Here is a 50,340-nt window from a genome sequence, read left to right as displayed (position 1 = left end):
GTCAGCGAGAACGACATACTGCTTCGCGAACTGCAGCACAGGGTGAAGAACAACCTGCAGATGATCACCGCACTGATCCGGCTGGAAAGCCGCAACGCTACCGAGGCCGACCGGACACGGTTTGAGCGGCTCGCCGGTCGCGTCGACGCTTTGGCGATCCTCTACCAGACGCTAACGGCCGACCAGCCGAAGGAGGAGGTCGATCTTGGTGTGTATCTCAGCCAGATAGCGTCCGCGGTGATGAGCTCGCACGCAGTCGAGGGGATCCGGCTGGATATGAAGGTGGATACATATCCGGTGTCAATAAACGTCGCCATGCCGGCGGGGCTGGTCGTGAACGAATTGCTGACCAATTCACTAAAGCATGCCTTCCGGGGGCGCGACGGCGGCACGATAATGCTGCACAGTGTCGTCGATGGCGATGGCTGCCGGGTTACAGTGGCGGACGACGGAATCGGCCTGCCGGAAGGCGAGATGTGGCCCAAGCCAGGCAAGCTCGGAGCGCTGATCGCGCGATCGCTGACCGAGAACGCCAAGGCCCAGCTAGCCGTCGAGTCCAGCGCCAACAAAGGGACGAAGGTGACCATCGTTTTCAAACGGTGGGCGGCAGCAAGCTGAACGATTGCCGTCGAACATAGCAGGCTGGCGGCTGGCTTCATGGCGGTTTTGAGCAGGTGGCTACAAATAGGCGAGGGCGCCCGGGCGCGCTTCGAGCCGCCAGCAATCGGACGCTGCCAACTCGGCACGCGCCGGCTCACGGGTCACGAGAACACGTCATAACCCTTTGCTGCGAATGCGCCTGCAGCGGCTCGCCCGATCCCACTGGAGGCGCCGGTGACCGCGTTCGGACGCAAGGCACGGCTCGGCGACTGAGGCTAGTTCCGTAGACCGCGACCCTCGGGAACGGCGGGGGCACCTGATGCCTTCGCGCTCATCACGCGCGAGCCGGTAATTCACCAGCGAGTCATCGCATCGGCCAATCTTGCCGACGACGAAGGTCTAACCTACACATCAAAAGTGGTCTGACTGTTCGTGGCCGGAGGTAACCGCGAAATTGCGCTGTCGGGACATGAGAGCGTGCTGTAGGCAAACCGCGATGCGTGCATTCGTTCGATTGGCTGCTACCGCCACGAACATGGTGCTTTCCGGTTTTCGGCTGTGTTCCCTACGAGGATATTTTATTCCGAATTTGTTGTCAGTGGCTCACGTCTGATGCAAAAGAACAGAGAAGCTTCCGTCAGGTTCTTCAGAGCCGACGGTGTCCAGGTGGAGAGCGTTATCGAATTGGCCGGTCCCCATAAGGCCGAATACTTGAAGCGTATTATTCGCGCGGTTGCTCGCAATGCGGCAAAGAGGGATCACTTAGCTGAACCGCCACGCCAGCCTGCATTGTTGAGATAATGAAGGCGGGTATGCAGGTGATGGAGCTTTGGGATGGCCGCTCGTTGCCGTGCATCGGGATCGAGCACCTGGGCGGCCCTTCAGCACGGGCGAAGTGAGGATAAAACGTGAGGCGGCTACGCCGCCTAAGCCGATTTCGGTCCGCGGTCGCTCAAGCAGTCGGCTGCTTTCGAATTTGGGCAGCGTTGGTGGCGGGGCAGGTTTCGAGAGGACGATCACTCCCTCCAACTCAAGCGACCTCCAATCTGAGCAATATCTTCCCGCCACATGCTGTCGCAAAATGGCAGCACCGCTTACCGAGGCCTCGACCCCTGAGCTTTGCGCCGAAGCAGTTTGCGCGCCAAAACGGCAGATCATTTCAGCCGGCGGGTTTGCCTATATCGCGGCCTCTGTTTGGCACGATTAATTCGACGGCTCTGGGAGAACACGGGTATTCGGATGTTGACCCGGACGGTTGTTGACGCGACAACCCGCCGATGCCGTGAGTATTTATAGCAGCCAAATCGCTCCATCCCGCGACCGGCCTGCTGCTGCCGGTCCGGGACAAGCTGCCGCTAGACTATCGCCGCTCACCGCTCGGTCGCGAAGTCTACTGTGTTCCAGAGTACTGTGCGTCCCTCGGGCTGGAGCACGGGCCCACCATCTCAGCTGACGACATTGTGCAGGCGGTTCTGACTACGGGCCGTCCGAAAGGCGCAGGGCTGCTTCACCGAGAGCATCCGCTACATGACCCGCCTGTTCCTGCCGCTCGCGGAGAGCGCTCCGACCCCTTCAGCGTTCCGCTCTTCTCGCGTATTGCCAAATGGTATGGAATGAGATATTCACTGCCATGTGGAGATGACGCATGCTAGCACTTGAACGCGTCGATACGGCCCCTGAGGCATTCCGTGCCGATCCTGTTACCGAGGCCGAGGCGGCTGCCATGTTTCGCGCCGCGCTCAATCTTTTCGGCAAATGGGAATTGACCGACGAGCAGTCGGCGACCCTGCTCGACATGCCGGTCCGGTCCTTCCGCCGCTGGAAGGCTGAAGGGCCCGGACGGATATCCCGCGACGGCCGTGCGCGCCTTTCCAACCTGATGGGCATCCACAAGGCCCTCAGGATCATCTTCGCCGAGCCGCAGCGCGGATATGCGTGGATCCGCACCGGCAATTCCGCCTTTGCCGGGGCAAGCGCCTTGGATGTGATGCTTGGTGGCGAGCTCACTGACATCATGCGGGTCCGCCGCTATCTCGACGCCGAGCGCGGCGGCTGGTGACGGCGCCGGAACAGATCCCGGTTTCGCGGATTAAGTGGAAAGGTGCTGTCAGGATCATTCGCAGCGCCTTTCCGCCGATCGATTTATTCGAGGACATTGCGGATCCGGCCGATTGGCCGCTGCTGATCTCCGCGGAGCAGAAGACCAACCCGCGGGTCATGGCGAGCATCGGCAATCTCGATCTCGTGCCGGTCGAGCGCAGGGTCGGCGGCAATGGCGCGTCCTACCTCATGGCGCCCTTCACGCATGTGAGCACCGACAGGCCAAGCCGCTTCACCGACGGCACTTTTGGCGTCCTCTACGTCGGCAATGTCTTCGAGACGGCGCTGTTCGAGACCATCCATCACCACGAGCGCTTCATGGTGCGGACAGCCGAAGAAGCTGGCTGGACTTCGCAGTTCCGTGAGATCGTTCTTTCGGTTGATGCCGATCTGCACGACTTGAGAGGGCCTGAGCGGCAGGGCCATTCGGCCCTTGCCCCGGACAACTACCAGTCATCGCAAGGGTTGGCGAAGCGCCTCAAGGACGCTGGGTCGGACGGTATGATATATCCCAGCGTCCGGCACCCAAACGGCGAGTGCGTTGGCCTTTTCTACCCGGATTGTGCTTCGGCACCCGTTCAGGGCCGCCATCTCGACTACCACTGGGACGGCGAGCGCGTCGATCTTGTGCGGGATGCAGGATCGGGGGAGGTCTTCCGTGTCGTGGATGTTTCCTGAACCACGGGCTACGGGTGACCTCGCAATCCGGCCTTCGCGGAGGGCATCAATCGGTTTAGGTCGCCGATGCGAGGGACTGCTCGTAAATGCGGGTTAGGACTGCTATCGTGCCGTTCTTCGGAAGGGCGCCTGACCCGTTTGGGCTGATTCCTGTCAGACAGCTTTCTCTTGTCGCTGAAGTAGCCGAATATGGGGATCATGGCTTCGCCATTGTCCCGCACGATCATAGTCGCGTCGTGATACATTTCCTTTCGTATCGAAAGAATCGAGCGCCGCGTATGAGCTTGTCGAAGTCCTCGCGGACAAAGCGCGTCTCGTTCCACTCTGCAGTCGACAAGTAGGAGAGCGAGCAGACCTGATCCTGGGTCGGGCGGCCGAATGAAAGTCATGCAGAAAGGCTGCTTTTTCCATACGTTTGACCAGTAGCCGTCGCCGGGTTCGCGCCTGACCTCGATGGCGATTCCGCCTTTGCGGCGCTCTGCTGGTAAAGTTGGGCGGCGTCGACCGCACCAAGGAACGCCACGTCCGGTTCTCGACTGCCCGATCATGTTCGCCATGACCACTGTCGACCGGTCTTATCGGAGCGTCTGAAGGTCGCCATTTCCGTCCTGCGCCCTCAAGTCGCGACAGCATCGCAAATCGTTTTCGCTGGGTTTGGACGAAGGGATACTTCCGCGGAACCAAATGTCCTACGCTTTCGGCCATCGCCCAGTGGATCGAGAGCCAACTCGATCCGGCCGGCTCAGTCGCCGCATTCTTGGCTGACGGGACGAAGCACAACGCTATTGCGCGCCTCCATCAATCGGGTCGCCATGTTCGGCCTGAAATTTTATTTTCTCCGCGACCGCCAACATGCCCTGTCAAGCCATCAGCAGCCGTCTTGCTAGCAGAGCGGATGAGCCTATATAGCAGTGCCAAGGAGTCCGATATGGCCGAACCGCAACTCTCAGTCCGCAGCGCTAAGGCGCGTGATCTTGCACACCGGCTTGCCCGCCGCGAAAACCGCTCGATTGCGGACGTGGTCGAGCGCGCCCTCGAATCCTACGAGGTCCGCGAGGCCGGTCGCGAGCCTGCTTCTGCCTTCTATCTGCGTCTTTCAGCGCAATCCGGCACAGACATCGACCTTGAGGCGGTGATCCGTGAGAGTCGCCGGCCGAATCGAGGCGTCGAGCTTTGATCTTCGTCGATACCAACGTCGTTTCCGAAACGTTGAAAAAGACCCCAGACGAGGCAGTCATTGCCTGGCTGATCCGATACGATGCCGAACTCGCGCTTCCAACCGTGACGATTGCCGAGATCGCCTTCGGCATCCAGAAGATAAGACCGGATCAACGTGCCGAACGGCTGGAGCAAGGGTTGGCCGACTGGCGCCGGCGTTTCGCAGACCGCATCTTCGGTCTGACAGAAGAAGCTGCGCTGGTTTATGGGGAAATTATGGGTGCTGCTGCTCGCCAGGGACGCGGCATGTCGGCACCCGATGGCATGATCGCGGCGATCGCTCGAGTAAATGGTGGCCGCCTCGCCACGCGTAATCTGACTGACTTCGAGACGGCAGGACTCGTTCTGACATCTCCGTGGGAGTTCTGAGACGTTTTCCTGTCGTCGCTTTTGTTCAAGCCCCATCTGCCAGTCACAGACGAGCTGAAAGGCCGTCAAAGCGCAGGCGAGCGACATCAGGTTCGATTGCATGCCGTCAAAATCCCCTCGAGATCACTCGAAGCGCCTCCTCGGCAGCCTCGCCGTAAGGCTCCCGCAACCGACGCTGCCCTTTTTTTGAGAAACCAATTAGGCTCGCTGGGCTTGCGAGACACCGAGAGGGGCTGATCTGAAACAGATGCCGGACGTGAAACAATTGAGATTGCTCGGCGTTCTGGCAGCCGCAGCGATCGGTCTATATGTCTGCTATCTGCTTGCGTGGCCTTTTTTGCCGGCATTGACCTGGGCTCTCGTCCTGGCAGTCATTCTGTCTCCGGCTCATCGTTGGGTTGAGAGACGGGTCGGAAATCGAAACCTGGCAGCGGTGATATCGGTAAGCGTCGCGGCGATTGCCGTCGGGCTGCCGCTGGCACTCGTCGCACAACAGCTCGTTCGCGAGGCGGTAAACGGAGCGACTTATCTGGAGGAGGTCATCCGTGGTTGGGATGCAGACGGCTTCATGTCTGGCTATCCCACGCTTTCGGTCATTGCCCAATGGATCGAGAACCAATTCGATCCGGCCGGCTCCGTCGCAGCATTCGTACAATGGCTGACGGGACAAAGCACATCGCTGTTGCGTGGCTCCATCTATCAGGTCGCGATGTTCGGGCTGACATTTTATCTTCTGTTCTATTTTCTGCGTGATCGCCAACATGCCCTGCAAGCCGTTGCGGGCCTTTCGCCCCTGCGCGCTCCGGAGACAGCATACATCTTGTCCCGCTTTGCGGAGACCGTCCATGCAACACTGCTCGGCACCGTGTTCGTCGCCGCCGTCCAGGGAACATTGGGTGGCCTGATGTTCTGGTGGCTCGGCCTGCCGACCCCAGTCTTTTGGGGCCTTGTCATGGGACTTCTTGCAATAGTGCCTGTGCTCGGGGCATTTGTGGTCTGGGTGCCCGCAGCGGTCTATCTCGCGCTGGAGGGGGCTTGGGCCAGCGCGGCGATATTGACCGTCTGGGGCGGCGTCATTGTCGGCGGCATCGACAATCTGCTCTATCCGATGCTTGTCGGGAATCGGTTACGCCTCCACACGGTCGTGGCCTTTGTCGGCTCGGTCGGCGGCATTGTCTTGTTTGGGGCATCCGGCCTTGTCCTCGGCCCCGCGGTGATCGCCATCACCATCAGCCTCATTGATGTTCTGAAGAACCGATTGACTGATCAGCCCGAGTCGGCGCCGCCGCGCCCTACCGAGCTACCGCATCAGCCCGTGACGGATTGACCACGAAGACAGGGCTGCTCATGAGTTCCGTGTTCTGACCGCACCGTACTCAAGATCAAGCGGGCGGAAGGGGCGGGCTGGCCTTCGAGCGGTAGCGAGAAACCTGAACAACTCTGGGCCAGACATTTCAATCAAGGCAAGCACATCAGCTCGGCTGCTGTATTGCGGCGAGCTTCCAGTCCCCGCTGTTCTGGCGCATGAAGGTCCACAGTTCGGTTGTCTCGGTCGGCTGATCGGCCTGGCCCTCAACGATTTTGCCGCTGCTGCGATCGCGGGTCACGTCGCGAGACTCATAGCGCAAAGCAGCCGTCGCATAGTCGCGGTCACCCTCCCGCCAACTTTCCGCAATATCGGCCTCCAATAGGTTGACGTCCGACACGTCGTTCCTGACGCCCTTTTTGGCATTGTCGGCAAGTTCCTCGGACAGATAGGACACCATCTCGGGCGTCGCCAACCGGCGCAAAGCAGCATGATCTTCGCGCCCGAATGCCTCCTGAACTTCCGTCAGCCGTTGCTGGAACGTGTCGAGGTCTGTTTGCGTGAGTGTGATCTCATCGGAAGCGTTGGCTTGGCTCGTTCCGCCAAATCCTGACCCGATGCCTGGAATGGGGAAAGCTGTAGCGTTGCTCGGCTCGGGCCCAGCTGCTGCGTTTCGCCCAAAGGTCCCGGTGCCCCGCGAGGCACCGGCCGTAGCGGGCGCTGGGTTGTATGCCGATTGCGAGCGGAAAAAGCGGATCGCCAGCATGATCACGCCGCCGATCAGCAGTACTTGGAGCAAAAGGCCCAACATGCCGGCCAAGCCGCCGAACCCATGGCCCAGAAGAACGCCGATCAAACCGCCGAGGAGCAGCCCCCGCATCATCGATCCGCCGAGGCCGTTGAAGAAGCCTGGGCGCTGGAATGCCTGCGGCTGACGGGCCGCATTGTTCGTTGCCGCATTAGGCGTCATCGAGCGCTCGACCGGTGCGGCCGGTTGCGGCGCGACTCTGGTCGGCGGGACCGGCTGGAAAGTGCGCATGCCGCGACTGCCGAAGCTGCCGCCACGGCGCGCATCGGCGTGATCCACAGCGACCATGGAAAATGCCAGGAACAATCCGGCGAACAAAACTGCAAACCGTCCCCAACGCGAAATCAGCATAGGCAAATCCTCAAGTGACACTCTGTCCACCCATATAGGTGCGTCGATCGAAATATCAGTGAATAGTCCGCTGAGATATTTTCCGACGGCATGGTCGGGCGCCCGCCGGGGTTCACGATGAGACTGTCCAGCCTGCCCAAGCGAGATGATTGCCTGTCCGATCATGCAGGCGCGCCGCACCCGGCCGACCGCCGTCTGTCGCATCAAGAGCAGCGGATATGCAAGCGTCGGTTCGCCGCTCTCCCGGCGACGAGGCCGACGGTTCTCCCGGCAATGACTTGAGCTTGACATACAGCTTTTCTAGGTATTATCAACACACCTGCAAAACCTGCCATACAGGTTTGCCTTCTGAACTGGAGATCGCGTGAGCACGGTGGTAGCCGCAAAACATTCCGACGCAGCGAGCCTGGTCAGCAATACGATCGGCGAGATCACGCGCCACATCCGCACGCATGAACTCGGACCAGGCGACCGGCTGCCCAGCGAGGCCGCGCTTTCGAGGCAATTGAGCGTCTCGCGTACAGTGGTGCGCGAGGCCTTCAGCTCGCTCGCCGCGATGCGGCTTATCGACCTCAGGGCAGGCAGGCGGGCTACCGTCGCCGAGCTGGACTATGGCGTCATGTCGCTGGTGATCGAGCATGGCGTCCACACCGAGCAGATCACGGTGCAGCAAATCTACGACGTGCGCCGCACGATCGAGACCCGCACCGCCATGCTGGCGGCTTTGCGCAGAACCGCCGACGAAGTGGAAAGGATCAGGGCGCACGCGCTTGCCATGCGCGAGAATTTCCAGCGACCGGAACAGGTCATGGAGCACGATCTCGCCTTTCACCTCGAAATCGCCAAGGCGGCAAAGAATCCGGTTTTTAGCCTCATCGTAGGCGCGTTCGAGCGCGTATCGCGCCAGACCTGGCCGATCGGCTGGCGCAGCCGCCCTTCGGATGCCGAGCAGTTGGAGATGATCCAGATCCATATCGAGCTCGCCGAAGCAATCGAGACCGGTGATCCCCAGTCTGCTCGCGACCTGATGGCGAGGCATTTTGACGAGAGCGTCAAGGCCCTGCTGGCGGCCGGCATCGCCTGAGGACGGGGGCGCAATGAAGATTGCGAAGCTGGAAACGCTGCGGCTCAAGGAGCGGCCGAACCTTCTCTGGGTCCTGGTTCACACGGACGAAGACCTCGTGGGACTGGGCGAGACCTTCTTCATGGCCGAGACCGTCGAGTCCTATTTGCACGAATATGTCGCGCCGCGCGTGATCGGTCGCGACCCCTTGCAGATCGACCTGCTCGCCGCCGATCTTGTCGGCTATCTCGGTTTCCGATCGACGGGCGCGGAAGTCAGGGGCAATTCCGCTTTCGACATCGCGCTTTGGGATCTGTTTGGAAAGGTCACAGGTCAGCCGATCGCACAGCTCCTCGGCGGGTTCACCAGGCACGAGATCAGGACCTACAACACCTGTGCCGGACCCGAATACATCAAGAAGGCCACGGGCCAGACGACGGCCAACTACGGGCTCGATAAGCCCGGCGACGCCTATGATGATCTGAACCGCTTCCTTCACCGCGCCGACGAACTGGCGCATTCGTTATTGGAGGAAGGCATCACGGCCATGAAGATCTGGCCGTTCGACATGGCCGCCGAGAAAACGCGCGGCCAGTATATATCGCAGCCCGACTTGAATTCCGCGCTGGCGCCATTCGAGAAAATCCGCAATGCGGTCGGCGACAAGATGGACATCATGGTTGAATTCCATTCAATGTGGCAGCTGCTGCCGGCCATCCAGATCGCTCGCGAGCTTGCCCCCTACAAGACCTTCTGGCACGAAGATCCGATCAGGATGGACAGCCTGTCCAGCCTGAAACGCTATGCCGAGGCTTCGCTGGCGCCGATATCGGCTTCGGAGACGCTCGGTTCCCGCTGGGCCTTCCGCGACCTTCTCGAAACTGGAGCGGCCGGTGTCATCATGCTCGATATCAGCTGGTGCGGCGGGCTCTCGGAGGCGCGCAAGATCGCTGCCATGGCTTAGGCATGGCACCTGCCGGTCGCGCCACACGACTGCACCGGTCCAGTGGTGCTCGGCGCATCGACCCACCTGTCGCTGAATGCGCCGAACGCGCTTGTCCAGGAGAGTGTCAGGGCCTTTTACAAGACCTGGTACCGCGACCTTGTGACCGCTTTGCCGCAGGTGAAGAACGGCATGATCACCGTGCCTCCCGGACCGGGCCTCGGCATGGAACTGAACCCGGAGATCGATCGCGCCTTCACGGCGCTTCGACGGGTGACTGACGCATCGACTCTCTGAAAATGAACCTGAAGCAGCTTTCTACGGAGGAGGAGAACCATGAAGAAGCTACTTATCTCGGCAGCCTTGGGAGCAGTACTGGCTGGAGGCTCGGCAATCGGCTCACGCGCACAGGAGCCGATGAACATCGTCTTCACGCATCATTCGTCGGCGTCGAACCCGTTCTGGCAGGCGGTGAAGAAGGGGTTTGACGACGCCTGCGCCAAAATCCAGGCCAATTGCCAGATGGTCTTCACGCAGACCGAAGGCTCGATCGAGCAACAATCGGCCAACATGCAGGCGGCACTCGCGGCAAAACCGGACGCGCTGATCACCTCGATCGTCGACAACAATGCTTTCGACCAGATCATCGCCGACGCCCGCGCTGCCGGCGTCACGGTGATCGCGTCCAACGTCGACGACACCGAGGGTGCAGCCGGCAATGCCCGCCAGGCCTTCATCGGCCAGGGCTTCATTCCCGCCGGCTACGAACTCGGCAAGAAGATGTCCGAGTTCTTCCCCAAGGAAGGCAAGATCAGGGCGCTCGTCGGCGTCTCCGCGCCCGGTCAGAACTGGTCGGAACAACGCGCTGCCGGTGTCATGAAGTTCCTTGAGGAATACAAGGCCGCGAATGGCGGACGCGAAGTAGTCATCGAACGGCTCGACACCGGCACAGATGGCGCCGTCGTCGCCGATCGTGTTGGCGCCTATCTGTCTGCCCACCCGGACACCACGGTGTATTTCGACACCGGCCTTTGGCATGCCTACGTGGCCCAAGTGCTGATCGATCGCGGCATTGAACCGGGCAAGGTGCTGATGGGCGGCTTCGATATCGTCTCGGAAGTCCTGCAACAGATGGAAGCGGGTTATATCCAGGTCCAGGTCGACCAGCAGCCCTACATGCAGGGCTTCATGCCGGTGATGGAATCCTATCTCGCCAAGAACGTCGGTTTGCTGCCCGCAGACATCGACACCGGCAAGGGCATCATCGTCAAGGAAGACGTGCCGAAGCTCAAGGAACTGGCCGCAAAAGGCGTGCGGTAGGCGGCGAAGCCGGCGTCCTCTCCTCCGTTCTTTACGGGAGGGGGGCAAGGGTGGGGGGCAGGCCGCGTGGCCTTTGGGCGTCTTAGCTCCACCCCTCATCCTGCCACCGCATCTCCCCGTCAAGGGCGGTAGAAGACAGACTGCCGCCATCCCCTTGCCGATGCGGCAAGCCAGCGCAAACAATCCCAAGCCGGAGCGAATGATGAAGCGCTTGATGAAGATTTATCTGGAGAAGCCGGAGCTTGCCGCGGTCGTGTTCCTGCTCCTCCTCCTTCTCGTCTTTCAGATACGCTCGAACGGCGTATTTCTGAACACACAGAACGTGCGTGGAATGCTTGGGCTGCTGCCTGAAATGGGGCTGGTCGCGATCGGCGTGACCCTGCTGATGATATGCGGCGAGTTTGATCTTTCCGTGGGCTCGGTCTTTGCGCTGACCCCGATGACGATGGCGGTGATGCTGGCGGCCGGCGTGCCGTTCGCGCCGGCCTTTGCCGCCGGCCTCGCGATCGCCGCCCTGATCGGCTTCTTCAACGGGTTCATAACGATTCGTTTCGCGATACCAAGCTTCATCACCACGCTTGGCATGCTGTTCATCGCGCGTTCGCTGACGGTGGTAACCTCCGGCGGCTTCCCTCCTGTCATCCCGGCCAACGCTCTGCCCAAATGGCTGTTTACGATCTATGTGGGGCCGGGCGACCTCTTTCGCATGTCATTCTTCTGGTTTGTCGCCGTGGCAATCCTGGCGACGGTGCTTCTGTCGCGCACGAATTTCGGCAACTGGGTGCGCGCCACCGGCGGCTTTCTGCCTGCCGCGCAATCGATGGGCATCCCAACGGCCCGGGTGAAGGTCGCCTGCTTCATGATCTGTTCTGTGCTCGCCGGCTTTGCCGGCACCATTCAGGTCATGCGGCTCGGCGCGCCGCTGCCCTCGATCGGCGAGGGGCTGGAGTTGCAAGCCGTGTCGGCTGCCGTCATCGGTGGCGCCTCGCTGGCTGGCGGCATCGGCACTATCTTCGGCGGCATCATAGGGGCTGCCCTTATCCGCGTCATCGACAACGGACTGGTGCTGAGCCAGGTTGACGCCAACTGGTTCAAGATGGCAATCGGCTTCCTGACTATCTTCGCGGTCGTCGTGAATGCCTGGCTGCGAAAGCGGGGCAGGGCAATGAAGGTGGAGACCTGATCATGGCGGCACCCATCATCGCGATCAAGGGACTCCAGAAATGGTATTCCGGCGTCCACGCCTTGAAGAACGTCACTCTGGACATTTATCCAGACGAGGCCCTGGGCCTTGTCGGCGACAACGGCGCCGGCAAATCGACGTTGATCAACATCCTGTCCGGCACCCAAAAGCCCGATGGCGGCGAGATCAGGATCGAAGGTGAACCGGTCCGATTCTCGAATCCGCGCGACGCCATGGATCGCGGCATCGAGACGATCTACCAGTACAATTCGATGGTGCCGACCATGACCATCGCCCGCAACGTTTTCATCGGACGCGAGCCGGTGAAGGGCTCGGTTTTCGGCATCGGCATCCTGGACCAGAAGCGCATGCGTGATGAAAGTGTCAAGGCGATCGCCGACGTCGATCTGCATCTGAGGTCGCCGGACGCGCTGGTCGGCGAACTGTCGGGCGGCCAGCGTCAAGGCGTGGCGATCGCCCGGGCCATGCACTTCAAGTCGAAAGTCATGATTCTCGACGAGCCGACCAATCATCTCTCGGTAAAGGAGACGCGAAAGGTGATCGGCTTCGTTCGCGCGCTCAAGGCCCAGAACATCACCAGCGTCTTCATCAGCCACAACATGCATCATGTTTTCGAATGCTGCGACCGGGTCGTGGCCATGGCGCGTGGCGAGATCGTTCTCGACAAGCGGATCGGCGAGACTTCGATCGAGGAAATCCACGAGGTTCTGTGACGCGAAGAAGCGATCAGTCGCGAACCGCTCTGCTGGTAGAGGTCAGTCTGCGCTACGGCTTTTGCGCAAGGATTGCCTCAGCGGTTTTCTCGTCGGTGATCAGCACATCGACGACTCCCAGACGCAACACGGCGCGCAGCACCGGAACCTTGTCGAGGCCACCGGAGGGCAGGATCACAGTGTCGACGTCGCGCAGATGTTCGGGCGCGAGGCCGATAACGCGATTGTTTAGCGGGTGATCGACGAGTTGTCCGTCGGTGCCGATCCAGTGGCCGCAAATATCGCCGACGGCTCCCGCTTCGCGGAGCGATTTGAGATCATCGTCGCCTACCAGTCCGATCCGAAAGATGGTGGCGTCCTTGTGCACCGCGCCCACCGAAACGAAAGCGGCGTCAACGTCGCGGGCATGGGTGAAGGCGTCTTCCAAAATGGACTGGCGCATAAGCAGATCGCGCGTGGCCTCCGTATCCGTGAACACCGGTGCTGCGATGTAGAAGCATTCCGCATCGAAAAGCGCCGCGAGCCGCGAAGCGATCTCATAGATGTTGATCGCCGATCCGCGCGTGAGCCCACCAAGCAGGGAAACGACCGACATTCCTTTGACCGGGCGCACCGTCACTGACCGCAGACTAAGCTGGAGCGTCCGTCCCCATCCCACGCCCACCGATATCCCGTCGCGGATTCTGAGCGACAGGGCCTCACCGGCGGCGGCTGCGATGACCTGTGGCACCAGCGCGGGATCGGGTGGTGTCGGAACCACGATTGGATCCGAGACACCATAGGCGTCCCGCAGCCGGTGCTCCAGCTCGATGCAGTTCGCCACCTTCGAATTGATGCGAATCTGAACGATCCCCCGCTGGCGCGCATGCGCCAGCATCCGGTTGACGCGAAGGCGGGTCAGGCCAAGAGACTTGGCAATTTGCGCCTGCGTGAGGTCACCGACGTAAGCAAGCCAGGCGGCGCGCACGAGCAGCCCTTCCTCACGATCAGCCGTGACCGAACTCGTTACAGCTTGGCGGACGTCGCGTTTCTTTCGTGCGGGTTTCTCCATCAGATCATCCTGTCCACTCCGCGGCAGCGGGTCCAGAGCGGGCTCGGCCGAGCCATGTGCTCATCGATATGAGGCATCAATCGAGTTTCCCCGGCTCCGCTAGCCTCGATGATAGCGGTCGAAGGACAAAACCAGCGGAGCATCGTGACAAACCGCGTCGATGATGGCGGTCGTCAGCGGCAGGCGATCATGGGGAAGTACACCCCGGGCCATCATGTTCTTCAAAGTCGGACCAAGGTCCAGCGCCAGTTGCGCTCCCTCGACCGTGTCCGAACTCATATGTTCGCGCTTCGCCACGGAATAGGGCAGGCCGCGGCCAAGCAGGCGCCCCATGCGACCGTTACGGCCCGCCTGGCAGGTCACATAAAGATCGCCGGAGCCTGCCAGCCCCAGCACTGTTTCGATTTTTCCGCCCAGAGCATCGACCAGAATCGCCATCTCCGCGAGGGACTGCGAGAAAAGTGACGAGGCAAGATTGTGCATGAGCGCACCATTGGGCGCCTTGCCGTCGCGCTCCAGCATTCCGACGGGAGCCCCAACGGCGAGTGTGTAGAAATTCTTGAAAGCAGCGCAGATCTCGACGCCGACGAGATCGGATGACGATCGCGCGTGATAGAAGGGCGCGCGCAGAAGGCGGGAGGCCGCGGCCACCTGGTCGGGATCGTGTCCGGCAACGATCACAGACGTATCGCGCTGTGCCGCCAGTTCGCCGGCAATACACGGTCCGCCGACGGCCATCACCGGGACTGACAAGCCGGTGCGTTGCTCGATCTCGCGGGCAAGCAGATGTGGCAGGATGTCGATGCCTTCGTCGCTTGCCGCAAGTCCTTTCGTAATCATCAGTATCGGCACGGGCGACTTGATGCTTTCTGCGATGCGCTCGATCGCCCAAGGAATGCCGGCCGACGAGACGCCGAGTACAAGCAGATGGGGTCCATCGTTCATCGCTGCCCCGAATTCGGTCCAGGACCTGGCGGCCACCACATCAGGCAGTGTGGTGTTGAGGCGCGGATGACGACCGGTGCTGGCCACCGAGCCGACGATCTCCTCGTCGAGATAGGTGCCGACAAGAGTGATGCGGTTATCCGCGTGAGCGGCAGGAAGCGTCATGGCAGAGCCCATGACGCCGGCGCCGAGGATAACGACCTGGGCCATTTAGCTTCTTCCCTTGTCCAGTCGCTCGCCGCTGCCTTGGTCGAACAGGTGGATTCGCTCAGGCGCCGGTTCCAGATGGATTACAGCTCCAGGAGAGAGCTCCATGCGGTCATGCAGCACCGAGCAGATCGCAGTGTTGCCCATGCTGGCAAAGATGTGGATTTCGGGGCCGGTCGGCTCGACAACCGTAATCCTGGCCGGGATGCCGCGCCCGTCGGCCACGGGGCGAAGATGTTCGGGGCGAATGCCGTAGATCACCTTTTGGCCGGGCCGGACCGCAGCCCCTGGCGGCAGCGGGAGGGATAGCTCGTCGGTCCGCACCACCCAGGCGTCGCGCTCGGATGCCACCTCGCCATGCAACATGTTCATTGCGGGCGAGCCGATGAAAGAAGCGACGAACAGGTTTGCCGGGTGATCGTAGACATCGAGCGGGCGCCCGATCTGCTCGATACGGCCGTCGCGCATGATGACGATGACATCGGCCATGGTCATGGCCTCGATCTGGTCATGCGTGACATAGACCGTGGTGGTCTTCAGTCGCTGGTGGAGTTCCTTGATTTCGGTGCGCATCTGCACCCGCAGCTTGGCATCGAGGTTGGACAGCGGCTCGTCGAACAGGAACACAGTTGGGTCCCGCACGATGGCGCGGCCCATGGCGACACGCTGCCGCTGGCCGCCCGAAAGCTGGCGAGGGTACCGTTCCAGATAGGGAGTCAGGTTGAGGATCGATGCCGCCCACCCGACCTTCTGTTTGATTTCTTCGTTGGGGCGCTTCTTCAACTGCATGGAAAAGGCCATGTTGTCGAAGACGGTCATGTGCGCATAAAGCGCGTAATTCTGGAAGACCATCGCGATGTTGCGGTCTTTGGGGTGCAGCATGTTGACGACCCTGTCGCCTATGGCGATCTCACCGGACGTGATGGGCTCAAGACCGGCTATCATGCGCAACAACGTGGACTTGCCGCAGCCGGACGGCCCCAACAGAACGACGAACTGGCCATCCTCGATCGAGAGATCGAGTCCATCGATAATCGAGAGGGCGCCATAGTCCTTCTTTATGTTGCTGATGGTGACAGACGCCATAAATTGCTACCCTTCGATTGCCCTTGCCGGTTGGAGCCCATTTTCGCCATGCGAGCCATTGGCGATCGGATGCGCTCTCACCATTCGCTGTCCAGAAATTCTTCCAAGAGTCCTGCATCGGCGGCCAGATTGACAAAGGACCAGCGGCCGCGGATTTCTCGCGAATAGCGAATGGCATCGTGCCAAAGCGCGCGCGGCAGGCCTAGTTCTGCGCCGGTGACCGGCCCCCCCGCAGCCTTGAGGGCTGCCTCCATGCGGGCAACCGGCATTGCCATTGGCCGAACCTCCTGGCGCAGGGCCGGCCAGATTTCCGCGAGTTTCCGGTTGAAGATTTCCGTCTGGCTGGCGTCGAGTGCTGTCTTCCTCATCTCGGCAATGCAAAGTGGTCCAAGCTGCGCTCCATAGCGGGCCAGCATCGCCGCCTCGTCGATGACGGTTGGCTTTGCCTGCGGCGGCTCTTCCATGTCCAGCAGCTGCGCTTGCAGACGCGCCATGACCAGCGAGGCAACCCCGACCTGCTGGCCGTGCGTGGTGCCTGGATGATGTGCTTGCGCGAACATGTCGACCCAATGGGAGATCTGGTGCTCCCCCATGGACCCGGGATGGGAAACGCCGGCAAAGCACACGCCCATCGAGCATAGCGTCAGGACGCGCTGGAGATGCCCGACGGCGGTGATGTCGTGCCTGGCAAGGCCAGGCGCATGGGCCAGCATCGGTTCCTCATCGCCCGCCTGAAGCAGATAAGGCACCTCGGAATAGTAAGTGCCGAACAGCCGATGCGAAGCCCACCAGTCGATCTGGGCGGTGGAGCGGCAGAGGCTGTCGCCAAGCCCGGCGGCGCTGAGCCAACTGGGTGCTGCAGCCGACACGCCAAGGTCCAGGAAGATGCCTCGCGGAGCATGCGAGGGCAGCGAGATCTTGAGCCCTGAAGCCAACGTCACCGACGCTGTCGAGGCGCCATAGCCATTCATCGAGGCCGCCGTGCCGAAGACGGCATAGGGCCGCTGGTCGAGGAAGGTTGCATGCTTGCAGCTGTCGTTGAGGACGCCGGACCCGACGGCCACGACGCCTTCGGCGTGACGCGTCTTCTCCCTGACCATCTGGATCGTTGCCTCATCGCAGTCGAGGCCGTCAGGCAGCACGATTTCGTCGATTTCGGCGATGGCACGCAGCGCCTTCGCGACGCGCCTGCCCATCACATCGACGGTGTTGATGTCGGAGACCACGGCGATGCGGCTGCCTAGCGCCAGAGGCGCAACGAGATCCCCCTCGCGGCCCTCCGTCGTCTCCAGCAATTCGATTGTCTGGAACGGCAGGACCGCGGCTGCGCCTGTCTTGGGATCTGTCCAGCGTCCTGCGACAACGTCCTCGATCAAGGCGTTCCATTTGCTCGCTTCAGCCATGATCGGTCTCCATGAAGGCCGCGAGACGCTGGTTCCAGGTTGAAAGCGTTGGCCAAAGATCGGCATGGATCGCAAGAAGTTCGGCGTAGAGCGCGGCCCGTTTCGCGTCCGGTTCGAAGGTTCTGGCCGGCTCGCTGGCCATTGCGAGCGACGCTTCGGCGATGGAGGAAAACCAGCCCACGCCCTTTGCCGCCGCCATCGCCGCGCCAAGCGAGGAGGCTTCCACCGTCGTCGAACGCTTTATGGGATGATCGAGCGCATCCGCCAGAATCTGCATCCACAGGTCGGACTTCGCCCCTCCGCCGATGGCTATGAATTGGCCTATGGTCTGGGCGGCCGCTGCGGCGGCCCGCTGACTTGTCGCGGCCTGATGAAGCGCTATACCTTCCAGCACGGCACGATAGATGTCGCCGCGGCTGCTCGAGCCGGACAGCCCGGCAATCACACCACGGGCCGTACTGTCCCAGTGCGGGTCCATGACGCCCTGCCAGTAGGGAAGAAGCATTATGCCGCCTGCGCCGATGGGGCCGGCAGCGGCTTCGGCCTCGAGCGCTGCCAGGCCGCTTGCGCCATGCAGATCGACGCCAAGCATTTCGCGCGCCATCCAGTCGACGAGAAAAGTGCCGGCGCGAAGGCACGTCTCGTAGATATAGCCATCATCGGCGACCGCCGTCTCGGTGCGGAAGGCCTGGTCATGGACGTAGTCCGTGCCAAAGCTGCCGGAGACGACCGCCGTGCCGAGATTGATGTAAGCGCATCGCGGCTGCAACACGCCAGCGCCCGTTCCGGCGCATTGACCGTCGCCGCCGCCGGCGACGATCGGCGTGCCCTCCCGCAGGCCCGTCAGTATGGCGGCTTCCGAAGTCAGTTGGCCCAGAACGCTGCCGGGCCGCGCCAGGTCCGGCATCATTCCCCGCGCCACGCCCGCGGCGTCCAGTATTTCGTTAGACCAGTCCATAGCTCGCATATCGAGTATGCCCATCGGGTCGGCGGATGCGGTGGACGTCACCCACCGGCCGCTCAAGCGAAAGACCAGATAGCCATGGACTTCGGCCATTCGCTCCACGCGGGCAAAAATCTCGGGCTCTTCCTCGCGAAACCAGATCATGCGGTAAAGGCAAGGAATGACATCGAGCGGCTTGCCGGATATTGCGTGGACGCGTGCCGCGCCGAAACTCTCGCCGAAGCGGCGTACCTTCTGCCGGGCGCGCTCATCGAGCCAGAGCGTCGCCGGCCCGACCGCCTGGCCCTGCTCGTCGAAAAGGCCGAAGCTTTCGCGCTGGTTGGCAATCGCAAGGGCGGCAATGCGTGCCGGGGAAACTGTTGCTACGACAGCGCGAAGCGCCGTCACCGTCGAGGCCCACCACGCGGCCGGATCCTGCTCGAAATAGCCCGGCCGCGGGTTGGACATTGCAAGCGGTGCACGACCTTCAGCCACGGCCAGCCCATTGCGGTCCCAGGCGATCGCCTTGGTTGCCGAGGTCGAGGAATCGATGCCGATGACGAGATCCGGAACCATTGCCGCCACATTGCCAAAGGGCGAGGGCGGTGGAAGCCGCCTTCGCCCAAATCACCGACGAGTCGCTAAAGACCGGCGTCCTTGACTTTGCCGTCGACAATGCCGGCGATGGCATCGAGGCACGCCTTGGCATTGCCGCCATAGTCTTGGCCCGTAAGCAATTTGCCGAGCTCGACAGGAATGTCGTTGTTCGACAGATCCGCCCAGATCGGCATGTCCGGCTCGGATCCCATCTGGTTGTCGATCGTGTATTTGATCGCGTCGAAGTGGCGTGTCGTTCCAGGCCCGACGACGGCCTTCGCCTTCACGCGAGGATCGGTGAAGGAAGAATTGCGCATCGGCGAGGCGCCGCCGCCGAGCGTCGATACCCGCGCCATCACATCCTTCGAGCAGACCCACTGCATGAACAGCCATGCTGCTTCCTTGTTCTTGGAATATTGCGACAGCGAAATCGTCGAGCCGCCCTGGTGACCAACGGCCGGGATTTCGTTGAAGCCGCAATCGGCGGCGGCGCGACGACCGGGAACCTCCTTGGGCGCGGGCAGGGCTTCGAACAGGCCTTTGACCTTGGAATCGTTGGCGTCGAAGCCGGGGAAATCTTCGCCCCAGGTGATTGCCATCGCCGCCTGACCCTGTGTCAGTGCCTGTCCCTGGCCGTCCCAGGTCCAAGTCGTCGCCGAGGGCGGCGAGTTCTTGACCAACTCCTGATAGAATTGCAGCCCGGCCACGCCGCGCTCGTCATTGCCGACAAACTTCTTGTCTTTGTTGAAGATCGACCCGCCATGGCCCCACAAGGCGAAGGTCCAGTCGCATTCCAGCGAATAATGGCCGGACTTCGCCTGGCACGCGGTGCCGAAGATGCCGTTGCTTTTTTCTGCCTCTGTGAGCGCCTGCACGGCCTTGAGGTAGGCGTCGAGGTCTGTCGGCAGCGCAATGTTGTGTTTGTCGAAAAGATCCTTGCGGTACATCAGGATGAAGATCGGAATATCGAACGGGATTCCGCACTGCTTGCCGTTGTACATGGCGATGCCGTCGACCAGCGGCTTGGAGAAATCGTCCCAGTCGAAGTTGGGCATCGCCAGGTTCTTGTTCTGGTCATAATACTCGCGCGGATCGACGACATCCTGTGCAAACGTCGCCATCCAGGACTGATCGAGATAGTAGACGTCATAGGTGCCAAGCTGGCCCTGCACATCTTGCGTCGCCTTGGCGAGAACCTGCTCCAGCGGCACGATCTCGACTTCCACCTCAATGCCGGTGGCCTTGGTGAATTCACCCGCGACAAGCTGGTTGGCGACGATCGTTGGCGGCGTCGCTTCCGAAGTGTAGCGGATTTTGGTGCCGGCATACGGTTTGCCGACATCGGCCAGCCACTTCAGCATATCGGCGTCCTGGGCGCGGGCTTCTTCAACCCCGAGGCCCAGGATCCCCCGATTGGTGCGGCCGCCACCTAGCATGGCTGATCCGAAGGCAGAAAAGCCGACACCGGCGAGCGCCATCTTCCTCATGAAGTCGCGTTTGGTTATTCGGCGCGCCGTAAAGTCGTTGCAGGTATCGGCGACGAATGTCTTCTTGTCGTGTTCTCTGAAGCTCATGATCGTTCCTCCGTTGCGTTTTTTGTCGTCGTTCTTCTCGCCTGCGCCTCACTCCTTCAGGGACCCGAGGGTGAGGCCGCGGACCAGATGCCGTTGAACCAGCAGGATAAAGATGAAGCTGGGTATGATCGCGGACGTCCCGAGCGCTGTGATGTAGCCCCACTCGGTTGCGGTCGAGGTGACAAAGGTCGAAATCTTCACCGGCACGGTGCGGATCGACGTTGTCAGGAACAGTGAGAGCAGGAACTCGGTCCACGAAAAGATGAAACACAGCACAGCCGTCGCAGCGATGCCGCCCTTGACCATGGGAAGGACGACGCGCCGGAACGTCTGCCAGCGCGTCGCGCCATCGATCAGCGCCGCCTCGTCGACCTCGCGCGGGACGTCGTCGAAGAACGACTTCAAAAGCAAAACCGCCAGCGGCAGATTGATCAAACTGTGAACGAGGATGAGCCCCGTATAGGTATCGCGCAAGCCGAGATCGCGGAACATGAAAACGATCGGAATGACGATCGCGATTGGCGGCATGAAGCGCTGCGAGAGAATCCAGAACAGGAAGGACTGCTGGCCGCTGAACTGCATTCGCGACAGGCAATAGGCGGCCAGAGTTGCGAGCAGCAGTGTCAGCGCCGTCGATCCGACGGCTATGATGGCGCTGTCGAGCAACGACTGGCGGGAATCATAGGAACTGGCGCCACCCTTGATGACCCCGGCCGCCTCGCCGCCCTGTTCCATGCCGATGTCGACGCGCGAAACGCCAAGCAACGTCACACGGTAATTGTCCGGCGTCGGCGTGAAACCGGTGTAGACCGGTCCGCTGCGGTCGAAGATCGCCGAATAGGGTTTGATGGATGACAGGGCCCACCACGCGATCGGGAACATGAAGATCGCCACCACCAGGATGGCGAGCACGTCACGGGTGATCGTTTGGGCGCGCGACGATTCCATCAGAACCTCACCTTGAACAGCCTGACGAAGACGTTCGACACGACGATCAAGACGACGAGCACGATCAGCGACAGGGTCGCGGCATAGGGGAAGTCTCCGGTGAAGTAGATTCGACCCGCATAGAATGAAAGCGTCTCGGTGGCCGTGCCAGGCCCGCCAGCGGTGATGATGTAGACGTAGTCGTAGATGCGAAAGAGATCGACGCCGCGGATCAGCACCGCGACCGCTATCACCTTGCGCAGCATCGGCAATGTGAGCCGCCAGAACGTCTGGATGCCGGTGGCGCCGTCGATCGCCGCTGCCTCGAAAGGTTCCTTCGGCAGTGCCCTGAGCCCTGCCAGGATGATGAGCACCATGAACGGCGTCCACTGCCATATGTCTGCCAGCAGGATCGCCGCCAATGCGGTTCCCGGCTGCGTCAGGATCGGCTGTGCTGGCGAGATCAGGTCGAGGGCATAGAGGTAAAACGACAGGACGCCGAAAGAGCCGTCCTGCATCAGCAGGAACATCATTCCGGTCACCGCAGGCGGCACCACCAGCGGCAGTGTCATCAGCGCCCGCAGCACGCCGTAACCTTTGCGATCGGTGTCAAGCAGAAGCGCGATGAGGATGCCGAGCGCAAGCTGAACCGCAAGCGCGACGAAGGTGTAGATCAGCGTGGTTTCCAGCGAATGCCACATACGCGCATCCGAGAACGCACGCGTCCATTGGTGGAGCCCGGCGAAGTCAAGTTGCCGGGAGACGACATTGCGTTTGTGAAACGACAGCCAGACTGAATAGGCGAGGGGATAGATGCCGAAAACGAGAAGCATCACCGTGATCGGCGCGAGCCAGGGGAAAGGATGCTCGGCCGTCATGAACCGGGGCAGGGCCCATCTGGGCGTTTCGCGGGTCACGGTCACCGTGCTCACGCGCAAATCTCCGCTCGGTCACAGAGACGCATCGGCCTTCTCCCTAACGGCCAGATTGTGCCAACTTGAACTTTTGTAAGTTTGTTGTGCCTTTTGTTAAGAACGTGTCGGACGGCCGCCGATTTGTCAAGTGTAGGTTCCCTCAGCACTCAAGGGATTTGCTCCTAGTCCCAGAGGATGCCGTCATCGCCGGGTATGGAGTTGTTTTTGGAGGGAACGTCGCCGGTAAATGCCGTGTGTCAGCATCAAAAGCGCTTAGGGCTGCCGCCAACTCTGGCAGCCCAAGGAAAGCTACAGAACGCATCGAGGAGATCGGGAGGATACCCCGGGCTTTTGGAACTCCCTCCGGGCTCACCCACCATTGTCGTTATTTATCAATAACAGCGGTTATTTGTTCCCTCGGTTAACCACGTCCAAGATGGCGAACCTGCACGCATTGCTTTGATTTGATTGACCAGTGGTGGCCTACTGACAATCCAAATCGGCGGGTGAGGAGATGGTGCTCCACTACCTCGTCGAGGTTTCGCAAAATAGCAGCGTTTGGTTGCGCCTAGCCTACTCCGATAACATAGCGAGCGCTTGCTGCAGAGATCGCACCAGATCACCGGCCGCAGATGCTAAGGCCAGGAGGGGAGGGATAAGGTCGGCCCGTTGCGCGGAGGTCGTCGGATGGCTTGGTCGCGTCATGAGACGACATTTGCATCTTGTGCGGCGAGCGTCGCGATCCGACCTGTTGCTGTCGTCCGGAACGCTCTCATTCAGAGCGCATAAGTGCATTCCGGTCATTCGTGCTCGATCATGCTATACTCCGTCTCGGAAAGTAGCCATTGATGGCTAGGATTTCTGTTCGTCTGCGGAGCCAACTGGATGGGCAGCTCAGATCGACAGCAATGCAACAGCGGCTCCTTGGAAGAGACGGATCAGCTCGCCCTCGGTCGTGAGACTTACGAAGAAAGGGCGTGGGGCGACGCCTATAGGTTCCTCTCGCACGCCGATGAGACGGCTCCGCTTGCCGTCGATGATCTCGAACGGCTGGCGATGTCGGCCTATTTGACCGGGCGCGACGAGGAGTACCTGCGGGCCCTGGAGCGAACCCATCATGCATATCTCGATGCTGACGAATATCATCGCGCCGCCCGCTGCGCCTTCTGGCTGGGCCTGCGTCTTGTCTTTCGTGGGGAGATGGCTCCGGCGACCGGCTGGTTTGAACGGGCCCATCGACTGCTCGAACGCGAGCCAAATGATTGCGTCGAACAGGGTTATCTGATGCTGCCCCGCGTCGAACAGCATCTTGCTGCCGGCAACCTTGAGGCATCCTACGCTGCGGCCAGCGCCGCAGTCGAGATTGGCGAGCGCTTTGCGGACGCGGATCTCGTTGCCTGTGCGCGGCACCTGCAGGGCCGTGTTCTGTTACGTCAGCGGCGGACCACAGAAGCTTTCGCGCTTCTCGATGAGGCGATGGTTTCGGTCACGGCCGGCGAATTGTCGCCGCTTTTTACCGGCTTGATCTACTGCAGCGTGATCGAAGCGTGTCAGCAAGTCCATGCTCTGGGTCGCGCACGCGAATGGACTTCCGCTCTGGGGCGATGGTGCTCGGAACAGCCCCAGCTGATCAGTTTTAGCGGCACCTGCCTGATGCATCGCGCTGAAATCAAGCGGCTCAGCGGCGCATGGCAGGATGCAATCGACGAAGCGCAGCATGCCGTGGAGCGTTTGACGCAGTCAAATAATCGAAAAGATACGGCTGGGGCTTGGTACCAGTTGGCGGAAGTACACCGCCTCCGTGGAGACTTTGAAGCGGCCGAACGGGCATATCGGAGTGCAAGCCAATGTGGCTTCGAACCGCAGCCGGGCCTTGCCCTGTTGCGGTTGGCCGAAAGGCACATCGATGCAGCTGTGGCCGCAATCCGGCGCGTCATGGCCGGGACGACCGACCAAGTGAAGCGCATTCGGCTGTTGCCAGCTCACGTCGAGATCATGCTGGCGGCTGACGACATCGAGGAAGCACGCCGTGCCTGCCACGAACTGTCGGAGGTTGCAGAAAGCTACGGAACCGAACCGTTGCGCGCCCTTGCCGCCCACGCGCGGGGAGCGGTGGAACTGGCAGAAGGCGAAGCGCAGGCCGCGGCGATTTGTCTGCGCCGGGCAATAGAGGAGTGGCAGCAAGTCGACGCACCATACGAAGCAGCGCGCGTACGCGTCATCATGGGCCTGGCATACCGCGCCCTCGGTGACGAAGACGGCGCGACACTGGAGCTGCAGGCAGCACGGACGGTATTTCAGCAGCTTGGTGCCACGCCCGACGTTTCTCGCATCGATGCCCTGCTTGACATGCGGTCGGAGGAATCCATCAGTCTCTCTGCCCGCGAGTTGCAAGTCCTCCGCCTGATCGCTTCTGGCAAAACCAACAAGGAAATCGCCAACGAACTGCATTTGAGCGGAAAGACAGTAGACAGGCACGCAAGCAACATCTTCAACAAGCTCGACGTCCCCACTCGCACCGCCGCCACCGCTTGGGCCTACGAGCACCGCCTAGTCTGAGCGTGCCCGGCATGGGTGGAATCACCCATGCATAGTCGGCGCCGATTGGGTGGATCGCCCGAAGCGCCGCCTTCCCTTCCGGCCTAAGCTTGCACCTGTCGGCTATGGATGCGCGCCGCCTCGGCGCAACTCGCCTGCAGACTGCAGGACGGACTCGGTGATCGCGCTGCAAAACATCCGGCCACAATGAAAGGAGGAAGCGATGTCACGTACCGATACCGGGATGCGGGTCGCGGGCGCCTGGCTTGCAATTGCTTCTGTACTCTTAGGTTTCGTCCTGGTCGGTCACGGGCCGATTCATCCCGACCTCGCCCTTCAAATGCACATCATCGCCAACAACGTCACCCTGTGGGTGGTCGTGCATTGGGCCGCCGCGGCAGCACTGTCGCTGTTCGTCGTCGCGAGCCTGATCGTGCTGACCGCGGGCTCTCGCCTGACCGAACACTGGTGGACCCTATCCGCCTGGGCGGTGGTGCCGGTCGGCGCCCTCTGGACAATGACCACCGCCGTGGCCGAGGCCACCACCGTCGCCGATGCCGCCGCCGCCAACGATATGGCGCGCTTCTCGGCCTGGTGGGCGTTCGCCGAAGGCAAGGCCAACGGATTCATGTTCCTATGTCTGGCGGTTGTCGTGATCGCCGGCAATGAGGCGCTGAGCCGGCAACAGATAACGCCGACCTGGGCGTCACTGGTCGGAGTTGTGGCCGGGCTTGCCGCCTTTGCCGGCTGGGCGTTGGGCATGTGGTTCGGCATCTGGCTGGGCAGCCTCGTCTGGGTTGCGTCGTCTTTCGTGATGGCCCTTTGGACGTTGTGGTTCGGATTGGGGCTCGCGCGAACCGAGATCAGCGTGTCAAGCGCTCGCAGCTCAAGCTCTGGCGCGTGAGCAACCCAAGAGGCCGGGCGGCACGCGCAAGACGAAATCGTCCTATCAACATTAGGGAGGCCATGATGACTCACGTTGAAGGTTACACCGCCACCCCGGCGGCGATTGATTCGAACCGCATATCCGGAGAAGCTGCGCGCAAGCGCCTGCTCACCGGGCTATCGATCGCCGAACGGCGGCTCGAATTGGCCGGCATCTCGACCGTGCTACTGGAAGGGGGCGCGGGATCACCGATCGTGCTGTTGCATGGCCCAGGAGAACATGCAGCAAAGTGGCTGAGAATTCTTCCGGAGCTTGTGAGAACGCATCACGTAATCGCACCCGATCTGCCGGGCCACGGCACGTCGGGGACCCTCGAGGGACCGATTCATCCCGATCGTGTTCTCGCGTGGCTTGGCCAACTCATCGAACGCACCTGCCCAACGCCGCCCATTCTTGTCGGTCAAATTCTCGGCGCCGCAATTGCTGCTCGCTTTGCCGCCAAGCACGGTAACCAGCTCCGCTGCTTGGTGCTGTCGGACGCGCTCGGCCTTGCGCCGTTTCAGCCGGCGCCTGAATTCGGTGCGGCCCTCGCCGCGTTCATCACGGAGCCAAGTCCGGAAAGCCATGACCGCCTCTGGCAGCAATGCGCCTTCGACCTCGACGCGCTGCGTGATCATATGGGCGAGAACTGGGAGCGGCTGCGAGCCTACAATCTCGATCGCGCGCAGGCGCCGGAGTTGAAGCCGACCCAGCAAGGTCTGATGGAGCAGTTCGGATTTCCCGCAATCCCATCAGAGGAACTGGCGCGCATCAGAATCCCGACCTTCCTGATCTGGGGGCGGCACGATCTTGCCACCCCATTGCCTGTAGCGGAAGCGGCGAGCGTCCGATTTGGGTGGCCGCTCCACATTATCGACGGCGCCGCCGATGATCCGCCGATCGAGCAGCCTGCCGAATTTGTAAAGGTGCTGCGGGCTGCTCTTACCGCAGCCGGATCCGCGGCTCCTCAGGCGCTGCCCGACACACGTGAGGCTTGGGACCGAATTGCCGCGGGTTACGATCGGACGAATACCGAAACACAGATGTGGCTTGGCAATGAGAGTCTGGTCAGGGCAGGGCTCCGCGCCGGCATGCGCCTTCTAGACATTGCATCCGGCAGCGGCGCGCTCAGTATCCCGGCAGCTCGGATCGGTGCCGAGGTAGTCGCCGTCGACCAGTCGCCCGTCATGCTCCGCCTGCTGCGAGAGCGCGCCAGCCGCGAAAGCCTGGAAATCGACACCCGCGTGATGGACGGGCATGCGCTTGCCTTTGACGACGACAGCTTTGACATGGCGGGGTCTCAGTTTGGGGTCATGCTCTTTCCCGACATGCCGAAGGGCATTCGGGAGATGACGCGGGTCGTCAAACCGGGTGGCCGGGTACTCGTGACCACCTATGGCGACCCGCATCGGATCGATTTTCTCGCATTCCTGGTCGGGGCCATTCAGTCGGTCCGCCCGGACTTCAATGGTCCGCCCATGGACCCGACGCCGCTGCCGTTCCAGCTCACCGATCCAGAGCGGCTTGCCCGCGAACTGGCGAAGGCCGGGCTGAAGGACCTCAGTGTCGAGACGATCACCGAGAGCACGGCGTTCAAGTCAGGTGCTGAGCTATGGGATTGGATCGTTTGGAGCAATCCGATTGTCGAGGACGTGCTTGGCAGCCTCGCGTTGAGCGAAGGCGAGCGCGTGGTCATTCGCCAGACGCTCGATTGCATGGTGCGTGAACGGGCCGGCGATGACGCTTCAGCCATTCTCAGAAACCCCGTCAATATTGGCATCGGCACCAAATGACTGCGCGGCGATGGACCGGAGGATGGTGGCCGAGAAGGTGGCCCGCCCGAACAGATTCGAACTCCTGCCCCCGGGGACTAGAGGAGCGCAAGGTGCGACGAAGTCGTTTCTGGGTTTTATCCTTGGGTTCGCCGGACCATACGAGATGATACGAGACATATGGGTTGGCGAACCAGCCGCTCTGTAGAAAACAGCGTCCCCTTAATCCGGCAATTGGATCTGAAGCTTTACGTCCGCCGGCCGGGCTTCGACTGCGCGGTCGAAGGCGGTGATGGAGTCTTCGAAGGGGAAGGTCGCCGAAATCAATGGTTTGAGATCGACGCGGCCCGATCCCATCAGTGCGATCGCTCGGTCATATTGGTGGGCATAGCGGAATACCGTCTCGATGCGGATTTCCTTGGTAGAGGCCGTAGCGATGTCGAACGCCACCGGCGCGACCGGCAGGCCGACCACCACCACGGTACCACCGGGCCGCGGCAGATCGAGCAGGGTCTCCCATGCCTTGGACGAGCCCGAGCATTCAAACACCACGTCGGCGCCCCAGCCGTCGGTCAGGCGCTTGACCTCCGCGGGCAGGCTCTTGTCGCGGATGTTGACCGGGATCACACCCTGGTAGCCGCCGGCAATGTCGAGCTTGGGTTGGGCGAGATCGGCGACGATGGCGCGGGCGCAGCCGCCGGCCAGCGCGGCGATCGCCACCATCGTGCCGATTGGCCCGGCGCCAATCACCACCGCGGTGTCACCCGGCGCAATCTTCGCTTTGGCCGCCGCCTGCATTCCGACAGCGAAGGGCTCCACCATGGCGCCCTCGGCGAAGCTGACATTGTCGGGCAGTTTGAAAGTGTAGTTGGCGGGGTGGACGACATAGGGCGTCAGCACGCCGTGGATTGGCGGCGTTGCCCAGAACCTGACCGCTGGATCGACGTTGTAGAGACCGAGCCGGCTCGCCCGCGAATTGGGATCGGGGATACCCGGCTCCATGCAGACGCGGTCGCCGACCTTCAGATGCTCGACACCTTCCCCCGTTTCGACGACGGTGCCGGCGGCTTCATGGCCCAAGACCATCGGCGCTTCGACCACGAACGGGCCGATGCGGCCATGCGTGTAGTAGTGCACGTCGGAGCCGCAGATGCCGACAGTGTGGATTTTGATGCGAACTTCGCCCGGGCCCACGGTCTGTGGCAGATCGATGTCTCGCAGCTTGAGTTCGTGTTGGCGTTCGAGGACAAGGGCGCGCACGTTCGTCATCGACGTAGTCTCCTCTAAAGCCGATCGTAGGGGCCTTTAACCCTCTACGGGTATACACACCGTCCATCTATGCATCATTGTTCTCCGGGCTGGCGCTGTGGCCCCGATAGACGCGATCGAGCGCAGGCAGGTTCAGTTGGTGCTGGTTGTGGGGGTGAACCCGCACTGCTTCTGTTCCATATCGATCTGTTTCGTGATGCGGACGGCGTTCTGCGCGTAGGCCTCCGTCACGGAGCCACTATTCACGGTCTTGCCCTTCAGCGGACTCACGCCTGCGCAGAGGTGGAAAACATGCGGCTCGGCGGACTTCGCGGCTCCGGCTTCCGGCGCGATCCAGTAGACGACATCCTGACCGGCGGGGTGGCTCGCGTCCCGCGTCGCCGCCGTCACCGCGGCGGTGTCCGTCGCGATCGCCTGCGCCTGAGCGGCGACATCGGGCGAACAGGCGGTGGTGGGCTGCCCCGACTTGATCTGGGCCGCGCATGCGTTCATATCCTGGGTGTACTGCTCGACCGACGGGGGTTTGAAACTGATCCCCATGACCGTCGCGAGCACGGCCAGAGCAGCGCCGACGCCGCCGGCAACCTTCTTGGTCCGCGGATCCATGTTTTTGTCGGTGAGGATCAAGAAAACCAGCGGAAGGAAGGCAATCAGCGTGATAATTGCGCCGAGCTGGTTTTGGAAGAAGAACCTGGCCGTGTCGGATGCACGGGCCGGATCGTGCCTGTTGGCCGCCTTCCACAGCAAGTTGCCGGCGATTGCGAAAATCGCGATGCCGACCAGAAGGCCGATGACCAGCGGCAGGTGTGCCTGGTCGAACTTGTTCTGGCGAAGCAGCATGATTCCGTAGATCTCGCCGCCAATAGCGACGATCCACGAGAGCGCGGCGAAAAGGCGAAGACGCGTGGCGGAGGACTTCTGGCCCTGCGTCGCTTGCCAATCCTTGGTAACGTCTGGCTTGTTGTCGGTCATGACCAGATCCCCTGATATCGACACTTCTGCGGGCGGCGTTAGACCAGAAGGTCAACCCGCCCGGCGCAGCAGCATTGAACGAGCGCCACCTGCCTTAGCGACGCGGCGCCACGGCAGGCCTCATCTCCATTCATAATTCATATTGCGCATGAGCGAGTCAGTCCAGACCCACGCAGGCAGACGCCTATGCGGCGATGGGCCCGTTCTTCTTATTAATCTCCGGCTCGAACTTGACGTAGCGGACTGACAACTTACGGCCAATAAATGCGACGTAGAGTATCTGCTCGGCAAAGAGGGCTCCTGTACAACTCCGACGTCGCAGGCAGATCAACCGGTTCGGCCAACATCAGAATCAGTCGAACGAGGGGCGAGCGCGAATCCACGATGCCTGACGGCTTTCTAAAAGGTATCGATGCCATTCAGTCGCCGCATGGACGCCAAGCTTGGCCCCCCGACCATCTGCATTGATAATAATGCAGATTTGCATTATCTTATCGCGAGAACAGGAAATTTTTAACGTGGCAACGTTGACAGTGACGACAAGGGGACAGGTGACCTTCCGCAAGGACGTGCTGCAACATCTGGGCATCAAACCGGGCGAGAAGATCGAGCTTGATCTGCTGCCCGACGGTCGGGCGGAATTGAGGGCTGCACGGGCGAAGGGGTCGTTCCGGGACCTCCACGGCTTCCTCAGAGGCAAGACGAACGGCCGGGTGCTCAGCATCGAGGAGATCAACGAGGCGATAGCGGAAGCGGGCGCTGCGGCCGGGTCCGTCAAGGAATGAGGGTTACGGCCGACACGAATGTGCTGCTGCGCGCCTATGTCGCCGATGATGAGGCGCAGGCGGCCATTGCCGTCGACCTGCTGGCCAAAGCGGACATCGTGGCCGTGAGCTTGCAGGCCTTGTGCGAGTTCGCCTGGGTTCTGGCCCGGCAGTACCAGACGGAGCGCGAAAATATTGCCGCGGCGATCCGGGCGTTGCTGAACACCGCGAATGTTGTCGTCAACCGGCCGGCGGTTGAGGCAGGGCTGTCAGTCCTCGATGCCGGCGGCGATTTCGCGGACGGCGTGATCGCTTTTGACGGCGGGTGGCTTGGCGGGGAGACTTTCGTCTCTTTTGACCGGAAGACCGTCAAACTGCTCTCGGCGCAGGGACAATCCGTACAGCTTCTTTTCTAAGTCTCTTTCCGCGCTGGTCTTTCGCCCTGTGCTGTCGCGTCTTTAGAGGCCGCTGCGAGCAATTGGATTCTGCGGTACGGATGTCAGATCAGAATGGCGGGGTGCGAGCCGACGATCGCCGATAGATGGTTGTGCAAATCGTTAGAATTCCCCAACTACCGGGCCGCCTTGGTCGCGCAGATCGCGTAGCGATGCTGCGTCGAGCGTTCCAGCGCCCTGAGGAAGCTCATGTGCCGTGCCTGCGCACGATGAATTGCGCCGAGCCGGGTGTCGACTACAGGCATCTCAAAGCCAGCCTCCACCAGAAGCGCGCAGACCTCGTCCGCTTTGGTGCCATGCGAAAAGTACAACCGTGACAGGATGCTGCGATGGCGGTCCGCCATCGCCTGATCCAGTTCGTGGACCGGCCCGACTGTCCGGCCAACGGCCCTTTCCAGGACTTGTCGCAGAGAGGTTACCCAGGTCTTACTGCCGAAATCACCATCAATGATCAGCAGCCGTCCGCCAGGCTTGAGCAGCGAGAACCATTCCGCGAATGCTGCTCGCGGATCCACCAACGTCCAGACGAGATGACGGGTGACGAGGACGTCGTAGCTTTCTCCGTTTTCAAGGGTTCGCTCGGCGTCGCCGATCAGAAACCGGATGCCGCTTTCCCTCTGCGTCGCCTTTGCACGCGCGCGGGCAAGCATGGCCTCTGACCAATCGAGCCCGGTCACGGCATAACCCAGGTCGTGCATGAGATGGGATATGACCCCGGTGCCGCAAGCGAGGTCGAGCGCGCGACGCCCATCCCCGCGCCCCAAGTGCTTGAGTATCAGCCTGTGCCAGGCCAGGCGTTCGCGCGGTGAGAAGATTTCATGCCCCACCGAAAGGTCGAATGTTCCAGCGCGCGTCGACCAATAGTCGCGTATCTCATCCCGCAGCGAATAATTGGGCTCGCCCACCATTCCTGACCCCTTGTCGTCGTACCAGTCTGGAATGGCTCTAAAAGATATTTCTTGAGAAATGAAGTCATCTTTTATAAGCCACCTCTGGCTAATCCATTTCAAGAGAGGGCGCGATGAATTTCGGAAAGATCCCAGCAGCGACGATGGCGGCCGCTATCGTCGCTCTGTCGATGACGCTGACCGCCAGGGCCGAAATGGTTGCAGTGACTGACATTACGGGCCGCCAGGTCAAGGTGAACGTCCCTGTCGAGAGGGTAATTCTGGGTGAGGGCCGGCAGGTCTATCTCGTCGCGGCGCTCGACACCGAGGATCCGTTCAAGCGCATCGCTGGCTGGCGCGAGGATTTCAGCCAAGCGGATCCGGACAACTACGCGGCCTATCTGGAAAAATTCCCAAGAATGGCGAATATCCCCACATTCGGCGGTTTCAAGGACGGCACTTTCGACGTCGAGCAGGCGATATCGCTCAAGCCCGACGTCATCGTGATGAACATCGAGTCGAAGCAGGCCACGGAAGACGCCAAGTATATCGAGAAGCTCACCGCTGCCGGCATTCCGTTGGTTTATGTCGATTTCCGGGAGCGTCCTTTTACCAACACCGAACCCAGCATGCGCCTGTTTGGCACGCTGTTCGGCAAGGAGGAGCGCGCCGAGGAATTCATCACCTGGCGCGCCGCCGAGATCGCGCGCGTTACCGACGTAATCGAGAAGGCCAAGCCGGAAAGGCCCAAGGTCTTCATCGAACGCGCCGGCGGCTATTCGGACGATTGCTGCATGAGCTTCGGCGACGACAATTTCGGCAAATTCGTTGAGATGGCAGGCGCTGACAACATCGCCAAGGACATCATCCCCGGCACCTTCGGCACACTCAATCCCGAACAGATCATCGCCTCCGACCCGGATCAGATCATCGTCACCGGCGGCTCGTGGGAAGCCTATGTACCGGGCGGTGCCTGGGTGGGCGTCGGCCCCGGCCGTGATGAGGCGGAGGCGGTGCGCAAGCTGAAGGCGCTGACCGAGCGGCCGGCGCTGACCGGCGTGAAGGCCGTCGAGGACGGCGCGGTGCATGCCATCTGGCATCAGTTCTACAACAGTCCTTATCAGTTCGTGGCCATCCAGCAGATGGCGAAGTGGCTGCATCCCGATCTTTTCGCCGACCTTGATCCTGAGGTGACCTTCAGCGAGTTGCACAAGAAATTCCTGCCCATCGCATACAGGCCCGGCCACTGGGTCTCGCTGACCGATGTCGATTGAATCGACGGCCGTCAGCACCGCGCTCCACAGCACCGATGGACGAGGGCGTTACCGCGCTCTCGTCTGGCGGCGGCAGTTGATCCTTGTCGGCCTCGGCGCTGCCCTGCTCTTCAGCCTGTGCGTCGACCTTGCGGTCGGTCCCGCCCGCTACGACCTCGGCGAGGTCGTGCGGGCCCTTGTGTTCCCCGACACCGTGCCGCAGCAGGTGCGCGTGGTGCTCTGGGACATCCGCATGCCGGTGGCCCTGATGGCGATTGTCGTAGGAGCGGCGCTAGCCGTGGCCGGCGCGCAGATGCAGACCATCCTCAACAACCCGCTGGCGAGCCCCTTCACGCTCGGCATATCCGCCGCCGCGAGCTTCGGCGCCGCGCTTGCGCTTGCCTTCGGGGTGAGGCTTGTCCCCGCCGCAGTCGAGTATGTAGTGCCGATCAACGCCTTCGTGATGGCGATGCTGGCGGCCTTCCTCATTCACGTGCTGAGCGTCAAGCGCGGCGTCAGCGCGGAGACCATCGTGCTGCTCGGCATCGCGCTGGTTTTCACCTTCAACGCGCTGCTCGCGCTCGTCCAGTTTTTCGCGTCGGCGGAAGCGCTGGCGGCGGTCGTCTTCTGGACAATGGGCAGCCTCACCAAGGCCACTTGGCCTAAGCTTGCGGTCACCACATTCATTCTCCTCGCAGTCTTACCCATTTTCGCCCGGCGCGTCTGGGCGCTGACGGCGTTGAGGCTCGGTGAGGACAAGGCGGCCAGCTTCGGCGTCAAAGTCGGTCGCCTGCGGCTCGAGACGCTCATCCTGGTGAGCCTCCTCGCCGCCATTCCCGTCGCCTTCGTCGGCACCATAGGTTTTATCGGCCTCGTGGGCCCGCACATCGCGCGCATGGTCATCGGCGAGGACCAACGCTTCTTCCTGCCCGCCTCGGCGCTCGCGGGCGCGCTCATCCTGTCGGCCAGCTCGGTCGTCAGCAAGTCGCTTATCCCGGGGACGGTTTTCCCGATCGGCATCGTCACCTCGCTGATCGGCATCCCCTTCTTCATCTCGCTCATCCTGTCCAGCACGAGGCGCTCATGGTGACGATCCGGCTTGAGGCGCTCGGCGCGCGCTACGGGACGAGCCTCCGGCTTCGGGATGTGACGACGCCAGTGTTCGAGGGCGGAGACATTGTGGCTGTGATCGGTCCGAATGCCGCCGGGAAGTCGACGCTCTTCAGGCGCATCGCCGGCCTCCTGCAAGGACCGGGAGCAATGCATGTCGAGGGGGCCATTCGCGCGACGAGCGGCATCTGCTACATGCCACAGGAAACGTCCGCCAACGCGGTGCTCACCGTCTATGAGTCAGTGTTGCTCGCCCGCAAGCAGGGTATGGGCTGGTCCGTGGGCGACGATGATCTGGCTCGCATCGACGAGACCCTTGCGGCGCTCGGCATCGCCGACATCGCTTTCCGCAACATTGGCGAGCTTTCCGGCGGCCAGCGGCAACTCGCCAGCCTGGCACAGACGCTGGTGCGCGAGCCGGAGGTCCTGCTGATGGACGAACCGACATCAGCACTCGATCTGTCGCGGCAGGTGGAAGTGCTCGGTCTCATGCGGGAACTTGCCAGGGCGCGAGGCATGGTCGTGCTGATCGCCCTGCACGACCTCAATCAGGCCCTGCGCTTCAGCGATCAGACAATGGTCATCGCGGACGGCCGGCTGGTCGCATGCGGGCCAACGCGGGACATCATCACCTCACATCTGCTGCGGGACATTTATCATCTCAACGCGCGCATCGAGCCGTGCTCGCGCGGCATCGGCCATGTCATCGTGGATGGCGTGGCGGATGGGCGTCGGACGCTCATAATGCCGGCAGCGGAGACCGAATCCGGGCTTCGGAGCAGATTCGAGGCGGCAGCCGTTCCGGCCGCGTGACGGCAACCGCATTAAGCCGTCTGATCGACGCCCGCACTGATCGACCTGGTCCTCTGACCGCTGATTGAAGGCGAGAGCGTGCTTGCATTCAACTCAAGGCGTGGCCCGCCAATCCATAGACCCAAGGCCCATTGTCTTCCCGGTTCAGAAAGCGGCGCCCCTTGGACATGGTCGTAACGGTCTCGGCAATGCCGAGGCCGCACTGCTGGAGAAACGCGGCAAACACGCCATCCTTCTCGCGGGTGTCGACGCGGGCAAATCGTCCTGCCAGTCCCTTCAGATGCACGGCTGTAAGATGGACCGCGTCGAAATCGTTTCCCGCGACCATCGGGCCGATCACGTGACCACGCCCGAACTCGCGACACATGGAATAGCCGACGATCTCGCTGCCGCGGCTCAAAGTGCAGATTGAGGCATCGGCCGCGAGCAACGTGAGCAGCCTCTCGCGGTTTGTCCCAAACGCGCGCGTGTCCAGCGCCGTGATCTCCTTCAGCCTGTCGCTCGACAGCGCCTGCAATTGACCGTCCAGGGACGGCACTGTTGGGAGGACCGGTGGGACTTCCCCCTGGCGCATGTATACAGTCGCCTCGGTCGTGAAACCGAGTGAGACATAAAGAGGATAGGCAGCATGGGTAGCATTGAGGGCCAAGTTGCGATCGCCGCACTGCTCGAGGACTAGGTCCATGAGCCACCGGCCGCCTCCTTGCGCTTGCGTGCGGGGCGTTGTGATCACTACGCCGATGGTGGCGAAATCGTCCCCGTGAGGAAACCACATCGCGCTGCCGAAAACGCGTCCAATACCATCAACGGCAACGATGCCCTGGCCGGCGCGACGCAGTAGGTTCCAATCCTTCGGCCGATGAGGCCAGCGGACTGAGATCGACAGCGCGTGCAGCAGCTCAACGTCGACATCATTGATGTCCCGCGCGACCAGTTCGAAGGATTTCAGGCGTACTGATCTCTGCATCTCAGTCGATCCTTCAACAAATGCGCAAGGCACGCGGTGTGACGTTGTAATCGATCGCCATGTCGCGACATGCCTCTTTTGCCGTAGCATTATACGGGAAAGCCAGCAGGTTTCGCTGGTTCGAGGTGCTTTTTCGCAATCTTCGGCCAAAGCATGACGCAATTCGGCAGCGAACTCTGCTGCCTGCGGATACGCTGGTTGCACCCGGTGATAATGTGCGATTAGAGCGGACCGCCATGAACGTGGAAGAAATCCTCGCGACGCTGATTGGATTTCCCTCTGTTGTGGGCACGCCAAACCGCGCGATCGTCGATTGGATCCGCGACTACTGTCAGGCAGCCGGAGCCGAGGTGACGGTTCTGCCCGGTCCCGAGGGCGACCGGTCCAACCTCTTCGTGACGATCGGCCCGCGCCAGGGTCGGGGCTACATCATCTCCGGACATATGGATGTCGTGCCGGCCGGCGAGCCGGAATGGAGCTCGGATCCGTTCGTCCTGCGCCGCGAGGGCGGCAGGCTATACGGCCGCGGCACCACCGACATGAAGGGCTTCCTCGCCTGCACATTGGCCGCGCTCCCAGGACTTGCTGCGATGAACCTGCGGCAGCCAGTTCATCTCGCATTCTCCTATGACGAAGAGGCGGGGTGCCGTGGTGTGCCGCATCTCCTGGCCGCGTTGCCGAGCTTATGCGAGAGGCCGCTTGGCGCCATTGTCGGCGAGCCGAGCTGGATGCAGCCTGTGCGCGCGCACAAGGGGAAGGCCGCCGCGCGGCTCGAGGTGATGGGGCGATCCGGCCATTCCTCACGCCCCGATCTCGGACTCAATGCTGTGCACGCCATGGCCAGCGTCATCACATACGCCGTGGTCTACGGCCAGTCCCTCGCCGACGGGCCGCTCGATAAAAATTTCGAGCCCCCATATTCTTCCTTGCAGGTGGGCGTCATCGCCGGTGGACAGGCGGTCAACATCATCCCTGGCCAATGCACAGCCGATATCGAGGTGCGCGCCGTGCCCGGCGTTTCTCCAGCCTCCCTGCTTGAGCCTGTCAAGACCCGGCTTTTCGCCCTGCGAGACAGCGGCTTCGATGTGGTGTGGCACGAGTTGAGCACCTATCCCGCCCTCGCGCCCGCGAACGGGAGCGCGCTAGCGGCCGTTCTGACCGAGCTGACGGGGCAGGAGCCGCTCACAGCCGTCAGCTTCGGCACGGAGGCCGGGCTTTACCAGCAGGCCGGCATCGACGCGATCATTTGCGGTCCTGGCGACATCGGCCGTGCCCATCGTCGCAATGAGTATATCGAGATCGGTGAACTCGCCGCTTGCCGGAAGATGATCGAGGGGCTCGGCGCGCGTCTTGCGGCCTGAAGGAAGGGCGGTCGCCATGGCGTTTCTTTTCAATTCCGATGCGGCGCGTGCTGCGGTCTTCCGCGAGATATTCGCGCGCGAGCTCCCGGATCTGGAATTCTTCCATTCCGGAGACGAGATGGAGCCGGAGAAGGTGCGCTATCTCATCACCTGGACGGTGCCGGACGAGATCTCGCGCTACCGCAATCTGGAAGTGCTGTTTTCCATCGGCGCGGGCGTCGACCAGTTCAAGCAGGACGGAGTGCCAAGCCATGTGAAGCTTGTGCGCATGGTCGAGGACGGCATCATACGCATGATGCAGGAATACGTCGCGCTCGGCGTGTTGGCGCTCCACCGCGAGATGCCCGCCTATCTTGAGCAGCAGAAAAAGTGCTTGTGGAAACCGATTGCCGCTCGACAGGCGGCCGAACGCCGGGTTGGCTTTCTCGGCCTTGGCATGCTGGCCCGCGCGGCTATCGAGCGCTTGAAGCCGTTCCAGTTTCAGCTTGCCGGGTGGAGCCGCAGCGAAAAGCGGATCGAGGACGTCGCCTGCTTTCACGGCACGGACCAACTCGCGGGCTTTCTGAAGCAAACGGATATTCTCGTCTGCCTTCTCCCGCTCACGGAACAAACGCACGGCATGCTCGATGCGGAGTTCTTCGACTTACTGCCCGCCGGGGCGCAGCTGCTGCATGTCGGCAGGGGTCCGCAACTGGACCAGACCGCGCTGATCGACGCGCTCGACACCGGTCACGTATCTGCGGCGATGCTTGATGTCACCGATCCAGAACCGCTTCCGGAAGACCATCCGCTGTGGTCGCATCCGAAGGTGATGATAACGCCGCACATCGCCTCGGTGACGCAACCGCATACGGCGGCACAATCCGTCGTCGACAACATCCGGCGCCACCGCGCCGGAGAAGAACTGATCGGCCTCGTCGATCGGACACTCGGCTACTAACCAGGAAACATCACATGTCACTTCTGATCACGATCGACACAGTTCCAGACTTTGCGCCGAAGGAGGCATTACCGGCTCCGGAGCGGCTCATTTCGGGCAATCCATCCTTCAAGACCTGGGCGCAGGATGCCTCGAAAGGTGAGAAGGTTCTGACCGGCGTCTGGGAGGCGACGCCCGGCGAGACGCATTCGATCAAGGGCACTCTCTACGAGTTCTGCCACATCGTTTCGGGTCTCGTCGAAATCGAGGAGAAGGGCGGTGAGACCAAGACCTACCGCGCCGGCGACAGTTTCGTGATGAAACCCGGTTTCGTCGGCGTCTGGCGCACGATCGAGACCGTGCGCAAGATCTACGTCTGCGTTTATGACTGAGTTCAGTGCTCCAGGTCCGGCCGAATAACGCGCGGCGGTTCCAGAACAATCGGCTTTCCAGGGTCCGCCTGACGCGATTCGACGCCGTCGGAGGGCTCAGCCTCGACGGAAAATGCGGCGGGCGGTCGACTACTGTTCCAGTGACGCTAGTGCGAATGAGGACGTCCATCCATGAAGACCTACAAGATAGCGCTGATCCCCGGCGACGGCATCGGCAAGGACGTGATGGAGGCGGCATGGCAGGTGCTGCAGGCGGCGGCTAAGCAGGGCGGTTTCGTCCTTGATGACACAAGATTCCCGTGGTCGTGCGCCTACTACCTGGAGACCGGTGCAATGATGCCGTCAGACGGCATCGATACACTCCGAAAATTCGATGCGATCTATCTCGGCGCTGTGGGCTGGTCCGCGGAAGTGCCCGACTCAGTATCGCTTCACGGACTGCTCCTGCCGATCCGGAAAGGCTTCACGCAGTACGCCAACATACGACCGCACCGGCTGTTGCCGGGCGTTCAGGGGCCCCTCCGCTCCGATGGTTTCGATATCCTGTGCATCCGCGAGAATACGGAAGGCGAATATTCCGGCGCCGGTGGGCGCGTTCATTCCGGCACGGCCGATGAGGTCGCGGTTGAGACTGCGATCTTTACGCGTACGGGTGTCGAACGGATCATCCGTTTCGGTTTCGAACAGGCGCGGGCGCGTCGCAAGAAGCTCGCATCTGTCACCAAATCCAACGCGCAGAAACACTCCATGGTTTTCTGGGATGAGGTCACGCGCGAGGTGGCGAAAGACTATGCCGATGTGGAGGTCTCGCACTACCACATCGACGCCATTGCCGCCCGTATGGTCCTGGCGCCGGAAAGCCTCGACGTAATTGTCGCATCGAACCTTTTCGGCGACATCCTCACCGATATTGGAGCGGCCATTCAGGGAGGGCTGGGGTACGCCGCCTCCGCCAATATCAATCCCGATCGCAGCGTGCCTTCCATGTTCGAGCCGGTCCATGGTTCGGCGCCCAACATCGCGCATCTCGGCGTCGCCAATCCGATCGCCGCGATCTGGTCCGGTGCCATGATGCTCGAGCATCTGGGCGAGGGGCACGCTGCGGCGGAAGTGATGTCGGCAATCGAGTCCGCACCGCGCGGGGGATTGGCACGATCGCAGGCAAGGACAGGACTGAAACGATCACGCAGGCCGTGCTGGCAGGATTAAGCTGAAAGGGCAGAGGAAAGACCATGAATGCGATGACGAAGATTGGCATGTTCAACGACTCCGACCTTTTTCGCCAGCAGGCGCTGATTGGCGGTGTCTGGCGGGATGCGGAAACGAAGGGCGTGGTCGATGTCGTTGACCCGGCCAGCCAAAGTGTTCTCGGCACCGTTCCCGCAATGGGGGAGAACGAGACGAGAGCGGCAATCGATGCCGCGGCCGAGGCCTTCAAAGGCTGGAAGAAAAGGACGCATGCCGAGCGTGCAGGATTTCTGGAACGCTGGCACGACCTCATCCGCCAGCACGAACAGGATCTCGCGCTCCTGCTGACGCTGGAACAGGGCAAGCCGCTTGCCGAGGCGTTAGCAGAAATCCGCTACGGCGCATCTTTTGTGAAATGGTTTGCGGAGGAGGCGCGTCGGATCGGTGGCTCGACCATTCCGTCACCCACGGCCGATCGCCGCATTCTGGTGCTGAAAGAACCCGTCGGCGTCTGCGCCATCATCACGCCGTGGAATTTCCCCAACGCGATGATCGCACGCAAAGTAGCACCGGCGCTGGCCGCAGGTTGTACGGTAGTCATCAAGCCGTCGGAATTTACGCCATTCTCGGCGCTGGCGCTCGGCGTTCTGGCGGAACGGGCAGGTATCCCTGCAGGCGTGATCAACATTGTGACCGGCATGCCCGTCGAAATCGGCAACGAACTGATGGCCAATCAGACGGTGCGCAAGATCTCGTTCACCGGTTCGACGCGCGTCGGTGCGCTGCTCATGCGTGGCGCGTCCGATAGCATCAAGCGGCTGAGCCTGGAGCTTGGCGGCAACGCACCCTTTATCGTCTTTGACGACGCCGATCTGGATAAGGCAGTTGAAGGGGTGATCGCATCCAAGTTCCGCAATGGCGGTCAAACCTGCGTCTGCGCGAACCGGATTCTTGTGCAGGAAGGCGTTTACGACGCTTTCGCCGAAAAGCTGAGCCGGCGCGTCACGCGGATGAAGGTTGGCGCAGGGACCGATGAGGGCACTGAGATCGGCCCGATGATCAACGCGGCCGCGATCGACAAGATCGAGCGTCACATCGCCGATGCTCAGGCGAAAGGTGCCCAGATCATCGCCCAAAGCGAGACGATGCCGGAGGGTAAGCAATATGCACGGCCCGTCGTGCTGGGAGAGGCTACTACGGGGATGCTCCTGGCATCGGAAGAGACGTTCGGTCCGGTGGCGCCGCTTTTTCGCTTCGAGACGGAGGAAGAGGCCATCGCCATTGCGAACGGTACGCCGTTCGGCCTTGCCGCCTACTTCTACACCGACAACCTCAAGCGCTCATGGCGTGTTGCCGAGGCGCTGGAGTTCGGTATGGTCGGGCTCAACACAGGCATGATCTCGACCGAGGTTGCGCCTTTCGGCGGTGTCAAGCAGTCGGGAGTGGGGCGCGAAGGATCGCAGCTCGGCATCGAGGAATATCTCGAGGTCAAGGCGCTTCATGTTGGCGGGCTTAACTAGTTATCTTGCACGCAGGTGGAAACACTTGCAGCTCTAAAGCGTGGGAACCACAAGAAAGGGGCGGTGAAAACCGCCCCTTTCTTTTCGCGACCAACGACTATTAGCGTTTTGGGAGCGCCTCAGTCTGGTGCGACTGCGCCAGCAAAAAAATGTTCAGGCGAATTCCCGAACGGGCTCCAGTCCGACGGCGCCGGCCAGACCGCCGATATCCCTGATTTCGGTATATTCGTAGAAGGGGTTCGCAGGTTCATGGCCGCGGTTCACCCAGACCTTGCTCTTGATGCCAAGGTCATAGGCCGTCATGAGATCGTAGCGGAATGAAGACGACACATGTGTGATGTCCTCCGGGCCGCAGCCTAGCTTCTCGAACATATGTTCGAAGCCCTTCATCTGCGGCTTGTAGGCGCCGGTCTCCTCGGCCGTGATGACCATGTGAAAGGGTGCGCCGAGTTTCTCCACATTCGACATGATCAGGCTCTTCATGGAGTTCGACAGGATCACCAGCGGAATCTCCTTGGCGACCCTGGCCAGGCCCGCCGGGACATCCGGGTGCGGACCCCATGTCGGCACTTCCGCATAGATGCGCTGGGCATCTTCGGGCCGGAATGCGACGCCGTTGCGCTTGCAGGTCCGTTCCACGGAATTGTGCACGACCTCGCTGTACGGCTTCCAGGCGCCAAGAACCTCGTCGAGGCGATAGGCCGAGAAATCCTTGATGAACTGCGCCATCCCAGCCGGGGAGAGCTGCGCGTCGTATACGCGTCTCGCCGCACCGGCCATGTCGAAGTTGGTCAGCGTACCATAGCAGTCGAAGGTGATGTATTTCGGTCTGAACTGGGTCATGGGCGTCGATCCTTCCAATCCTGTCGGCACCGCGTGCCTTTAACAGCAAGGATCATAATGAGGACCGGAGAAGACTAGTCGCCGCATTCGATGCGCCCTGAAGCAGATTGTTTTGTATTGCGTGAGAGCTTTGGCAGAGAGTTGCGCCTGAGTTCGTTTCGAGCTTCGGCGGGAGCGCGATCCTTCAGCCGTGCGTCGGCATAAGATGCGGCGCCGGCAACAAAGGAAAGTCAAAACGCCCATCGCTCAGGTTCTGGTCGGGAGGAACTGCTGCCCGCGGCGGGCTATCTTCGGCCTAGGCGAATTCAGGCCCGAAATGATCCGTGACCGCGCAGCAGATCACGCTGGAAAACGAGCTGAAGGACGAAACTGCACCACACCGGACTTACGCTCTCGTAAGTCAGGCCCTACGCTGAATCGGAGGAAGCAAATGCTGGCAAACTCACTGATCGAACTCGATCGCGCACATCTGGTTCACCCGTTTTCATGCTATCGGAGCCACGAGAAGACGGGCGTGCGGGTGCTCAAATCCGCCAAAGGCGCAACCGTGACCGATGCAAGCGGGAAAACCCTGCTGGACGGATTCGCCGGTCTATGGTGTGTAAATATCGGATATGGCCAGGAAAGCGTCATTGAAGCAGCGGCAAAGCAGCTAAGAGAGCTTCCCTATGCGACGGGATATTTCGGGCTCGGATCCGAGCCTGCCATTCGCCTTGCTGCCAGGCTTGCCGAGTTGGCGCCCGGCGATTTGAACCATGTCTATTTCACGCTTGGCGGCTCCGACGCAGTCGACAGTACAGTCCGCTTCATTCGCTATTACTACCATGCCAAGGGTACGCCGCAAAAGGACCAGTTCATCTCGGTGGAGCACGGCTACCATGGATCCTCGACGGCAGGGTCAGGTCTGACCGCGATCCCGGCTTTTCACGCAGGTTTCGGCGTGCCTTACGACTGGCAGCACAAGATTCCCTCGCACTACGCCTATCGCAATCCAGTCGGTTCCGATCCGCAGGCGATCATCGGCGCATCGGTCGCGGCCCTGCGGGCCAAAATTGCAGAACTCGGCGCGGGCCGCGTTGCGGCCTTCTACGCCGAACCAATCCAGGGTTCGGGCGGTGTCCTCGTTCCTCCGACAGGTTGGCTGAAGGCTCTGCATGCCGTGTGCAAGGAACACGACATTCTGTTCATTGCCGACGAAGTTATCACTGCCTTTGGCCGCACAGGCCCTCTCTTCGCCTGTGAGGAAGACGAGGTCGTGCCGGATTTCATGACCACGGCGAAGGGACTGACCTCGGGCTACGTGCCGATGGGCGCCGTCTTCATATCGGACCATGTGTACAATACGATCGCGGACGGAGCCGGCAAAGCGGCTGTCGGCCATGGCTATACCTATTCGGCCCATCCCGTGAGCGCGGCGGTCGGGCTCGAATGTCTGCGTCTCTATGAAAATGGCCTGCTCGAGAATGGGCGGAAGGTGGGGAAGCGGTTGATGGAAGGCCTTCGCTCGCTCGCCGACCACCCGCTGGTTGGCGACATTCGCGGTCGCGGCATGCTGGCAGCAGTCGAGTTGGTCACCGACAAGGCACGCAAGACACCGCTGCCGGCGGCGGCCGATCCGGGGCGCCGCATCTTCGAGCGCGCGTGGGCAAACGGCCTTGTCATCCGTGCCTTCAACAGCGGCATCCTCGGCTTTGCGCCGCCGCTCTGCTGCACCGAGGACGATATTGATGGAATCCTCGAACGCACGCGGATGACGCTGGACCAAACCCTCGAAGATAAGGATGTGCGGGCAGCGATGAAGGCATGATCAGCGGGCGCATTGCATTGACCAGGGCTAAACTCACGCCGCCCGGGTCTTTCGCATGTGTCCCGGCCTAAGTATCAGCCCAGACGCTTCTTTCTCCGCTGTACGAACGCTTGGCTCGGCGTCACCGAGGCTTCACGTCCGCCACTTGCCAAACCTGGTCAGCGGCGCACCCACTGATCGACCTTTGCCCCTGTCACCCATCGCGCAGCAAAGATGATGGTCGGGCGATTTGTCTCCACGAATCGTCGACCTCGCATCGGCCATTCTGAAGCTCAGCGAGGTCGATCGTGACTCGTTGCACGGCGAGTTCGGGTCTCTTCGGCCTAGAGCCCGCCATTGAGACAATTCCCGCCCGCTCAAGGGCCGCCAAGGAGCGGGATACGTTCGGCTGCGGACGCGCCGCCAACCTGCACAGTTCCGTGATGCTTTGCGGTCGATACCGATGGATCAGCGCCACCAGCCGACAATTCTCAGGGGTCAACGCCCGCAGAATCTCTTCCGGCGCACACGACTGAGCCATTGGTTCAGGGACCACCAGATGCCCGGCCCCCTGAGCCGTCGCCGCCGCCATCACTGTCGTGGGTGTTTTCCTCAGTAAGAGTGCTTTCCAAGTAAACAATGGCCTCGACGAAAGACGGAAATGCCTCTTTTACCCTGTCGAGGCTTTCCTGCACCTTGTCGGTTTTGAGGTCAAAACCGTACCGATGCCTCACCAGGTGACGGAATCCCTTTAACTCACTCAAGGACTGATAAAGCTCGGGGTCGAGCACAGCCGGCCGGATGCCTGCAATTTCCGCCGACATCTGATCGAGCACGTCCTGGTGCATCGTCGGCCCTTGGGGAACGAGGCCGTCTATGTCGTTGGAGAGGCTGAGCAGGATGTCCTCGATGCCGTTGTAGACATTGTGGACTCCCAGCGAAACTGCTGCGACCGCGCCCCATTCGCCGAGTGACAGCTCACTCCGATGAGCCGCGAGATATTCCTCGATTTGCTGCAGTTCCTTCGCAGCGCGGTCGATTTTTGGCGACAGTTTTGCGAATGCCGGATGCTTAAACGCTGTCATTAAGCAATTCCTGCACTCGTTCGGACGAAACGTCTGAGGCAAAGATCAGGTCGTAAGGAATGTTCGTTCCCCGAAGCTGGTCTGCGACCAAGCGCTCTACCATGGCCCGGCGCGCCGGATCAGTGCGTCCGTGCACCAGCAGATCTACGTCCGAGTGGACGCGGAAACGGTTTTTCGCGAGGGATCCGACAACAGAGATATCGACGCCGCGGGCTTTGGCGTTCCCGAGAATACGCGATACACAGGCTTGCGCAGTCTTCCGGCGATCGTCAGCTCTTCGGTGGATCAAAGTGTCAATCTTGTTCATCTTTTCGCCTGTTGCCTTTGCTCCAACTGTGACCCGAGGCGAGATTGTCGCAACTCCGCAAGCTCTGCGTGTTAAATGCCTATATATCATTTCATGATATATATTCAAGCCATTTGACGACAGGCCAGTGGCAATGACAGCCTCCCCCGAAACGTGACATCGTCATTCGACAAGTGCCGCGCGCAACAAGATGGAGCTTGGCACGAGCGCCCGCTGCTTGAGGACCGAGCCGGAGCTGCATTCTCATTTGTCGAAAATGATGTCGAGAGGCAAATGGGATTTCACGATCGGTGACTTCAGCACGACGAAGCTGAAATATTTGTCGATTCCGATATCCAATTCGATCATGCGCTCCATGATCGTCTGGTACTCGCTGATGCCTGCTGTGACAAACTTCACAAGATAGTCGTATCCGCCTGAAACCAGATGGCATTCGATGACCGAATCGACTTTCTGAATTGCGGTGAGAAATCTCGCGAAGTCGTTCTGTTGATGGTGCTTGAGCGTGACTTCGGTGAAGATCGTTAGAGTCTGTCCGAGCTTGGACACATCGATCTGGGCGGAATAACCGGTGATGAAGCCTTCCGCCTGAAGCTTCTTCACCCGCATCAGGCAAGGGCTCGGCGAAAGATTGACAAGGTCGGCAAGCTCGACATTCGTGACTCGCCCGTTCTTTTGCAGTTGGGATAAGATCTTGATGTCGATCTTGTCGAGCTTCATTGGAGACCTGTCACACGTTCGAACCGCGGATCGCTCGGCAGACGGCGTCCGTCACTTCCTGCGTGGTCGCTGTCCCTCCCACGTCCGGCGTCAGCACGCCTTCACTCGTCACCGTTTCCACAGCGCTCATCAACCGCACGGCCGCTGCGCTCTCGCCCAGATGTTCGAGCATCTGGGCAGCGGTCCAGAAGGTGGCGACCGGGTTGGCAATACCCTTGCCGGCGATGTCGAATGCCGAGCCGTGAATTGGCTCGAACATCGAGGGATAGCGACGCTCGGGATCAATGTTGGCGGTCGGTGCAACGCCGAGACTGCCCGCGAGCGCGCCTGCCAGGTCCGACAATATGTCGGCGTGAAGATTGGTGGCGACGATCGTATCGAGGCTCCGAGGTTTCAACGTCATACGCACTGTCATAGCATCGACTAGCATCTTGTCCCACGCGACGTCAGGGAACTCTTGCGCCACCTCGGCTGCGATTTCGTCCCACATTACCATGCCGTGACGCTGAGCGTTGGATTTCGTAACCACGGTCAGGAGCTTTCGCGGCCGTGACTGCGCCAGCCGGAATGCATAGCGCATGATGCGGGTGACGCCGACGCGCGTGAAGATCGCGACCTCAGTTCCGACCTCCTCGGGGAGGCCGCGATGGGCGCGGCCGCCGTGGCCCGAATACTCGCCCTCGGAATTCTCCCGCACGATCACCCAATCCAGATCGCCAGGGCCAACACCCGCCAGCGGAGAAACGATCCCGGGCAATATTCTTGTCGGCCGCACGTTCGCGTATTGATCAAAGCCTTGGCAAATCGGCAGCCGGAGGCCCCAGAGCGTGATATCGTCGGGCAGGTCGGGAGCGCCTACCGCGCCAAAGAAGATGGCGTCGAAGCGCTTCAGTTGCGCCACGCCATCTTCGGGCATCATCCGACCATGGGCCTTGTAGTAGTCCGAGCCCCAGTCGAAGTGCTGGACGCGCAGCTTGAAGTCGCCGCAGCGCTGCTGCAGCGCCTTAAGCGCCTGGAGACCTGCGGCAATGACCTCTGGCCCGATCCCGTCGGCAGGAATGGCGGCAATCTCATATTCGCGCATCGTCAGTTCCCTGTTTTTGTGCTGGCCGCATCGTGCCTCAATCTCGTGTGCGACCGATTGTACCTTGGCAAGACGGTCTTCTCAGAATTCAGCGACCTTGCCCCACGCAGCGGTCTTCAGACGCTCGGGCCTATAAGGACGCGGATCGACAATAGGCTCGCTGCCTGTGATGATGTCGGCGATCATATGCCCCGCGCCGGGGCCAATCCCGAAGCCGTGACCGCTGAATCCCGCCGCCAGGATGAAGCCCGGAATCCCCTCCACTTCGCCGACTGCGGGAATGCCGTCGGGTGTACTGTCGATATAACCCGCCCACACATCGGAGATCGCGACCCGTTGGAGTTCGGGGATCAATTCGCAGGCTCTCCGATATGTCAGCCGAATCTGCCCCATGTCGGGCTTCGGGTCGAGAATCCGGTTCCGTTCCATTGGCGTGATGTCGTCGAGGGTCCATTTGCGCAGGCTTTCGTGGCCCTGACGCCAGCCCTCGAAGGCGCCCGGGGCGAGATTGCGCCAGCGGCGGGCGAACATAGGTACAAACTCGCGGCTGAACCTGAACTGTTGCGGCGTTGGGTCGACACGCGCCCGCCCGCTGATCGCCAGCGTGTATCCACCGTTGCTGCGCCGCGTCAGAGAGATGCGAGCGGTATGCAGGGCATCTGGCAGACCGTTTGCGCCTGGCGCCACGGCCAGAATGGACTGACGCACGGCAGCTTGCGGAAAACGCATACCAAGCTGGTTGCAGAAGGAGGAAGCCCACGCGCCCCCGGCCATGACCACGGTCTTTGTCCGGATGCTACCCGCTTCGGTCACCACAGCGCTCACCCGGCCGGCGCTCAACTCCAGCCCGCGCGCCGCGCAATGCTGATGTACGGTGCCTCCCGCCGCCATGATGCCGCGCGCCGCAACCGGCACTGCCTTGGAAGGGTCCGCCGTTCCGTCGGTTGGTGAGAACACGCCACCTTTCCATTTGCGGCCCGTCGCTTTGCCCCGTTCGGTGGCTTCTTCCGCGCTCAGCATGTGCGTGGTGACGCCGACCGTTCTCGCAAAATCGCGCCACTTCGCCCAGCCTGCCAGCTCATTTTCGTCTTGTGAGAGATAGAGGAGCCCGCAGCGGCGAAAGCCGGTGTCTTGGCTGGTCTCCTGTGCTACCTTCTCCCAGAGGTCGAGGCTCTTGGTCGCCATCGGCAGCTCACGCGCATCGCGGTTCTGCTGGCGGCACCAACCCCAGTTGCGGCTGGACTGCTCGGCCGCGATACGCCCCTTCTCGACCAGGGCGACCTTGAGGCCGCGGCGCGCCAGATAGTAAGCGCTGAACACGCCCACCACCCCGCCGCCGATGACGACGACGTCCGCCTCGCGAGGGAGGGAAGGGCTGCAGTCGATGTGCATGAGCGGCGCGGGCATGGATGGGACTCCGGTAATTTGAAGCATCCTAACCTGCCGCCCGCAGAGGCAGACTGCGGAGTTTGTGCCTGGACGGAATTTCCTGCGTTTAGCAGCCCCCGGGACAGGCAATTATTGCGCGAAAAGCTCGCTGCGCGGGCAAGCTGGAGTACATTTCATGCAGTCGCGTCATCTGCGGCATGGGCGGCATACGGCGCAGTCGTCGACCTTGATCGGCAGCGCCTTGGCCGACATTGCGATGGGCCGCACGGTCACTAATCCGTTTGGGCGCCATGGCCCGCAAATGGTGTCGATGTACACCGGAAATCTTTGGTCCTATCCCTCATGGCCACGTATTGCCGAATGAAGGATATGGTTGCGTGATCCCGGTTTCCGCGCCGAAACGGGAACAGAGTGAAATGCCGAACTGGATGTTCTTTTCAGAAGTTCCTGCCGCGCGAGGGCCAAGTTTCGAAGACTCTGCGGAAACAGAACAGTCAGACTGGCTGCAAGAACGGAGCAACCCTTCCTTTTGGCAGGCAGGCTCCAGAGGACATTCGACAGGCAAGGCTTGCCCCTTCGGAGAGTTCTCCAAGAAAAAGGGAACAGAGTCCGGTACACGGATCGGATTTCATAAGGGAGCCGCCAGGATGAGCAGAACCCGTCTCTCGCAGCCTCAGCGCGCGAAGCGCCGAGAAGGCCGGACTACGGCCGCTAGGGTGAGGCGCTTCTGCTCAAAGGGCGATGAAGCGGTCCGCAACAGGGTGGACGCGCTCGGTTGAAAGGGGAGGTGATCTCGATGATCGCAAGCATCCAGGCTGTAGCCCCCCACGATGTGGCGCTTTCGGTGCGCGACCTCACAGTGAATTTGCCGCAAGGCATGGAACGGACCCATGCTGTCAAGGATATTTCCTTCGATCTGAAACGCGGCCAGATCCTTTGCATCATAGGCGAGTCCGGATCGGGTAAGTCGGTGACGGCGAACGCGATCATGGGGCTTCTGCCGAAGGTGATCCGGCTCTCATCGGGTGTCATCCAGCTGGAAGGGATGAACATCGTCGGCCTGTCGCCAGACAAGCTGCGCAACCTGCGTGGACGGGTCGTGTCGATGATCTTTCAGGACCCGCTCTCGGCGCTCAATCCCCTGATGACAGTGGGCGCGCAGATTGACGAGGTCATGGCAGCGCACGGCTTCGGCACGCCACAAACCTGTCGCAACCGCGCAATCGAACTGCTCACTGAAGTAGGCCTGCCAGATCCCGAACTCATGTATTACCAGTACCCGTTCCGGCTTTCGGGAGGGCAGCGGCAGCGCGTCATGATCGCCATGGCGTTGGCGCTCGAGCCAACGGTGCTGATTGCGGATGAGCCGACCACCGCGCTCGACGTCACCACCCAGGCTCAGATCCTGCAACTGATCCGTGACATTCAGCGGCGCAAGGGCATGAGCGTGATGTTCATCACCCACGATTTCGGGGTCGTGGCCGAGATCGCCGACAGCGTCGTGGTGATGGAAAAGGGCCATGTCGTCGAACAAGGCAGCGCCGAGCAGGTGTTGAAGTCGCCCAAGCACCCTTATACCCAGCGCCTGATTGCAGCCGTACCGCATTTGACCGGCGAAGATCGCCCCCGTCCGGACGCTGCCAGCAAAGAGCCGATCCTGAAGGTTGAGGGTCTGGTGAAGACCTATCGCGGTGGCAGCGC

General features: G+C 61.4%; 45 protein-coding genes and 3 pseudogenes (1 of these 48 only partly in view). 27 read left to right on the top strand and 21 right to left on the bottom strand.

Going from position 1 to position 50,340, the window contains the following annotated elements:
- The 3 genes from NKH98_RS22755 to NKH98_RS22745 form a co-directional block, all read left to right on the top strand.
- Nucleotides 1-618 (top strand): histidine kinase dimerization/phosphoacceptor domain -containing protein (locus tag NKH98_RS22755; protein WP_352901852.1); only part of this gene is annotated, 618 nt, incomplete at its 5' end.
- A gap of 1,627 nt (nucleotides 619-2,245) precedes the next feature.
- Complete coding sequence (locus tag NKH98_RS22750) at nucleotides 2,246-2,659, top strand: MbcA/ParS/Xre antitoxin family protein (protein ID WP_352901849.1); 414 nt, start codon at nucleotides 2,246-2,248, stop codon at nucleotides 2,657-2,659.
- Nucleotides 2,656-3,378, top strand: a complete 723-nt coding sequence (locus NKH98_RS22745) for an RES family NAD+ phosphorylase (protein WP_352509978.1) — start codon at nucleotides 2,656-2,658, stop codon at nucleotides 3,376-3,378. The genes NKH98_RS22750 and NKH98_RS22745 overlap by 4 nt, the downstream gene beginning before the upstream one ends.
- A gap of 170 nt (nucleotides 3,379-3,548) precedes the next feature.
- Here the strand turns inward: NKH98_RS22745 and NKH98_RS22740 are convergent.
- A pseudogene (locus tag NKH98_RS22740) lies at nucleotides 3,549-3,913 on the bottom strand (ABC transporter substrate-binding protein); the annotation flags it as partial.
- A 393-nt stretch (nucleotides 3,914-4,306) separates the two neighbouring features.
- On the opposite strand from NKH98_RS22740, the gene NKH98_RS22735 reads away from it, so the two are divergent.
- From NKH98_RS22735 to NKH98_RS22725, 3 genes are all read left to right on the top strand, one after another.
- Nucleotides 4,307-4,555, top strand: coding sequence for a plasmid stabilization protein (locus NKH98_RS22735; protein WP_352507764.1), 249 nt, complete (start codon nucleotides 4,307-4,309; stop codon nucleotides 4,553-4,555).
- Nucleotides 4,552-4,965 (top strand): type II toxin-antitoxin system VapC family toxin, encoded by a 414-nt coding sequence (locus tag NKH98_RS22730; protein ID WP_352579037.1) that lies wholly within the window; start codon nucleotides 4,552-4,554, stop codon nucleotides 4,963-4,965. Before NKH98_RS22735 ends, NKH98_RS22730 begins: the two co-directional genes overlap by 4 nt.
- A gap of 247 nt (nucleotides 4,966-5,212) precedes the next feature.
- Nucleotides 5,213-6,292: an AI-2E family transporter gene (locus tag NKH98_RS22725; RefSeq protein ID WP_352901844.1), complete on the top strand. Its 1,080-nt coding sequence runs from the start codon at nucleotides 5,213-5,215 to the stop codon at nucleotides 6,290-6,292.
- A gap of 145 nt (nucleotides 6,293-6,437) precedes the next feature.
- On the opposite strand, the gene NKH98_RS22720 is transcribed toward NKH98_RS22725, so the two are convergent.
- On the bottom strand, nucleotides 6,438-7,427 hold the full coding sequence (locus NKH98_RS22720; protein WP_352901867.1) for a Tim44 domain-containing protein: 990 nt from the start codon (nucleotides 7,425-7,427) through the stop codon (nucleotides 6,438-6,440).
- A 367-nt stretch (nucleotides 7,428-7,794) separates the two neighbouring features.
- On the opposite strand from NKH98_RS22720, the gene NKH98_RS22715 reads away from it, so the two are divergent.
- From NKH98_RS22715 to NKH98_RS22695, 5 genes and pseudogenes are all read left to right on the top strand, one after another.
- Complete coding sequence (locus NKH98_RS22715; protein WP_502894296.1) at nucleotides 7,795-8,514, top strand: FadR/GntR family transcriptional regulator; 720 nt, start codon at nucleotides 7,795-7,797, stop codon at nucleotides 8,512-8,514.
- A gap of 13 nt (nucleotides 8,515-8,527) precedes the next feature.
- Nucleotides 8,528-9,733 (top strand): annotated as a pseudogene (locus tag NKH98_RS22710) (mandelate racemase/muconate lactonizing enzyme family protein).
- Between the two features lie 39 nt (nucleotides 9,734-9,772).
- Nucleotides 9,773-10,756: a sugar ABC transporter substrate-binding protein gene (locus tag NKH98_RS22705; protein WP_352507683.1), complete on the top strand. Its 984-nt coding sequence runs from the start codon at nucleotides 9,773-9,775 to the stop codon at nucleotides 10,754-10,756.
- Nucleotides 10,757-10,958: 202 nt separating this feature from the next.
- Nucleotides 10,959-11,939 (top strand): ABC transporter permease, encoded by a 981-nt coding sequence (locus NKH98_RS22700; RefSeq protein ID WP_352901865.1) that lies wholly within the window; start codon nucleotides 10,959-10,961, stop codon nucleotides 11,937-11,939.
- Nucleotides 11,940-11,941: 2 nt separating this feature from the next.
- Nucleotides 11,942-12,673 (top strand): ATP-binding cassette domain-containing protein, encoded by a 732-nt coding sequence (locus NKH98_RS22695; RefSeq protein ID WP_254819755.1) that lies wholly within the window; start codon nucleotides 11,942-11,944, stop codon nucleotides 12,671-12,673.
- Between the two features lie 52 nt (nucleotides 12,674-12,725).
- On the opposite strand, the gene NKH98_RS22690 is transcribed toward NKH98_RS22695, so the two are convergent.
- The 8 genes from NKH98_RS22690 to NKH98_RS22655 all read right to left on the bottom strand — a co-directional run bounded on the left by NKH98_RS22690 (nucleotide 12,726) and on the right by NKH98_RS22655 (nucleotide 22,338).
- Nucleotides 12,726-13,724 (bottom strand): sugar-binding transcriptional regulator, encoded by a 999-nt coding sequence (locus NKH98_RS22690; RefSeq protein WP_352901840.1) that lies wholly within the window; start codon nucleotides 13,722-13,724, stop codon nucleotides 12,726-12,728.
- 99 nt (nucleotides 13,725-13,823) lie between these two features.
- Entirely contained in the window at nucleotides 13,824-14,879 is a 1,056-nt protein-coding gene (locus NKH98_RS22685; RefSeq protein WP_352901837.1) for a hypothetical protein, read from the bottom strand.
- Nucleotides 14,880-15,962: an ABC transporter ATP-binding protein gene (locus NKH98_RS22680; protein ID WP_352901834.1), complete on the bottom strand. Its 1,083-nt coding sequence runs from the start codon at nucleotides 15,960-15,962 to the stop codon at nucleotides 14,880-14,882. It abuts the gene before it with no gap.
- A gap of 77 nt (nucleotides 15,963-16,039) precedes the next feature.
- Nucleotides 16,040-17,365 carry an iron-containing alcohol dehydrogenase gene (locus tag NKH98_RS22675; RefSeq protein WP_352901832.1) on the bottom strand — a complete coding sequence of 442 codons (1,326 nt, stop codon included), beginning with the start codon at nucleotides 17,363-17,365 and terminating at the stop codon, nucleotides 16,040-16,042.
- Nucleotides 17,358-18,884: a xylulokinase gene (locus NKH98_RS22670; protein WP_352901829.1), complete on the bottom strand. Its 1,527-nt coding sequence runs from the start codon at nucleotides 18,882-18,884 to the stop codon at nucleotides 17,358-17,360. The genes NKH98_RS22675 and NKH98_RS22670 overlap by 8 nt, the downstream gene beginning before the upstream one ends.
- Nucleotides 18,885-18,949: 65 nt before the next feature.
- Nucleotides 18,950-20,479: an ABC transporter substrate-binding protein gene (locus tag NKH98_RS22665; protein WP_352701478.1), complete on the bottom strand. Its 1,530-nt coding sequence runs from the start codon at nucleotides 20,477-20,479 to the stop codon at nucleotides 18,950-18,952.
- Between the two features lie 48 nt (nucleotides 20,480-20,527).
- Complete coding sequence (locus NKH98_RS22660) at nucleotides 20,528-21,427, bottom strand: carbohydrate ABC transporter permease (protein WP_352901825.1); 900 nt, start codon at nucleotides 21,425-21,427, stop codon at nucleotides 20,528-20,530.
- A complete protein-coding gene (locus NKH98_RS22655; RefSeq protein WP_352752807.1) occupies nucleotides 21,427-22,338 on the bottom strand; it encodes a carbohydrate ABC transporter permease in 912 nt (303 codons plus the stop codon). The genes NKH98_RS22660 and NKH98_RS22655 overlap by 1 nt, the downstream gene beginning before the upstream one ends.
- An 867-nt stretch (nucleotides 22,339-23,205) precedes the next feature.
- Between NKH98_RS22655 and NKH98_RS22650 the strand changes: the two genes are divergently transcribed.
- From NKH98_RS22650 to NKH98_RS22640, 3 genes are all read left to right on the top strand, one after another.
- A complete protein-coding gene (locus tag NKH98_RS22650) occupies nucleotides 23,206-24,879 on the top strand; it encodes a LuxR C-terminal-related transcriptional regulator (RefSeq protein ID WP_352901823.1) in 1,674 nt (557 codons plus the stop codon).
- Nucleotides 24,880-25,081: 202 nt separating this feature from the next.
- Complete coding sequence (locus NKH98_RS22645; RefSeq protein WP_352901820.1) at nucleotides 25,082-25,762, top strand: hypothetical protein; 681 nt, start codon at nucleotides 25,082-25,084, stop codon at nucleotides 25,760-25,762.
- A complete protein-coding gene (locus NKH98_RS22640) occupies nucleotides 25,690-27,576 on the top strand; it encodes an alpha/beta fold hydrolase (protein WP_352901864.1) in 1,887 nt (628 codons plus the stop codon). The genes NKH98_RS22645 and NKH98_RS22640 overlap by 73 nt, the downstream gene beginning before the upstream one ends.
- A 201-nt stretch (nucleotides 27,577-27,777) precedes the next feature.
- On the opposite strand, the gene NKH98_RS22635 is transcribed toward NKH98_RS22640, so the two are convergent.
- Entirely contained in the window at nucleotides 27,778-28,824 is a 1,047-nt protein-coding gene (locus NKH98_RS22635) for an NAD(P)-dependent alcohol dehydrogenase (protein ID WP_352901817.1), read from the bottom strand.
- A gap of 132 nt (nucleotides 28,825-28,956) precedes the next feature.
- Nucleotides 28,957-29,796, bottom strand: a complete 840-nt coding sequence (locus NKH98_RS22630; protein WP_352901814.1) for a hypothetical protein — start codon at nucleotides 29,794-29,796, stop codon at nucleotides 28,957-28,959.
- A 518-nt stretch (nucleotides 29,797-30,314) separates the two neighbouring features.
- On the opposite strand from NKH98_RS22630, the gene NKH98_RS22625 reads away from it, so the two are divergent.
- Both NKH98_RS22625 and NKH98_RS22620 read left to right on the top strand, forming a co-directional pair.
- Complete coding sequence (locus NKH98_RS22625) at nucleotides 30,315-30,581, top strand: AbrB/MazE/SpoVT family DNA-binding domain-containing protein (RefSeq protein ID WP_352901812.1); 267 nt, start codon at nucleotides 30,315-30,317, stop codon at nucleotides 30,579-30,581.
- The gene (locus tag NKH98_RS22620) at nucleotides 30,578-30,976 is read left to right on the top strand and encodes a type II toxin-antitoxin system VapC family toxin (RefSeq protein ID WP_352901810.1); all 399 of its coding nucleotides are present in this window, start codon (nucleotides 30,578-30,580) and stop codon (nucleotides 30,974-30,976) included. Before NKH98_RS22625 ends, NKH98_RS22620 begins: the two co-directional genes overlap by 4 nt.
- A 155-nt stretch (nucleotides 30,977-31,131) precedes the next feature.
- Here the strand turns inward: NKH98_RS22620 and NKH98_RS22615 are convergent, their stop codons facing one another.
- A complete protein-coding gene (locus NKH98_RS22615) occupies nucleotides 31,132-31,923 on the bottom strand; it encodes a class I SAM-dependent methyltransferase (RefSeq protein WP_352901807.1) in 792 nt (263 codons plus the stop codon).
- Between the two features lie 143 nt (nucleotides 31,924-32,066).
- Here NKH98_RS22615 and NKH98_RS22610 point away from each other — a divergent pair, with 143 nt between their 5' ends.
- The 3 genes from NKH98_RS22610 to NKH98_RS22600 are packed head-to-tail and all read left to right on the top strand — an operon-like array spanning nucleotide 32,067 to nucleotide 35,078.
- Nucleotides 32,067-33,176, top strand: a complete 1,110-nt coding sequence (locus NKH98_RS22610; protein WP_502894299.1) for an ABC transporter substrate-binding protein — start codon at nucleotides 32,067-32,069, stop codon at nucleotides 33,174-33,176.
- Nucleotides 33,166-34,245 carry a FecCD family ABC transporter permease gene (locus tag NKH98_RS22605; protein ID WP_352803810.1) on the top strand — a complete coding sequence of 360 codons (1,080 nt, stop codon included), beginning with the start codon at nucleotides 33,166-33,168 and terminating at the stop codon, nucleotides 34,243-34,245. Before NKH98_RS22610 ends, NKH98_RS22605 begins: the two co-directional genes overlap by 11 nt.
- The gene (locus NKH98_RS22600) at nucleotides 34,239-35,078 is read left to right on the top strand and encodes an ABC transporter ATP-binding protein (RefSeq protein ID WP_352803813.1); all 840 of its coding nucleotides are present in this window, start codon (nucleotides 34,239-34,241) and stop codon (nucleotides 35,076-35,078) included. The genes NKH98_RS22605 and NKH98_RS22600 overlap by 7 nt, the downstream gene beginning before the upstream one ends.
- 88 nt (nucleotides 35,079-35,166) lie before the next feature.
- Here NKH98_RS22600 and NKH98_RS22595 read toward each other — a convergent pair whose 3' ends face one another.
- Nucleotides 35,167-36,045, bottom strand: coding sequence for a GNAT family N-acetyltransferase (locus tag NKH98_RS22595; protein WP_352507704.1), 879 nt, complete (start codon nucleotides 36,043-36,045; stop codon nucleotides 35,167-35,169).
- Between the two features lie 236 nt (nucleotides 36,046-36,281).
- Between NKH98_RS22595 and argE the strand changes: the two genes are divergently transcribed.
- From argE to NKH98_RS22570, 5 genes and pseudogenes are all read left to right on the top strand, one after another.
- Nucleotides 36,282-37,406, top strand: a complete 1,125-nt coding sequence (gene argE / locus NKH98_RS22590; RefSeq protein WP_352901799.1) for an acetylornithine deacetylase — start codon at nucleotides 36,282-36,284, stop codon at nucleotides 37,404-37,406.
- A 16-nt stretch (nucleotides 37,407-37,422) separates the two neighbouring features.
- Nucleotides 37,423-38,346 carry a 2-hydroxyacid dehydrogenase gene (locus NKH98_RS22585; RefSeq protein WP_352901797.1) on the top strand — a complete coding sequence of 308 codons (924 nt, stop codon included), beginning with the start codon at nucleotides 37,423-37,425 and terminating at the stop codon, nucleotides 38,344-38,346.
- Between the two features lie 14 nt (nucleotides 38,347-38,360).
- Complete coding sequence (locus tag NKH98_RS22580; protein ID WP_352901794.1) at nucleotides 38,361-38,717, top strand: cupin domain-containing protein; 357 nt, start codon at nucleotides 38,361-38,363, stop codon at nucleotides 38,715-38,717.
- Nucleotides 38,718-38,888: 171 nt separating this feature from the next.
- Nucleotides 38,889-39,931 (top strand): annotated as a pseudogene (locus NKH98_RS22575) (tartrate dehydrogenase).
- A gap of 18 nt (nucleotides 39,932-39,949) precedes the next feature.
- Nucleotides 39,950-41,425 (top strand): NAD-dependent succinate-semialdehyde dehydrogenase, encoded by a 1,476-nt coding sequence (locus NKH98_RS22570; RefSeq protein ID WP_352901791.1) that lies wholly within the window; start codon nucleotides 39,950-39,952, stop codon nucleotides 41,423-41,425.
- 153 nt (nucleotides 41,426-41,578) lie between these two features.
- Here the strand turns inward: NKH98_RS22570 and NKH98_RS22565 are convergent, their stop codons facing one another.
- Nucleotides 41,579-42,268: a haloacid dehalogenase type II gene (locus NKH98_RS22565; protein ID WP_352901788.1), complete on the bottom strand. Its 690-nt coding sequence runs from the start codon at nucleotides 42,266-42,268 to the stop codon at nucleotides 41,579-41,581.
- A gap of 430 nt (nucleotides 42,269-42,698) precedes the next feature.
- Here NKH98_RS22565 and NKH98_RS22560 point away from each other — a divergent pair, with 430 nt between their 5' ends.
- Nucleotides 42,699-44,075, top strand: a complete 1,377-nt coding sequence (locus NKH98_RS22560; protein ID WP_352803827.1) for an aspartate aminotransferase family protein — start codon at nucleotides 42,699-42,701, stop codon at nucleotides 44,073-44,075.
- Between the two features lie 193 nt (nucleotides 44,076-44,268).
- On the opposite strand, the gene NKH98_RS22555 is transcribed toward NKH98_RS22560, so the two are convergent.
- The 6 genes from NKH98_RS22555 to NKH98_RS22530 form a co-directional block, all read right to left on the bottom strand.
- Nucleotides 44,269-44,595, bottom strand: a complete 327-nt coding sequence (locus tag NKH98_RS22555) for an HVO_A0114 family putative DNA-binding protein (RefSeq protein WP_352881398.1) — start codon at nucleotides 44,593-44,595, stop codon at nucleotides 44,269-44,271.
- 4 nt (nucleotides 44,596-44,599) lie between these two features.
- Nucleotides 44,600-45,139: a ribonuclease toxin HepT-like protein gene (locus NKH98_RS22550; protein WP_352803831.1), complete on the bottom strand. Its 540-nt coding sequence runs from the start codon at nucleotides 45,137-45,139 to the stop codon at nucleotides 44,600-44,602.
- Nucleotides 45,126-45,446 (bottom strand): nucleotidyltransferase domain-containing protein, encoded by a 321-nt coding sequence (locus NKH98_RS22545; RefSeq protein ID WP_352901783.1) that lies wholly within the window; start codon nucleotides 45,444-45,446, stop codon nucleotides 45,126-45,128. The genes NKH98_RS22550 and NKH98_RS22545 overlap by 14 nt, the downstream gene beginning before the upstream one ends.
- 243 nt (nucleotides 45,447-45,689) lie before the next feature.
- Nucleotides 45,690-46,166 (bottom strand): Lrp/AsnC family transcriptional regulator, encoded by a 477-nt coding sequence (locus NKH98_RS22540; RefSeq protein ID WP_023718597.1) that lies wholly within the window; start codon nucleotides 46,164-46,166, stop codon nucleotides 45,690-45,692.
- 10 nt (nucleotides 46,167-46,176) lie between these two features.
- The gene (locus tag NKH98_RS22535; RefSeq protein WP_352901780.1) at nucleotides 46,177-47,250 is read right to left on the bottom strand and encodes a tartrate dehydrogenase; all 1,074 of its coding nucleotides are present in this window, start codon (nucleotides 47,248-47,250) and stop codon (nucleotides 46,177-46,179) included.
- A gap of 81 nt (nucleotides 47,251-47,331) precedes the next feature.
- Entirely contained in the window at nucleotides 47,332-48,657 is a 1,326-nt protein-coding gene (locus NKH98_RS22530; RefSeq protein WP_352901777.1) for an NAD(P)/FAD-dependent oxidoreductase, read from the bottom strand.
- Nucleotides 48,658-48,814: 157 nt separating this feature from the next.
- On the opposite strand from NKH98_RS22530, the gene NKH98_RS22525 reads away from it, so the two are divergent.
- Nucleotides 48,815-49,003: a hypothetical protein gene (locus tag NKH98_RS22525; protein WP_352507723.1), complete on the top strand. Its 189-nt coding sequence runs from the start codon at nucleotides 48,815-48,817 to the stop codon at nucleotides 49,001-49,003.
- Between the two features lie 432 nt (nucleotides 49,004-49,435).
- On the top strand, nucleotides 49,436-50,340 hold the 5' portion of the coding sequence (locus tag NKH98_RS22520; RefSeq protein ID WP_352901774.1) for an ABC transporter ATP-binding protein. It continues 760 nt past the right edge of the window; only the first 905 of its 1,665 coding nucleotides appear in the window; the start codon lies at nucleotides 49,436-49,438; its stop codon lies off the right edge, out of view.

This window comes from Mesorhizobium sp. M0833 (genome assembly GCF_040319905.1).
Classification (GTDB): domain Bacteria; phylum Pseudomonadota; class Alphaproteobacteria; order Rhizobiales; family Rhizobiaceae; genus Mesorhizobium.
This window is presented reverse-complemented; position numbering and strand designations above follow the sequence as displayed.

Coding starts and splice junctions, on each gene's coding strand:
- NKH98_RS22680 (WP_352901834.1), bottom strand. CDS start 15,962: ATGGCGTCTGTCACCATCAGCAACATAAAGAAGGACTATGGCGCCCTC.
- NKH98_RS22530 (WP_352901777.1), bottom strand. CDS start 48,657: ATGCCCGCGCCGCTCATGCACATCGACTGCAGCCCTTCCCTCCCTCGC.
- NKH98_RS22535 (WP_352901780.1), bottom strand. CDS start 47,250: ATGCGCGAATATGAGATTGCCGCCATTCCTGCCGACGGGATCGGGCCA.
- NKH98_RS22545 (WP_352901783.1), bottom strand. CDS start 45,446: ATGAACAAGATTGACACTTTGATCCACCGAAGAGCTGACGATCGCCGG.
- argE (WP_352901799.1), top strand. CDS start 36,282: ATGAACGTGGAAGAAATCCTCGCGACGCTGATTGGATTTCCCTCTGTT.
- NKH98_RS22620 (WP_352901810.1), top strand. CDS start 30,578: ATGAGGGTTACGGCCGACACGAATGTGCTGCTGCGCGCCTATGTCGCC.
- NKH98_RS22635 (WP_352901817.1), bottom strand. CDS start 28,824: ATGACGAACGTGCGCGCCCTTGTCCTCGAACGCCAACACGAACTCAAG.
- NKH98_RS22605 (WP_352803810.1), top strand. CDS start 33,166: ATGTCGATTGAATCGACGGCCGTCAGCACCGCGCTCCACAGCACCGAT.
- NKH98_RS22525 (WP_352507723.1), top strand. CDS start 48,815: ATGCAGTCGCGTCATCTGCGGCATGGGCGGCATACGGCGCAGTCGTCG.
- NKH98_RS22705 (WP_352507683.1), top strand. CDS start 9,773: ATGAAGAAGCTACTTATCTCGGCAGCCTTGGGAGCAGTACTGGCTGGA.
- NKH98_RS22580 (WP_352901794.1), top strand. CDS start 38,361: ATGTCACTTCTGATCACGATCGACACAGTTCCAGACTTTGCGCCGAAG.
- NKH98_RS22570 (WP_352901791.1), top strand. CDS start 39,950: ATGAATGCGATGACGAAGATTGGCATGTTCAACGACTCCGACCTTTTT.
- NKH98_RS22550 (WP_352803831.1), bottom strand. CDS start 45,139: ATGACAGCGTTTAAGCATCCGGCATTCGCAAAACTGTCGCCAAAAATC.
- NKH98_RS22660 (WP_352901825.1), bottom strand. CDS start 21,427: ATGGAATCGTCGCGCGCCCAAACGATCACCCGTGACGTGCTCGCCATC.
- NKH98_RS22585 (WP_352901797.1), top strand. CDS start 37,423: ATGGCGTTTCTTTTCAATTCCGATGCGGCGCGTGCTGCGGTCTTCCGC.
- NKH98_RS22600 (WP_352803813.1), top strand. CDS start 34,239: ATGGTGACGATCCGGCTTGAGGCGCTCGGCGCGCGCTACGGGACGAGC.
- NKH98_RS22735 (WP_352507764.1), top strand. CDS start 4,307: ATGGCCGAACCGCAACTCTCAGTCCGCAGCGCTAAGGCGCGTGATCTT.
- NKH98_RS22610 (WP_502894299.1), top strand. CDS start 32,067: ATGGCGGCCGCTATCGTCGCTCTGTCGATGACGCTGACCGCCAGGGCC.
- NKH98_RS22695 (WP_254819755.1), top strand. CDS start 11,942: ATGGCGGCACCCATCATCGCGATCAAGGGACTCCAGAAATGGTATTCC.
- NKH98_RS22675 (WP_352901832.1), bottom strand. CDS start 17,365: ATGGCTGAAGCGAGCAAATGGAACGCCTTGATCGAGGACGTTGTCGCA.
- NKH98_RS22615 (WP_352901807.1), bottom strand. CDS start 31,923: ATGGTGGGCGAGCCCAATTATTCGCTGCGGGATGAGATACGCGACTAT.
- NKH98_RS22700 (WP_352901865.1), top strand. CDS start 10,959: ATGAAGCGCTTGATGAAGATTTATCTGGAGAAGCCGGAGCTTGCCGCG.
- NKH98_RS22750 (WP_352901849.1), top strand. CDS start 2,246: ATGCTAGCACTTGAACGCGTCGATACGGCCCCTGAGGCATTCCGTGCC.
- NKH98_RS22650 (WP_352901823.1), top strand. CDS start 23,206: ATGGGCAGCTCAGATCGACAGCAATGCAACAGCGGCTCCTTGGAAGAG.
- NKH98_RS22595 (WP_352507704.1), bottom strand. CDS start 36,045: ATGCAGAGATCAGTACGCCTGAAATCCTTCGAACTGGTCGCGCGGGAC.
- NKH98_RS22630 (WP_352901814.1), bottom strand. CDS start 29,796: ATGACCGACAACAAGCCAGACGTTACCAAGGATTGGCAAGCGACGCAG.
- NKH98_RS22645 (WP_352901820.1), top strand. CDS start 25,082: ATGTCACGTACCGATACCGGGATGCGGGTCGCGGGCGCCTGGCTTGCA.
- NKH98_RS22665 (WP_352701478.1), bottom strand. CDS start 20,479: ATGAGCTTCAGAGAACACGACAAGAAGACATTCGTCGCCGATACCTGC.
- NKH98_RS22685 (WP_352901837.1), bottom strand. CDS start 14,879: ATGGCCCAGGTCGTTATCCTCGGCGCCGGCGTCATGGGCTCTGCCATG.
- NKH98_RS22725 (WP_352901844.1), top strand. CDS start 5,213: ATGCCGGACGTGAAACAATTGAGATTGCTCGGCGTTCTGGCAGCCGCA.
- NKH98_RS22565 (WP_352901788.1), bottom strand. CDS start 42,268: ATGACCCAGTTCAGACCGAAATACATCACCTTCGACTGCTATGGTACG.
- NKH98_RS22555 (WP_352881398.1), bottom strand. CDS start 44,595: ATGGCTCAGTCGTGTGCGCCGGAAGAGATTCTGCGGGCGTTGACCCCT.
- NKH98_RS22540 (WP_023718597.1), bottom strand. CDS start 46,166: ATGAAGCTCGACAAGATCGACATCAAGATCTTATCCCAACTGCAAAAG.
- NKH98_RS22560 (WP_352803827.1), top strand. CDS start 42,699: ATGCTGGCAAACTCACTGATCGAACTCGATCGCGCACATCTGGTTCAC.
- NKH98_RS22670 (WP_352901829.1), bottom strand. CDS start 18,884: ATGGTTCCGGATCTCGTCATCGGCATCGATTCCTCGACCTCGGCAACC.
- NKH98_RS22690 (WP_352901840.1), bottom strand. CDS start 13,724: ATGGAGAAACCCGCACGAAAGAAACGCGACGTCCGCCAAGCTGTAACG.